Raw genomic sequence first — 43,469 nt, forward strand, 5'->3', positions numbered from 1 at the left:
GGCGGCGGGGGCCCGCTGGACGAGCGCCTCGAAGGGTTCCCAGCCGAGAAGACCGGTCAGCGGATCGACAAAGGTCAGGGCACTGGCGGCCCTGCCGGCTTCCGGCCCGCGCCCGGTTTCCAGAAGCTCGGCCTCGCGGGCCTGGCGCAGATCGCGCTCGCCGCGCAGGCGGGCGATGCTGCGCACACGCGCCAGCAGCTCGAGCCGATGGATCGGCTTTGTGACGTAGTCGTTCGCGCCGGCGATGAAGGCTTGGGAGAGGGAGTCGGAATCACTGAGGGAGCTGACCATCAGGATCGGCAGATCCTGGTGCCGGGCATCGGCGCGGATGCGCGCACAGACTTCGATGCCGTCCATGCCGGGCATCATGACGTCGAGCAGCACGAGGTCGAAGGCGTCATCCGACCCGCTGCCGCCCTGCGCCAGACGATCCAGCCCCTCCTGCCCGGAGGTGGCGAAGGTCAGATCCTCGTAGCCGCCGGACGACAGGGTGACGGCCATGATGTCCCGGGCATCCTCGGAATCGTCGACCACCAGTATGCGCATCACTTCCCCCTTCAACGCGCCCGGCCCGTCCCGAAACCCGCTACAGCGCGGGCGGGGTGCGGGCCGCCGCGGCCGCCCCTGTCTCATCCGGCAGGCTGCGGCTCCGGTTCCGGCCGGCGTGCATCGCGGACCAGTCTTTCATACACCCGCCATCCCTCGAAATGGTAAACGAGCCCATAATCGCGGGCACCGTTGCGGAAGAGTCGCGGAAACGCCTGGTTGATGCGATCGCGCACCACGATGTCGGCGGCCGGGTCGCGGACCGCGACAAAACGCGTCTGCAGCCTTGCCGCCAGAAGATCGAGTTCGAAGCGCGTCGAGCCCGGCACGACAAGGCCGGCACCGGTGCCGCGCAGCGCCACCAGCTCGGGATAGGCATTGGTGTCGACAAGGATCTCCGACCGGGAGGCGAGGAAGCCGGCGAGTTGCCCGAGCGGGGTCGGCGCGGCCTCGGACCGTCCGAGTGCGGCATCGCGCCACGCGGCGGTGTCGGCGGTCGGATTGTCGGCCAGCCAGAAGACGCTGCCGACGAGGCCGGCGGCGAGAAACAGGCTGGTGCGCATCATGCGCCGGCTGTTGCCCGAGGCAAAGATGGTGAAGGCGGCGGCAAGGCCGAGCACCGGCGCCAGCGCCACCGTCGGATCGAAGCGGGCACCCAGGAGGCCCGACAGGGCGAAACCGAGGATCGGCAGGCTCAAAAGCGCGATCATCGGCACGAACAGCGCCGGATTGCGGCCGGCCCGCACGGTGGCGAAAATCAGGACCGGAGCGCACAGCACCAGACCGCCGATCATGCGCAGGGCCGCCTGGCTCGGCGTCTGCGGCAGCGCATAGGCGTCGAAGGGCGCGGCCAGCGTGCCGAGAAACGCCCAGGGCGCGTCGGCGAAGACCTGTCCGACATAGGCGAAAGCGAGGAAGGCGAAGCCGAGCGGGAAGAGCAGCGACAGATAGAGGCTGCCCGGCGTGCGCTCGATGAGATGCGGTGCGGAAGCCAGCGCCAGGAGCGGCAGTGCGGCCAGTGCGAGGGCGATGCCATAGGGATGCGAGAAGGCCATGAGCGCCAGCGCGAAGGCCAGCGTCATCACGTTCGAGGCGGTCCCGTCCGCCCGCAGGCCGATGAAGCCGGCGGCGAACATGAACACCGAGGTGACCAGCAGCACCAGGCCCGGCCCGTCCGCCAGTGCCCGCAGGAACAGCGGGTTGGCGACCAGAAGCAGGGTGATGATCGCGGTGGTAACCCGCCCGATGCCGGCGCTGCCGAGGCTCGACGCGACGACGACCGCGAAGAGGCCGCCGGCCAGCGCGGCGGCCGTCAGCGCCGGCAATTGCGACGCATCGCCGACGAGCGCGGTGCCCAGCGACAGGAGATAGGGCAGCGGCGGATAGGCCGTGGCGACTGCGCCGAAGCTGTCGCGCCCCTCGGCGGCGAGGATCGCCTGTCCCGAGGAGGCCAGCACGCCGGACGAGACATAGCCATGGGCGGCGGTCCACAGCAGCGCGGCGAGGCAGACCAGGAAGAAGACGGCCCAGATGGCAAGGAGGCGCAGGGCGGCGATCATGCCGCCACCGCCGTCGCCGCTTCGGGCTTCTCCCCGTCGGCGCTCTTGGCCTGTTCCAGCTCGTTGGCGGTGAACTTGGAAATGCCGTGCTGGGTCTTTTCCCAGTAGAACGGATTGACGATGAGCTGCCACAGACCCTTGTAGGCGGCGATCGAGGTCAGCACCCAGTACCAGACGACGGTAATGCCGTAGGGCGCGAGTTCGAGCCAGCCGCGGCGGAAGGGCGCGATCATCGTCAGGTAGATGAACAGGCCATTGCCGGCCAGCAGGTTGAGCAGGGCGAAATACAGGATCGTCTGCGGAAACAGCGCGTCGAAGCCGGTGGTCTCGGTCAGGAGCCAGCCGGCGAAGATCAGCCAGAAGATCGGGTTGAGCAGCCCCGACAGCATGGTGCCGCCGATGAAGAAGACGAAGCCGGCGACGCCGAGCGGGCCGATGCTGCGGATCAGATGCAGCGGCCGGCGGGTGTGGACGAGGAAGGTCTGCATGTAGCCCTTGATCCAGCGCGAGCGCTGCCGGATCCAGTTGCCGGTGTTGCAGTTGGCTTCCTCGAAGGTGGTGGAATCGATCACCCGGACCCGGTAGCCCTTCTGGGTCATGCGGATGCCGAGATCGGCGTCCTCGGTGACGTTGAACGGGTCCCAGGCGTGCAGTTCGCGCAGAACGTCGATCTTGAAATGGTTCGAGGTGCCGCCGAGCGGGATCGGCACACCGAGACGTTCGAGGCCCGGCAGCATCAGGTCGAACCACAGCGCGTAGTCCAGCGTGAACATGCGCGTCAGCCAGTTTTCCTGCGCGTTGTAATAGTTCAGGCGGCACTGGATGCAGGCGGTGTTCGGCTCGCTCCGCCGGAAGGCGGCGACGACCTTGCGCAGCTGGTCGGGCTCCGGCTTGTCCTCGGCGTCGAAGATCACGAGGAGATCGCCGCGCGCGAATTTCAGCGCGTAATTGCAGGCCTTCGGCTTGGTCTGCGGCATCGAGGCGGGCACCCGGACGATCTCGAAGATGCCCTCCAGCCCGAGGGCCTTGGCCGCATCGATCGTCTCGTCGTCGGTCTCCTCCAGGACGATCTTGATGTCGAGCTTGGCCAGCGGATAGTCGAGATTGCGCAGGGCATGGGCGAGGATCGGCAGCACTTCAGGCTCCCGGAACATCGGCACCAGGATCGTGTAGACTGGCAGGTCCGCCTCGCGCAGCAGCCGCGCGTCGACCTCGATGGTGCGGCGGCGACGGGACTGGCCGAAGCCGCCATACCAGACGAGACCGGCCTTGAAGGCGAAATTGCCAAGATAGAACAGCGTCACGAGACAGTTGATGGCGATCAGCGTGCCGAGCGGCGCGAGATAGAAGCCGACGGCCAGCAGCGTGAACAGACCATGGCGCCGACGATCTGGTTGGTCGTGATGACCCGCTGGGCCGACATTTCCGGGTCGATCTCGGCGAGCTCGTAGACCGCCCGGTGGGACAGGTCCTCGCGAAACACCCGTTGCAGGGACCAGACGATATCGAATTTCGACGTGACGACGAGGTCGAAGGCCGGTCCGAACTTGCGGCGCAGGAAGAGAATGACCTCCGGACCCGGCCGGGCCGTCGCGATCTGCAGCCGGCCGTTCACGCGGCGCCACGGCAGGACGAGGTTGCGGGCGCAGTCGTCATGGTCGGCCGGATCGAGCAGCGCGTCGTCCGGTGGCTCGTCGATCAGGTTCACGAAGGGCAGGTCGAAATGCTCGGCGACGGTCCGGTAGAGTTCGAGCGGCCGGGCCCATGTCCGCGTCAACAGGACGTCGATCAGGCTGACGTTCCAGGCTTCGGCGCGCGTGCGCGTCTCGTCCAGCTGGGCCAGCGTGATGAGCCGCTTCTGGACGAGACGGTTGCCGATCGCGACGTCGGTTGCGCTCAACGCCATCGCGGTCAGCCGGCCCGGCGACGCCGGTAGATGCGCGACAGGAGGGTGACGAAGATAAGCGTGCCGATGATCCAGAGCGCGCCGATGATCCACGGCCAGTATTGCCGGGCCAGATCCGTCAGTGAGAGGCGATCGGGATAGGTGACCTGAACCAGCTGGTCTCGCGTGGTCGAGAAGGCAAAGGCCAGGCCGGCCTCGTCGACGAGGGCGACGTCACCCCGGTCGAGGGCGACCGGCACGATCGGCGCCGCCGCCTCGCCGGACGCCGCATCGGCGTCGGGCCGGATCCAGAGGCCGGTGACATCGCCGGCCCGCACGATCTGCACGATGGTGTAGTCGTCGAGCCCGCCGAGATCGAGCAGCGGATCGCCCCCGGCATCGGTCAACCGCACGCGGCCCTCGTCGAAGCGGACGGGGCTGTCGATCTCCTCCGGCAGCGTGTCCGCCACGAGGATGAACGGCACCTGCGGCGCTTCACCGACCGGGCCGTAGCGCAGATCGAAGGGCGTGTCCGCCGAGATCATGCCGGCGACAAGCGAGGCGGCGGCGGCTCCCTTCAGCGAGCCGGCGGCGGCCTCGGGCATGAAGACCGTGACGCCGGAACCGAAGGCCGAGGTCGCCTCGAAGAACTCCGCCGCCGGCCGGCCGAGCGCGGTCGTCTCGATGCTGCTCGTCGGCAGAAGCTGCACGGGAAAGCCCTGCGGCGGGTTGGCGCAATCGCCGGTATCGGGTTGGCGCTGGGCCAGAACCCGCAGCGCGTTCTCGCGGCCGGCGAGCCCGGCGGGGATCGATGCCGACAGGGTCACCGGATTGCCGCCCGGCGAGGTGGTGCTGGCCAGGAGGTAATTGTTGAGGAAGGCGGCGATGGTGACGTTCGAGCCGCGGGTGTCGGTCGCCACCGCCAGATCGAGATCGAGCCGGGACGGGCGCGTGCCGGCGGGCAATTGCGAACCGAGAAAGGCGGCGTCGAAGACGACCTGATCGACCAGGCTGGCGCTGGTGAGCGGGATGCCCAGATCGGCAAAGCTGGTCGCCGAAGCCGTGTCCTCGCCATCGTTTGCCGCCGCGACCGATAGGGACGATCCGAGCGCCAGGGACTGCCAGCGCGACGAGAGCAGCTCGGCGGCGGCCTGGGGGCGGTCGCCGCTGACCAGCAGGCCGGGCGCGTTGCCGAGCGACAGGACGGAGAGACCGCCTGCGCCCGCGAGCGCGGGACCGGCATCGGCCGGCGGTTCGAAGCCCAGCGCGATCGTGCCGGTCGTCCACTGCGCGTCCCCGGAGCCGTCGGTCGCCGCCGGATCGGCCGCGCGGTCGAAGGTGACGCGGGCGTTGCGGGCGACGAGCGCCGCGTTGATGCGGATCAGCGCCGCCATCTCGGCTTCGCGCAGATCGCGTTCGGGCATGCGGATGACGACGTCGTCCGGCATCATCGCCAGGACGCGGTCAATGGTGTCGAGCGCGGCCGGATCGAGCGCCACCTCCAGCGCCGAACCGGGCAGGACCGACAGGAAGTCGCCGGCGACGCGCTGATCGACGCAGCGATCCTCGGTGATCGCCCCGCTATAGCGCAGGGTCACCTTGACGAAGCCGTTCTCGATGCTGGCCGGATCGATGGCTTTCTCGACGGTGAAGCTCTCGTCCTCGTTGCCGAGCCCGCGCGCGAAGACGATCTGGTCGCCGACCAGCACCTGCATGCTGCGCTGGCTGGCAAACGCACTCTGCGAGCGTAGCGACAGGCGCAGCACCATGTCCTGTGCGGCCTCCGCCACGACCGGGAAGAACAGTTCGCGCTCGCCGTTCAGCCCGGAGAATTGCAAACCCTCGTCGAAGCCGAGTTCGCCGAGGCCGATGACGCGTCGCACGCCCGCTGCGCGCGTTGCCGCGTCGTTCGTGGAGGCCGCGGTCCCGGTCGGCACCGTCGCCGGTGCGCCCTGCACGGCCTGCCCGCTCTGGTCCGGCCGCCCCGCCGGTGCGGTCTGGGCCAGCGCGGTTCCGGAGGCGGCCGCACAGGCCATGACCGAGATCGCGACTGCGACCGTCTTGCGGGCAAGCATCATGAATATGTCTCGTTCTGTTCGTCCCGAAGCGCGCGAAGGGTTTCGAGGCCGTCCTCGACCTGTCGCTTCTCGTCGTCCGTCAGGCTGCGGTTCGTTTCGGCGACCGGGGCGATCACGGCTTCGAGCCGCCGGGCCTGCGCGCCGATCTGCGGAAAGCCGAGGGTCGGCGCGTTGCCGGCCATGGCGTGCAGCGCCATGCGCAGGGATACCACGGCCGCGGGGTCGGCGGTCGCCGTCGCCAGGGTCGTCTCGATCTCGGTAACCTGCCCCGGGAAGCGGGCATGGAACCGCTGGCCAAGCGCGAATATCCTGCTGCGGAAGTCATCCGTGCCCATGTCGCAGTATAACCTCGCCTTTCGATCACAAATATCGTGTGAACTCTTGGCTGATCCAGCCACGATGCGGCCCGTTGCTGGCATTACCGCAGAATTCGCGCGAATCCCTGCAGCCTCCGTCAGCACGTTTTCGGAGCTATCGGATATGGCGGGATCGGCAAGTCCGTAAATCTGGGGATTGACTTGTGCCGGCTGCGCACCGGTCGCATCCACCGCAAACGGGCGTGTGACGTGAACGAAAACGTGATGCGCGATTGCCTCACAATCCGGATCGCGATGGACCGTTTTCGCCTTCGGGTGTACCCTTGCGGCACGAGCGGCGGCGACGGGCCGGCAGGCGCTCAGGCCCGGCCGTTTCGCTTCATTCGACCACTTCTGAAAGGAGCTGGACGATGACGACCGCACCAAGCATCCCGCATTCCGCAGAGACAATCGGCCCGGACATCCGGCGGATCGGCACGGCCGATCTCGTCGCCTGCCTGAAGGCCGGCATCGCCGATTTCACGGCCCGGCCGACCCATTACGCCTTCCTGTGCCTGGTCTATCCGCTGATGGGCCTGGCGATCGGCGTCTGGGCGGCGGATCAGGACATCCTGCCGCTGATCTTCCCGCTGGTCGCAGGGTTTGCCCTCATCGGCCCGGTGGCGGCGATCCCGCTCTACGAGATCAGCCGGCGGCGCGAGCGCGGGCTCGACGCAAGCTGGTCGGACGCCTTCGAGGTGCTGCGTTCGCCGGCACTGCCGTCGATCCTCGGCCTCGCCAGCCTGCTGCTGCTGATCTTCGCGGCGTGGCTCTATGCGGCCCAGGCGATCTATATCTGGCTCTATGGCAGCTTGTTCGTGACAGGGTCCTACGGCGCGTTCCTCGGCGAGATGGTCACCACCACGCGCGGCTGGACGCTGATCGGCGTCGGCAATCTGGTCGGCCTCGGCTTCGCGCTCGTGACGCTGGCCATCACCGTCGTCTCGTTTCCGCTGCTGCTCGACCGCCATGGCGGCGTCGCCGAAGCGATGGCGACCTCCGTGCGGGTAATGCTGCACAATCCCGGGACGGTGCTTCTGTGGGGCCTGATAGTGGCGGGGCTGGTCTTCGCGGCCTCGCTGCCGCTGCTGATCGGCCTGCCCGTCGTGCTGCCGGTTCTGGGCCACGCCAGCTGGCACCTCTACCGCCGCGCGGTGGCGCCAGCCGGCGGCTGAACGCGCAGGGCGGGGCGACGCGCGGCGGCGTTACGAAGCCGCCGCGACGGCCGTTTCGGTGATGACAGCCGAATCGCATCCGGCGCCGGAGAAGGCGAAGACCTCCATGTCCTCGCCGACGCCGCGCAGCGGGAAGCTGCCGAGACTTTCGAGCGCCGAACTGCAGCTCGCCCGCTCGGCGAAGGCCCGCGACAGGAGCACCGGCCGCTGCACCGTCTTGGTCAGGTTTTCCAGGCGCGCGGCGGCGTTGACCGCCGGGCCGATGACGGTGAAGTCCAGACGGTTGCGCGAGCCGATATTGCCGTACATCACGTCGCCGACATGGATGCCGACGCCATAGCGCAATGGCTCGCGGCCGGCCGCGACATGGCCGGCATTGAGGACATCCATCGCCTGCTGCGCTTCGGCCAGGGCCTTCAGCAGGTCATCGCAGGCGGTCGGCCGGTCGAGGGGGAAGATCGCCAGCAGGCCGTCGCCGATGAATTTCAGGATCTCGCCGCCATGGCGCTCGACCGGCTCGCAGATCGCGTCGAAATAGCCGTTCAGGAGCTCGATCACGTCGTCGCGCGGCCACAGCTCGGAGATCCGGGTGAAGTCGCGAAGGTCGCAAACCATGATCGCGCCGGCGACCGTCGTGCCGCTGCCCCGGGTGATGGCGCCGGCGAGGATCTGGTCGCTGGCATGGGGACCGACATAGGTTTCCAGGAGGGTGCGCGCGAGCCGGTTCTTCAGCCGTATCTCGCTGACCAGCGCGAAGGCCGGCAGGAGGTCGGCGAGGAAGGCGAGATCGGCGTCGGAAAAGCCCTCCGGCGCATCGCTGGCAAAGGACACCACGTGGCGCCGGCCGAACGTGTGCTCCAGCGGCCAGGCAACATAGTCGGTCATGCCCTCGGCGCGAAGCTCGCCGAACAGCGAGTATTCGTCGGCCGCCGGCTCGCGGGCGAGGCGCAGGCGCACTTCGCTGGCGCCGCCATGCACCGCGGCGATCGGGCTTTCAAGATATTCCGCCGTTTCCAGCGCGCCGTGCTGATAGGTCTGGATATCGGCGTCGGGCGTATTGTGGCGCCACAGGATGCGCGCGCCCAGCCATTGCGGATGGTGGATGCGGAAATGCACCGTGGCGCGGGCCACCGGCAGCCCGCCCGCCCGCAGGCGGTCGCAGAGCTGCTGGAAGATGTCGTCGATGAACCGCTCGTCCTGGGTCTCGCGCACCAGCCAGTCGAGAAGCCGCGTGCGATGGAGCGGCCAGGTCCCGGTGTCGCAGGAATCGACCCGGCCTGCAGAGCGAGTGGGCTCCATCGTCATGTCCTCGAATATCTGGCGCTGATCCCCTTGGAATGGGGATGCCGGCGCCGCGGCGCAAGAGTGACAGGACGCCGCCGCCGGCAGTGTTGCCGGCCGGCACCGGCGGCCTCTGTCGCGCAGGCCGCTCCACGGTTCGGCGGCTCGAGGCCCTGAAATTCTGGGGCATGGATGCGGGACGCGGGGGCATTGCCGCGACCGCCGCCACTGCCGATGATGGCGGCGCAGCGCGAGACGGGGATGCGGTGAACGAACCGTCGCCCGCGCCGCGCACAGATTCTCCGGTCGCGGCAATCCTGCCGGCGCACCGGAAACCGGGAGTGACAACGCGTGTCCGAATTTCGTCGCGGGGCTCTCCGCCTTGCCCTTTGCACCGTCGTGCTTGCCGTATCTTCCGTCTCCGCGCCGGCCGGCCAGACCGCTTCGACGGTAGCCGCGCCTGTTTCGACGGACACCCCGGTCCGCATGGCGGCCAACGGGGTGCGGGAGATGGCCGAGCGTCGCTGCGGCTGGCTGGCCAATCCGACACCGGCGAATTTCTGGCTGACGGATGCCGACGGCACCTGGACCCTTTCCGAACAGGGCCGCGATCTCGGCAACCGGTTCCACGACATCTCGTGGCCGGAATTCGCCGCCGACCAATGGGTCGAGACGAACGGCTCCTACGGCTATGGGTGCGCGTGTTTCGACGGGGTCGTCGATCACCGCAGCGCCATCGTGGTGCGGATCGACCGGCTGCAGCCGCGCCCGCTGAACGCCTGCCTCGCCGATCCCGCCCTGCCCTCGATCAACTGACGATCCGGCACCAACCTGCTATGCTGGGTTCCGGTCCAGTGCAGCGACAGCAACTCCCCTCTCGAACGGAGCGTTCCCATGCAGAAGAGAGCGTTCGCGGCGCTCCTCGGCGCCGCCCTTTGCGTGTCGCCGGCACTCGGCGACGAAGCCTGGGTCCTGCCCGGTGGCGGCGAGGTCACCTGGGACGACGATTTCAACGGCGTCGCGGTGCTCAGCTATCCCGTCGGCCGCTCGCGCCAGCGGGTGCGCCTGTATGTTCCGGGCCTGTCTGCCGCGATCGACGATCGCGGCACCTTCCATGGCTACTGGATCGGTCCCAGCGGCGATTCCGACTGCGCCGCAACCCTGACCGGCCCCGACGGGACCCGGTCGGCGGCTTTCGGCCAGGCCATCATCACCTTCGACCAGCCCAGCTTTCCGTCCGGATGGTCGGCGCTGATCGGCCAGTGTTTCGACCCGCCTTCGGACGAGATGCGGGCGGACGCGATCTACGGCAACCAGATCGTCGTGCCACGCCATTGAGGCGCGGCGTTCCGGCGATGCGTTCCGAGGATGGACGCACAGGCCAAAGAGCGGGATGGACAGGCATTCCGCAGGTGCGGCGCCCCGCCTAGACTGGCCTGGTACCGGACACCGGCTTCGACTGTTCCGTGCCGCTCGGCGCGGCATTCATGTCCAGTCCCCACCCGAACGAGGCGACGACCATGACCTCCACCATCCGCGGCATTCTCGTGGTCGCCGGCCTGGCGCTGGCGTCGCCCGCGGTCGCGCAAGGCATCGTCGACGAATTCTGCACGACGATCACCGAGAACGACAAATCGGCCTCCGACGGCTTCCAGTTGACGGATGCGGCCTCGATCCTGCGTCAGGATCGGGCCAATTTCCACAAATTCGGCTATCGCGACCGCGGCGATCAGGATGACAGCACGTTCGGCTCGAGCAGTGCCCGGGCCCAGATCCCGGCCATGCTCGACAATGGCCAGACCGATCCCAGCGTTCTGCGGGCCATCGTCCGGGGAACGCCGCGCATCTGCGTCGAGGTCTATCCCGGCTACCTCTACGTCTACGTCAATTGACGCGCAGAACGCGCCGGCCGATGGCGCCGGACATCCACGTTCCGACAGGTATCCAGCCGATGAAACTCGTCACGCTCTGCGCCGCGGCCATGCTGGCATCGACCTTCCATGCGAGCGGTCCCGCTGCCGCACAGGCGCTCGATCCGTGGTGCGAGCAGCAGGCCCGGCAGACCTGCGGCGACCAGGACGGCGCCCTGAGCATGACCGACTGCAGCAGCGAGCCGGATTTCTGGTCCGGCGTTCCGAACGAATGCGTCGGCGACCTGCAGACCATGGTCGAGATGGAGCGTGAAGCCGGCGTCGGCGGCGGGTCGGCATCCCAGCCCTCCGGCACGATGCTCGGCTTTTCCTATGGCGGCATCCTGCGCGAAGGGCCGGGGATGGATTTCCGCAGGATCGCCTCGCTGCGAGACGGCGACGAGATCGAGATCCTCGAGGACACCGGGATCTGGTTCGACGGCTACAAATGGTTCCGGGTCGCCACGGCGCGCGGCACCGGTTTCCATTGGGGCGGCATCTTCTGTCACGAAGGCGGCGCCAGCGTCGACGGCATCCTGTCGAGCTGCAACTGATCCGCGACAACCGGTGCCGGGCCATTCGAGCCACCCGCCGATCATCGCCTACCTTGAGGAAATCCGCATGAACCGCCCCGTTCTGATTGCCGCCTGCGTCGGCTTCGCGCTCCTCGTCGGCGCCACGTCGATCGTCCTGGCCGAGACGCTGCTCGCCACCAGCACCACGGCCATGGCGATCACCGGCGATGTAGAGATGGACGATTTCAGCATGGTCTTCGCCGACGGGACCCGTCTCGATTTCGATGAGCTGGTGGGCGACAGCTTCGTGGTGGACGGCGAAACCGTCAACGCCTCGGTCTATTCCGTCGCGGCGCCCATGGATCCGGTGCTGCTCAACGGAAACCGGCTCTGCGGCTCGGGGCCGGTGACCTATATCGCAAGCTGGGGCGCCGACAGCGACGTCGCGGTGGCCGTCTTCGACACCCAGGACATTCCCGGCAGCGACGCCGACATGTGCGCCCTCTATTATTACACCTACCCCAACTAGGTTCGCCGGTGCCGCCCTTCGCCACGCGCCGCCCGGCCCGGCCCAGTTGATGGGGCCGAACGAACCCTCCGAGCGCCGGGCTCTCGCCCGGCCGTTGGCGCGGACGACGCTGGCGCTCTACGGCCTCTATCTGACCGGCGAGTTCCTGGTCGCCGGCGCCCTGACCTCGGCGTCCGACATCGGCATCAGCGTACTGATGCTGGCCGCCTGCATCGCGCCGGTCGCCGGCCTTGCCGGGCTGGTCTTCGCAACATCCGGCCGGTTTCGCGGCGTTCTTCTCGTCCTTCTCCTGATCTGCGCGGCCGGTGGCACCGCACTCGACGCCCATGCCCTGCATTTCGCGGCGCCGGACGGCCAGAACGCCATCGTCGTCGCCATGGTGGCCGTCTGGCAATTCGTCGTCCTGATCCTCGCCGGCGCTGCCGTGCTGGTCTTCCGGCGCGTCACGCGTCGCCGGTCCGCGGCAGCGCGCTGAGCGTTCCGGCGGCCGGTCCCGGCGCCCCTCCGCGTCCCGATCGGTGCAGGCCGGTCACCCCTTCGGCATTTCGCCTCTGAGCCATTGCGATTGAACGGATTTTCCCCTTAGACACGATTGGGGGACGTTGCATGAGGCGGGGAGTGACTGGTGTCGACGAGTGAGGATGGGCGCGCACGACCCGACGTTCCCGTCATGCGGTTTTCCAGCGACGCCTTCGCCCTGAAAGACCGTTTCGAAGCCTATCGCGATCTCTATGCCGGCGGCACCGAGGTGACCCGTCTCGGCGCCGGCTTTGCCGCGCAGTTCGAGGCGCGACCGCTGGGCGAGCTGGTCATTTTCGAGCGCTGGCTGAACGACGTCGCCCATGAGCGGTCGGCGCAGCGGATCCGGCAGGACGGGTTCGAGCATTTCGTCATGCAGCTCAACCTGTCCGGCGTGCTGGTCGTCGAGACCGCCGACGGGGCTGCGACCGTCAGGCCGGGCGAGATCATCATCCTGGATACCGGGCGGCCCTACGGCAATCGCTGCGGGAACGCCCATGTCCTGACCTTCTCGGTGGCGCGATACGTCGTCGAGCGCGCCTATCTGGGTGGCCGGGATCTGCATGGCCGCATCCTGAGCGCCGAGCGCGGCGCGCTCCTGGCGGATTTCATGGCGTCGCTGACCCGCAATGCCCGCACGTTGTCGGCCGACGCCGTCAACGGCATGGTCGGCATCTTCTCCGAGCTCCTGATGATCACGCTACGCCAGGACGACGGCACCGCCAGCGCCGAGGCGCGGGGCAAGCTCAAGCTCGCCCAGGAGCTAATCGAGGAAGGGCTGTCGCGGCACGATCTCGACCCCGCCGTGATCGCCGCGAAGGCCGGCATTTCGCGCTCGCGGCTCTACGAGATGTTCAAGCCCCATGGCGGGGTCGCCAGCTACATCCGGCGGCGCCGGGTGCATCGCTTTCGTGCGCTGCTCAGCCAACGCCGCGACATGCGCAGCATCGCCGAACTCGCCTTCGCCTGCGGTTTCGCCAGCGAAAGTCATGCCAGCCGGACCTTTCGCGAGATCTTCGCCATGCCGCCCGGACAGTTCCGGCGACGCCAGGGCGGCCCCGCCTCCCTACCGACGGTGATGGCAGTGGTGCCGGGACGCGACGGCTTCGCGCCCTGGGTCAGCTCGCTCAACATGCGGGCGCAAGCCCCAACTTCATGAAGCCTGACATGCGGGCGGGGCCGAACGGGGCGTGGAACCTGGCGCTCGCCCTGGCCATGGTGCATCTGGTCTCCTCGCTCGACCGGCATCTCCTCAGCCTTGTCCTCAGTCCGATCAAGACAGAGCTCGGACTAAGCGACACCCAGCTCGGCTTCCTGCACGGCACGGCCTATGTCCTGCTCTATGCCGCCGCGATCGTCCCGCTCGGTTACCTGGTCGACCGGTTCGACCGGCGCCGCATCATCCAGGCGGGTATCCTCGCCTGGACCGTCGGAACGGCCGCCTGCGCGCTGGCGCAATCCTATCCGCAACTGGTGCTGGCGCGCATGCTGGTGGGCCTCGGCCAAGCGGCGCTCGTGCCGGCCGCGACCAGCCTTCTCGCCGACAGTTTCGCAGGCCGGGGGATCGGCAAGCCGATCGCCGTCTTCACCTCCGCCGCGACGTTCGGCCGGGGACTGGCGCTGCTGGGCGGCGGCGTGGCGCTCGGCTGGATCGGCCTGTGGGGTCCGGGCAGTCCCCTGGCGAGCCTTGCGCCCTGGCGCACCCTGCTGCTCCTCTCGCTGATCCTCAACCTCGTCGCCTTCGCCTGGCTTTCGGCCATGGACGAGACGCCGCGCAGCCAGGGCAACGCGCCCCGCCCGCCGGGCATCTTCGCCGTCGCTGCCGGCCGCTGGGGAACGTATCTGGCCTATCTCGGCGCGTCGGCGGCAACGATCCTGCTGGTCCAGGTCACGGCGGCCTGGGGGCCGACGCTGCTGGTCAGGGGCTTCGACCTGACCCCGGCCGCCAGCGGTCTCCTGTTCGGCCCGATCGTGGTCGGCTTCGGCCCGGCGGGAAACGTCTTCGGGGGCTGGGCGATCGATGCGCTGACACAGCGGGGGGTGCGTGCCCCATCGGCCTGGGTCGCGGTCGTCGCCCTGCCCGCGGCGCTGTTCGCCGGCGCGGTCTTCTGCCTCTCGGCCGACCTCGTTGTCGCGCTCTGCGCCCTTGCGGCGATCACCTTCTGCCTCGGCTTCACGACGCCGGCCGGGCTCGTTGCGATCCAGCGGATGACGCCGCCGGGCCTGCGCGGCCGGGCCACGGGCCTGTTCGTCCTCATCGTCACGATGGTCTCGCTGGGCCTCGGGCCGCTGACGGTCGGATGGTTCAGCGACCATGTCTTTACCGGCCCCGCCGGCCTGCGCCAGGCGACCCTCGCCGTCCTCGCCCTCGGCGCCCTGCTCGGAACGTTCTCGGCACTTCAGGCCGCCAGGCTCGAGCGGTTGGCGGGGACTGTCCTGCCGGGCGATGCCGGTGCGCCGAACGGTGCGCGGAAAGCCCGCGCCTGAACCGTCCCGGCGGAGCCTCCTGCCGCGAAAACTCCTGAATCTCTTGGCAAGACACCGGAGATTTCGGGCCTACGGAAGACGGTGGTCGGGGCGCTAGCGCGCCTGGTTGAAGGCCTTCATTGACGTAAGTGTCCCTTACATGTCTATCTCAACCAGGCGGCGCAGTGCTCCCGCCTCAGTTGCGGGCCGCTCCATGTGCGGCGACCGGACCGACATCTCAAAACAATAAGGTGGAACGTCCATGGGTATGGGGCATATCGAGGTCGAGCTGCTGATCCACGAACACTCGCACAAGCCGATCACCGGCGAAGTGCTGGCGGTCGGGCGACAACATATCTCACCGAGCCCGGACGAGATTCTCGCGATGATGGCGCGGCACGGCGTGACGCCCGTGCGCACCGATTTCGAACCCGACACGTTGAACACACATCATAGCGAGGGCGAGCATCCGATCCTCGACGCCTCGCTGTTCCGGGCGATGGGCAATGACAAGTACTTCGTCGCGGACATCAGCCCGTATGAAGGCGCCGACTACATCTTCGACGTCTGCGGCGAGGTGCCGGAAGAGCTGATCGGCCGGTTCGACTTTATCATCGACGGCGGCTCGCTCGACAACGTCTTCGATCCCCTGTCGATGGTCCGCAACATGACGAAGATGCTGCGCCCGGGTGGCCGGATGTTCATCTTCGCCTGGTCGAACGGTTTCCCCTCGGCCTATGTGAAGATCACGCCCGACTGGATCATGGATTATTGCCTGGTGAACGAGTTCGCCGACGCCAAGGTCTATGCGTCGCGCTGCGACATGCCCTTCGACGATCCGAAGCTCGGGCAGAGCGTCGATCTCTTCCACTACCATCCCTATATCGACACGCCGAACGGGCCGGTGGCGGAAGCGGCCTATGTGCGCGTTCCGGGCTACGGATCGACCTATTGCATCGCCGAGAAGGGTGAAGACACGACGCATCATCGCATGGCCGTGCAGAAGCATTATCGCGGACAGGACGTGGAACCGTATCTGACGTCGGCCAAGCGTTTCCATGATTCGACCCAACCGGCATTCTCGCTGCCGGGCGCCGAGGTCCCGGACATGCCGCCGATCAGCGATCAGATCACGGTCCGGCCGGTGGCGCGGTTCGGCACGCCCAGCACGATCAGCCTGCCGGACGCCATCTTCAGGAGGCTCGACCAGATCGGGACCGATACCCGGCTTTCCCGGCTGGAGGCGCGGCTTCAGGCGGCCGAGGCGGGGCAGCGCGTGGGAGAGCTGTCGAACCGAATGTATTACGAGATCCAGGGCGTTGCGACCCAGCAATATGCACTCGAAATGCAGGTCGCGACGGTCTCGGACCGGACGTACAGCGAGTTCCAGAAACTCTCGCGTCAGCTCTACGAATATTCGGTGCAGCCTGCGACGCAGTCTTCGATTCCGGGGGTGCCGGGGCGTTTCCTGTCACGGGCACGCAGGGCTTTGCTGCGGCTGGCCGGCCGGTAGATCGCGGCAGCCGGTTTCGAGCCCCTTTCGTTCGACGCTGGCGGTAGGGACAGCAGGGGCGCCGACGAACCCGTTGGCTTGCGGCGGGATCAGCCCCGCCGGCGGCGCAGCCTTTGCGCAAGAAAAATCTGGCGTGCGAAACCCTTGAGGTCGACCGCCGGAGATGGTGGCGGGCCGTAGAGGTGACGGTCGAGGCGGGCGAAGGCCGTCCGGGCGGTGGCGGGCAGTTCGCCGCGCGATCCCGACAGGCCGGCGGCAGCAGTCCGGGCAGCCCGGGCATCGTTGCGGGCGGCGGCCCGGCGAAGCGCCACGGCGTTGCGATCCGGCAGGAACCGGCGCAGGCGGCGGCCGATCTCGGCGGGCGAGACCAGGCGCCGGCCCGGCAGGGCCAGGAGCAAGACGAGGAAGCAGCTTCCGAGTCCCGCCAGAAGCGGTGCATTGCGGGCGATGAGGCCGGACCAGCCGCTGGCCTCGGGCTCCTCGGCGATCGCGGCGAAGGCGATGCGCTGGGATTTCAGCACCGCGTCGCGCATTTCCCGCGTCGTGGTATCGAACCAGGGAATGTGGAAGGCCTCCAGCCGGCCCGGCTGCGAGGAGACCGGCCGCATGCGCCATTGCCAGACGACGGTGGACACCGGCCCGTTCTCGGTCAGTTCGACGCTGCGCCGTTCGGGCGCGATGAAGGAGATCAGCCAGGGTGCGATCATCCGGGGCGGCGGCGGCAGCGAGCCGGGCGGCACCCCTTCGGCGACGATCGTCACGGTGCGCGTCGCGGTCTCGCCATTGGCCAGCATGGCCGGGTCCATGTCCCATTCGTCGCTGTAGCTCAGCGAGCGGGCCGGCAGCCACCAGCCGCCCTCGGTCGCCGGGCGCGGGACGGCGATGATGGTGACGGGCTCGGAGACGACATTGTGGACGAAGCGCTCGCCATTGTTGGCGACGAGCGTCAGCCGGTGGGTGAAGGCGCCCACGGTCAGGTCGCCGCCGCGTTCGGGAAAGATCGCCAGCCGCCGCTCGAAGACGGTCAGCTGGCGGCCGTCGATGCGCTGGGTCGTCCAGCTGTCGCGGCCAAGCTGCATCCAGGAGAAATTGCGCAGATCCGGCTGGACCAGCGTCTCCAGCGCGATGGTCACGTCGTAGAGGCCGCGAATGGTGACCAGCACCATCTCGTCCTCATAGGGGTCCGCCGGCATCGCATCGACAACCACCGCCAGCCGCGCGTCGCGCGCCGACACCTGCGGCGCCGCGCCGGCGGGGCCAGCCGCGGCAAAGAGGAGCAGTGACAGCGTGAGCAGGAGCCGTTCTACCATGCGGTGTCCTCCGGCGGGTTGGCGAGGCCAAGATCCTGCCGGCGCTGATGCTCGGCGCGCAGCCGCAGCTTCAGGAAGGCGCCGGGATCGTCGGGCAGCGTCGTCAGCCAGTCTTCGCTGGCCACGACCCCCTGGCCGGTGCGCGGCCGCACGACCGAGCGCTGCTCGGCCAGTGTGAGCGCCTTGGGCACGTCGCGCTTGGTCGGCTGGGCGGCGGCGTCCTCGGCCTCGATATTGGCCGCGATGCCGTCGATGTCGTTGGATTCGCCGACTACCGGGTCGATGTGGGCGGCGACGAGGGCGCGGTTGAAGCGGGCATCGGCATCGGACGGATCGGCGAACAGCACGGCGTCGAAATAGGCGACGGCCTCCGCGTAGCGGCCGAGCGCGGCAAGCCCGACGCCGCGATTGTAGGTGGCCTCGGAGCCGGCCTCGCGAAACGCCAGATCGGCTTCGGTATAGTGTCCCGCACGGTAGAGCGCGACGCCGCGCACCGCCGGCTCGGTGGTCAGGCTGGCGGCCCATCCCGGCAGACCGGTGGAGAGCGCCAGCCGGCCGAAGGCGGCGGGACCGGCGGCGAGCGCTGCGCATGCGGCCACGACCAGCGCGAGGAATGGCAGAACCCAGCGCCGCATCAGACGCTCCTGCGGAACAGGGCGAGCGCCGGAAACAGCGCCAGCACGAGGAGATAACGGCCATAATCGGTGTAGTGCAGCACCGCGTAGTCGCCTTCCGCCAGAGCATCGGAGCGGCGCCGGCCGATCCCGTCCGCGACGGCGAGCGGCGCGGTGGCATCGGCGAAGAAGCCCTCACCGGCCGCGGCCAGACGCTCCAGCCCCGCCGGATCGGGCGGGGGCATGTCGCCGGGGCGCTGGCTCGGCGCGACATGGATCGCCGAGACGAAGGCGCCGGCGGCGCGCAAGGCCGCGACTTCATCGAAGGCGGCGGGGCCCAGCCCCTCCCCGTCAGTGACCAGCACAACGTCGGCGCGCAGGATCTGCGCTTCCGCCAGCGTGCGGCGGGCCAGCGCCAGCGCCCGGTCGCTGCGGCTGCCGGGGTCGGGCACCGTCTCGCCGTCGAGGACGGCAACGATGGAGCCGAGCGCCGCCGGATCGGTGGTAAAGGCCGTCGCCACATAGGCTTCGCCGGCATAGACGATGAGACTGACCGGCCGGGTGCCGGCCCGCTGCAGGACAAGCTGGGCGGCGGCTTCGGCGTCGTCGAGGCTGCCGCCCTCGGCGATGGAGCGCGACAGGTCCATCGCGACGACGATGCCGTCGAGATTGCGGAAGGTCGGCGCGCCGCTATCGCGCTGGGCAGGGCCGACAAGGGCCAGCGCCACCAGGCCGGCGACGGCGATGGGCAAGAAGGCGTGGCGGGCACTGCCCGGCACCAGCCGGCCCAGCCGCGACAGCGCCGCCATCAGGGCCGGGTCGACGGCGCGCTCCCAGCCGGCAAGGCCCCGCGACCGGCGGGCGAAGACGACGCCGGCCACGAGGGTCAGCACCAGGACCGCCAGCCACCAGGGCCGCAGCAGCAGAAGATCGCCCGGCAGGCTCATGCGCCGCGCCTCCATCCGATGACGAGGCCGAGCGCGCAGAGGAAGCCGAAGCCGGCCGGCCAGATCCAGTAGGAACTGTAGATTTCGGCCGCAGGCCGCTCGAAGGCGCTGGTCTCCAGCGCATCGATGGCACGCGCCACCTGCCGCAGATCGTCGGTGGTGCGAACGCGGAAGGTCTCGCCGCCGCTGGTTTCGGCGATGGCCCGCAGGGTCGCCGTATCGACGGCGTCGCGGGATTTGGGGTCGGTCTCCAGATCGGCGGGGCCGAGGGCGATGGTGTGGACGCGGATTCCGAGTCGCTCGGCCAGCGACCCGGCATCGCGCGGCTGGACGGCGCCGGCATTGTTGACGCCGTCGGAGAGGAGAACGACGACGCGCGAGCGTGCATCGGAGCGGGCGAGCCGCTTCAGGGCGAGGCCCAGCCCGTCGCTGATCGCGGTGGACCGGCCGGAAATGCCGATCGTCGCCTCGTCGACGAGGCGGCCCACCGCCTCGACGTCGAAGGTCAGCGGCGCGGCGAAATAGGAGGTCTCGGCGAAGATCACCAGCCCGACGCGGTCGCCGGCCCGGGCGCGCACGAAATCACGGGCCACTGCCTTCACGGCGTCGAGCCTCGAGACAGTGGCGCCGTCGAGGACGAAATCCTCCTGCTCCATGCTGCCAGACAGGTCGATGGCGAGGACGAGGTCGCGGCCGCTGGCCGGCAGGGCCTCGACGGCTTCGAGCTGCTGCGGGCCGGCCAGCGCCACGACCAGCGCGATCCAGGTGAGCGCCGGCAGTAGCTGGCGGACGCGGGCGCGCATGCCGTCCGCTGCCCCGGTGGCCAAGCGCGCCGCGATGGAGCCGGGCACGACCAGCGCGCCGGTCGCGGCCTGGCGCGGTGGCAGGAGCAGCAACGCCGCGAGCGGCAGCGGCAAGAGAAGCAGCGCGTAGGGGGTGGCGAAGCTCCACATGGTCATGCCCTCACCCGCAGACGCCGGCGGCCGCGGGCCATCGTCAGGATCGCCGCGTCGATGGCGTCGAGATCGGGCGTGGTGCCCGGCCGGTAGAGCGAGGCTCCGATGTCTTCGCGCAGGATCGCAGTGGGATCGGGCCTGTTACCGGGCCTTGCCGGCGCGGCGTGGCGGCGCAGACGGTCGATCAGCGCCGCCTGCCGGAACAGGCGATCCTCGGCCGGCAGAAGGCGCGCGGCGGCGATCTCGCGCCGGGCCATGGTCAGCGCGGTGTCGCGCCGGCGGGTGACGAGATGCAGCAGCGCCAGGAGGAGAAGCCCCGCGAGGATGCCGAGCGCCGCCGCGGCCAGCACTTCGGACCCGTCGAAGGCGGCGAAATCGGCCGGCAGCCGCACCGGGCGCAGTCGGGCGACGAGATCAGGATCGGTCGACATCGTCGCGCTCCAGAGCCTCGGCCATCCTGTCGTATTCGGCATCGGCCGCCACGATGCGCACCTCCGCGCCGAGGCGTTCCAGCCGCTCGCGGCGCAGATCGGACCTCGCGGCCGTGTCGGTGCCGGACACGAAAGCCCAGCGCAGGCCTGTCAGCCCGGCCGGCGCATCGCCGGACAGGAACGGATAGGCACCGCGCGGCGGGGTCTCCTCGAAAGCATCGCGCACCAGGATCGTCACGATCCGGGCGCGGCGGCGCAGGGCCAGCGCCAGACCGTCGAAATCCGTGCCCGGCACGTCGAGGCCGGTGGCGAGGAACAGCGTGCCGCCCCGCGGCACCAGCCGGCCGGCGGGTTCGAGCAGCCGGTCGAGCGGCGCGTCGTCGAGATGGCCGGCGGCGGCGCGTTCGAGCGCGATGGCATGGGCGCGGGCGAGGCCGCCGGCGATCGCCGCCATGCCCTTCTCGCGGGCCTGCGGCGCAACATAAGCCGGCTCACCGAGGCCAAGGGCCAGCAGTCCCACACGGCCGCCCGCCTGCACGACACGCCATCCGGCCAGCATCAGCGCGTCGGCGGCCGCGACCGAGCGCAGGCGCCGGCGGGTACCCCAGAGCATGGCCGGGCGGAAATCGGCGACCAGCAGCACCGTCTTCTCGCGTTCGTCGCGGAAGGTGCGCACATGCGGCCGGCCGGTACGGGCCGTCGTCGCGGCGTCGAGATGGCGGCTGTCGTCGCCCTCCGAAAAGGGTCGCACGTCGACGATCTCCAGCCCGTTGCCGCGGCGCTTGCCGGCAAAGCCGCCGGGCCGGCCGGTCGGGGCCAGCCGTTGCTCGGGGATATGCCGGACGTAGTGGCGCAGCCGGAACAGCGCGTCGGCATCGACGGCGATGCCGGCATGGTCCGCCGGCGGGACGATGCGGCTCATCAGAGCGGCTGGACGAGGTCGACGAGCCGGGCGACGAGGCTGCGCGCCGTGACGCCGTCGGCCGCGGCCCGCCAGGTCGGCACGATGCGGTGGGCGAGAATGTCCGGGGCCAGCTCGCTCACATCCTCCGGCACGGCGTAGTCGCGGCCGCGCAGATAGGCGCGGGCCTTGGCCGAGGCCGCCAGCGCCAGCGTGCCGCGGGGCGACACCGGATGCTCGATCGCCTTGCGGATGTCGGGGGCCGGCTGGTCCTCGCGCGTCGCCATGACGAGACGCACGATGTAGTCCTTCAGCGCCGGCGCCAGATGCACCTTCGCCGCGGCCTGCCGGGCGGCGACGATCGCCGCGCTGGTCACCGGATGCGGCATCGCCGCCTCGGTGCCGCTCGCCTCGCGCTCGACGAGGTCGAGGATGGCGAGCTCGGAACGGGCATCGGGCATGTCGACGAGGACATGCATCAGGAAGCGGTCGAGCTGGGCCTCGGGCAGCGGGAACGTGCCCTCGTGCTCGATCGAGTTCTGGGTCGCGACCACCATGAAGGGATCGGGCAGCGCATAGGTCGTGCCGCCGGCGGTCACCTGCCCCTCGGCCATCGCCTCGAGCAGGGCCGACTGCACCTTGGGCGGGGCGCGGTTGATCTCGTCGACGAGAACGAGGGAGTGAAACACCGGACCCTGGACGAATTCGAAGACGCCCTTTTCGGGGCGAAAGACCTGGGTGCCGGTCAGGTCGGCCGGCATCAGGTCGGGCGTGCACTGGATGCGCGAAAAGGAGGATTCCAGCCCGTCGGCCAGCCGCTTGACGGCGCGGGTCTTGGCGAGCCCGGGGGCACCCTCGATGAGGAGATGGCCGCCGGTCAGGAGCCCGATCATCAGCCGTTCGACAAGGGGCTGGTGACCGATCAGGCCGGTCTCGACGGCCCGCTGCAGGGCCGAGAGGGCATGGGCGTCGCCGCCATCCGGCCCGTCATTCGACAGAGCGGGTTCGACGTCGCGCGAGACCGCGGTTGCATCCTGCATGGCACTCATATCCCGATAGATTCACGTCGGCGCCGCGGGCCGGTGCCACTCCACCCGGACGCCGGCACTATGTCGGATGCATCGGGTCTTGGGTAGGGCATCACGCCCGGCCGCACACAGGCAATTTGCCCGATCGGCGGCGCCCCCCTTGCAGCGGGGCTCCGGCTTGGGCCTGATCGTCGGATCGACAGGGGGAGCGATCGCCATGAGCCTGATGATGGGGCTGATCCTGCGGCTCTTCGGCGTCGCCTGCGTGTGCCTGGCCGGCGCGATCGTCTATGTCGTCGCCGATACCCAGGCGGCGATCCGGACCGAGCTGAAGGCGACCGAGACCCGCGTCGCCTTCCAGCTCGAGCGCATCTACATGCTGGGCAGCGGCGGCGTGGAATCGACCCATATCGCGCGGCGCTCCATCGAGATCGTCTCGGTGATGACCCCCGGCACCTGCGTCGCCTTCACCGAGCGCGACGGCGGGACGCGCCGCTTGTGCTCGGGCTGGAACGCCTTCGGCTCGGTCGCCCCGGGCTGGTTCCGCGCGGCGCTGGCCGCGGGCTTCCGGCATCCGGCGGCGGTCGAACGCGAGGTGCGCATCTTCGGCGAGGACGGACGGCGGCTGCGCACCAGCTTCGATCCGGTCGCCGCGGCCACGCGGATCTGGCAGCAGGTGCGGATCGCGGCGGCGCTCGCCCTGGCACTGGCGGCCGCGATGATCGCCCTGTCGAGCCTAGCCATCGCCCATGCGCTGCTTCCCGTGCAGGCGATCGTCGACGGGCTGAAGCGGCTGGAGATGGGCGATATCGGCAGCCGGCTGCCCTCGTTCCGCACCGCCGAGTTCCGCCGCCTCGCCATCGCCGTCAATCGCCTCGCCAGCCGGCTGGAACGCTCCACCGCCGAGCGCGCGGTCTTGATGCGCAAGCTGTTCGAGGTGCAGGAGGACGAGCGCCGGACGCTGGCCCGCGAACTGCACGACGAGTTCGGCCAGTGCCTGACCGCCGCCGGCGCCATGGCCGCGTCGCTGGAGGCGGCCTCGCCGCAGGGGCGCGACGACATCGCCGAGGACGCCCGCGCGATCGGCCGCATGGTGAAGCGGATGATGGCGACGCTGCGCGGTGCCTTCGTCCGGCTGCGGCCGCCCGACCTCGACCAGCTCGGCCTCGAACCGAGCCTGCGCACCATGCTGCACGGCTGGGAAGCGAGCCTTGGCGGGCGCACCCGCTTCGTTCTGGAAACCGAGGGCGATCTCGCCGGCCTCGACGACGCGGCGGCGCTGAACCTCTACCGGATCGTGCAGGAATGCCTGACCAATGCCGCCCGGCACGGCTCGGCCCGGCGGATCGTCGTCCGCGTCGTGCGCGACAGCGCGGGCGGCGCGCCGGGCGTCGAACTGACCGTCATGGACGATGGCGGCGGACGGCCCGAGGCGCTGGAGCGGGGCACCGGCTTCGGCATTGCCGGCATTCGCGAGCGCATCGCGGCGCTGGGCGGCACGCTCTCCATCGGCGAGGCACAGGGCGGCATCCGCGTGGCGGCGACCATCCCCACCGGGGCGCTGCGGCCATGAGCGCCGCCCGGATCATGCTGGTCGACGACCATCCGATCGTGCGCGAGGGCTATCGCCGGCTGATCGAGCGGCGACCGGGCTATGCGGTGGTCGCCGAAGCGGCCGATGCCGGCGAGGCCTATCGCCTCTACCGCGAGACGACGCCCGACATCGTGGTGATGGATCTGACCCTGCCGGGCCCCGGCGGGATCGAAGCGACGCGGCATATCCGGCAATGGGACGGCGCCGCCCGCATCCTGATCTTCACCATGCACCAGGGCGCGGCCTTTGCGCTGAAGGCCTTCGAGGCCGGCGCGTCCGGCTATGTGACGAAGAGCAGCGATCCGGCCGAACTGGTGCAGGCCATCGAGGCGATCCTCGCCGGCCGGCGGGCGATGAGCCCGGACATCGCCCAGGAGATCGCCGAGGAACGGGTCGAGGGGCGCGCGACGGCGATCGCCGATCTCAGCCCGCGCGAGACCGAGATCCTGCGCATGCTCGCCTCGGGCATGACCTCCGACGAGATCGCCGCCGGGCTCTGCCTCAGCGTCAAGACGGTCCAGAACAACCACTACCAGATCAAGGCCAAGCTCGGCGCGCGCACCGACGCCCATCTGGTCTGGGTGGCGATCGAGGCCGGGCTGGTCCGCCGCTAGCGCAATCCCCCGATCGCCTTGAAGCCGGGCTCAGCCGGTCAGTTGCGTCGCCATGACGCCGACGATCAGCGCCGTCGAGGCGGCGCCGGGGTCGATATGGCCGAGCGAACGGTCGCCGAGCCGGGCGGCGCGGCCCTTGGAGGCCCGCATCGCCTTGGTCGCCTCGGCGCCCTCCTCGGCGGCCCGGGCGGCTGCCTGGAAGCACGCGGCCAGATCGTCGCCGCGCTCGGCTGCCTCGCCGATCGCCTCGGCCGCCGGCAGCCAGGCGTCGACCATGGTCTTGTCGCCCCGCTCGGCCTTGCCGCGATCCTGGATCCCCTTGGCCATGGCGCAGAACGCCTCGACCATGGCGTCGCGGTCGAGCTCGGGCTTTCCCTTGGCCGCTGCGCCGGCCCGCATGAAGGCCGTGGCATAGAGCGGCCCGGAGGAGGCGCCGACGGCATTGAGGAAGGTCTTGGCGGCGGTGTTGAAGACGACGGCCGGCTCGTTCTCGGCGGTGTCGAGCTGGCCCAGCGCCTCGCGGACGGCGGTGAAGCCGATCCCCATGGTGACGCCGTGGTCGGCGTCGCCGATGACGCCGTCCAGCTCCGACAGATGATCCTTGTGTTCCTCGATGGCATCGGCGATCGCGACGAACATCGCGACGAGATGCTGGGTGGTGATGGTCATGGGCATGGTCCGTATCGGGTTGGCGGGGTCCGGCGAGGCTTAGCCAGCACGGAACATCGCACAATCGCAAGGATGGTCGAGAAGCTCGGTCAGCTCGTCGTCGAGCAGGATCAGCGTCACCGACATGCCGGCCATTTCGAGCGACGAGCAATAGGTGCCGACCCAGGTGGCGTGCACGTCGATGCCCTTGCGCTCGAGGCGCTCGTGCACCCGGCGGTTGATCACGTAGAGCTCCATCAGCGGCGTCGAGCCGAGCGAGTTGATCAGCACCGCGACCTTCGAGCCCTTCCTGGCCGGCATCTCGGCGAAGATCCGCTCCAGCATGTCGTCGGTGACGTCGTCGGCGGTGCGCAGCGGCTCGCGCGTGACGCCCGGCTCGCCATGGATGCCCATGCCGATTTCCATCTCGTCCGGGCCGATCTCGAAATTGTGCCGCAGGGTCTGGGGCAGCGAGCATGGCGCCAGCGCCACGCCGACGGTGAAGGTGTGGTCGTTGGCCTTGCGGGCGACGCGCTCGCATTCGTCCAGCGACCACATGTGGTCGGCCGCCGCACCGGCGATCTTGAAGATGAAGAAATTGCCGGCGACGCCGCGGCGCTTCTCCTTCTGGTCGAGCGGCGCCGAGGCGACGTCGTCGGTGGAGAGCACCGTGCGGACCTCGATGTCCTCCATCGCCGCCATCTCGGCCGCCATGTCGAAATTCATCACGTCGCCGGCGTAGTTGCCGTACATGTAGAGGACGCCGGCGCCGCCATCGACGGCCTTGGTGCATTCCAGGATCGGGTCCGGCGGCGGCGAGGCGAAGACGTTGCCGATGGCGCAGGCATCGGCGATGCCCTTGCCGACGAAGCCGACGAAGGACGGCTCGTGGCCCGAGCCGCCGCCGATGACGATCGCCACCTTGTCCTTGCGCGGGCCGTCGACGGCGATCACCGAGCGCGGGCTGTGTTCGAGCTGGCGCACATGGTTGGGATGCGCCTTCACGATCCCGTCCAGCATCTCCTCGATGATGTTCTTCGGGTCGTTGATGAGCTTCTTGGTCTTCACTGGATTGCCTCCCTGTAGCTGTGTGCGTCTGGTTCCTCGCAGGGCGCCGAGCGACTCGGGCACCCCCTCCGCCTGCAGAATGCTGTGCGCCGTGGCCGCGTCGGTGATCAGGATATTCGCATAGCCCCCGCGCAGCGCCGCCAGGATCGCCGGCACCTTGCGTGCCCCGCCGGCCACCGCGATGCGCACCTTGATCGCGCTGATCTCCTCCAGCGTCAGCCCGATGGTGCGCGCATCCAGCGGCGCGCGCACCGGCACGCCGCGATCGTCGATGAAACGGCCGGCAACGACCGCCGTCGCCCGGTGAAAGGCCGGATGCGCCAGCTCCTCCTGGCGCACCAGCCCGCTGGCGTGGATGGTGCTGTCGGGCCGGGTCGAGCAGATGCCGAAGACCACCTTGTCGGCCCGCCGCGCCATGTCGAACTGCTCGCGCAGCTGCGGCTCGTCCATCAGCACGTCGCGGACGGCAGCGCTGGAGACGACGGCCGGCGCGGTGATGTTGATCGACCGCGCGCCGAGCGCCGTCGCCAGTTGCGAGGCGCAGAGTTCGGGGGTGAAATCCACCGGCGCCGAGGTGCCGCCGGTGAGCTGGATCACCGACAGATCCGGAACCCGGCCCGGCCCCATGCGCCGCGCCAGCGCGATCATCGTGCGGCCCCAGGCGATGCCCAGCGTGTCGCCGGGCCGGATCAGCCGCTGCAGCACCCGCGCGCCGGTCTCGCCCAGCCGCTCGTCGAGGCCCTGGTCGGTCTCGGCGCTGGGAATGACGATGCAGTCGCTGAGATTGAAGCGGTCCTTCATCGCCTGGGCGATCATCAGCTCGCTGAGCCGCGAGGTCTCCATCGACAGGGTGACGATGCCGCGGGTGCGCGCCTCGGCCAGATAGCCGTTCACGGTGGCCCGCGAGACGCCCATCGCCTTGGCGATCTCGTTCTGGGTCATGCCGTCGCGGGCGTAGAGCCAGCCGGCCCACAGCAGCGGATCGTCGCGGAACGGCAGCGGGACCGGAGTGGCGCCGGCAGTGGGCCGGCCGGAGGCGCTCTTGCGCGCTGTGGAGGTGTTCAAGGAAGCCATCTTGACATTTGTCTTATAGGATTTGAATATTGTCGCCAATAGGGTTTGCCAATCGCGATCCGACGGTCCTGGGAGGGATTCAGCCGTCGATGCCACGCGGTTGCACAGCAGCGCCGGAACGCCACGGGCCGCCGGCGGCCACTATTGCAACTGGGAGGAAACAGGCATGACGAATTCATTCGACAAACGGGCCGGCTCCGGACTGATGGTCCCGCGCCGCAGCCTTCTGAAAGGCGGCGCTGCCCTCGGGTTGTCGACCGTCCTCGGCGCCCCCTTCATCAACCGGCTGCACGCCCAGGAGAGCCATCCGCTCGCCGGCCAGTCGATCGAGATGAACATCCTCGGCATCGCCGGCTGGGTGCCGTCGTCGCTGGGCGTGAAGATGTCGCCGCTCTTCGCCGAATATGTGAAGGAGAAATACGGCTACGACGTCTCCTTCAACTTCCAGGAAGCGCCCTTCGCCGACCTGTTCCAGAAGGCCGCGACCTCGCTGGTCACGCGCAGCCAGGAATTCAACATCATCATTTCCGACAGCCAGTGGCTCGGCGCGCTCGCCCAGCCGGGCTGGATCCTGCAGCTGAACGACGTCATCGCGCAGAACCCGGCGCTCGACATCGACTGGTACTCGAAGACCGTCGTCGACACCTACATGACCTATCCCGACGGCAGCCAGAACATCTGGGGCCTGCCCCAGGAGGGGGACGTCGAAGCCCTGTTCGTGCGCAAGGACTGGCTCGACGACCCGAAGGAGCGCGAGGCGTTCAAGGCGAAGTACGATGTCGAGCTGCCCTCGACCTTCGAGGACTTCGAGAACCTCACGATGGACGAGTTCGAGAAGGTCGCCGACTTCTTCACCCGGCCGGACGAGCAGCGCTGGGGCTTTGCCCAGCAGTACAGCCGCGTCTACGACTTCGCGACCTGCGCCTTCAACAACTTCCTGTGGAGCCGCGGCGGCGAATTGTGGAACGCCGAGACCGGCCAGGTCGAGGGCGTCCTCAACACGCCGGAGAACGCGGCCTCGCTGGAGGAATACAAGCGCTGGCTGAAATACTGCCCGCCGGGCGCCACCAATATCGGCATCGCCGAGGGCATCGACGTCTTCACCCAGGGCAAGGTCTTCGCCACCATCCAGTGGGCCGCCGTCGGCCCGGCGATGATCACCGAGGAACTGCAGGGCAAGGTGCTGGTCGTGCCGCCGCCCAAGCATCAGGCGCCGGGCGCCGAGCCCAAGCGGATCTACTCCATGGGCGGCCAGCCCTGGGTGATCAACGCCTTCAACGACGAGCAGAAGATGCGCGTCGCCATCGACTTCATGAACTGGTGGTACCAGCCCGAGACGGCGCTGGAATTCGCCAAGCGCGGCGGCAATCCGTGCGACAAGGCGACCCTGTCGCGGGACGATTTCGACGACATCAACCCGTGGAACCGCACCTACAAGTTCATGCTCGAGGACGGTCGCTCGCAGGATTTCTGGCATGACCCGAAATATTCGGAGATGCTGTCGGTCCAGCAGGAGGGCTATTCCTCCTTCGTGACCGGCCAGTCGACCGACGCCCAGGCGGTGATGGACTACATCGCCTGCGCCCAGCAGCAGATCCTCTACGATTCCGGCACGGCGAAAGAAGCGCCGTCCGACAGCTGCGCGATGACCTCGCTGTAAGCAGGTCCACCGATCGGCCGGACGCGGAGCCCTTCCGCGTCCGGCCATCCAGTCCCAAGATCGAGGCCCGATAATGCCCCCCGTCCAGCAGCGTCGGCGGCCCTTTGCCCGCCTGTTCGACAACCGCGCCACGCTGATCCTCACGTTGCTGGCGCCGGTGATGATCTTCTTCATCGTGTTCAACACGATCCCGACGCTGTGGCTGCTCGGCCTGTCCTTCTACAATTTCTCGCTGACCAGCGGCATGCCGCCGGACTTCGTCGGCTTCCGCAATTTCTTCGCCATCCTGGCCAGCAAGAACGGCATCTGGTTCGACCTTTCGCGGACCTTCACCTTCGTCCTGTGCGGCGTCACCATCCAGACCCTCCTCGGCGCGATGCTCGGCTTCCTGTTCTGGGGGTCGAAGGACATGCCGGGCCGGCGCATCGCCCTGACCCTCCTGTTCGCGCCCATGGTGCTGACGCCGGTGGCCTCGGGCACCTTCTTCCGCTTCATCTACGACCCGACCTTCGGCGTGCTGAACTATCTCGGCCGGGCGCTGTTCGACAGCGGGCCGATCGACTTCCTCGGCAATCCCGAGCTCGCCTTCTGGGCGGTGCTGGCGGTGGATTGCTGGATGTGGACGCCGTTCATGACGCTGATGACGCTGGCCGCTCTCGGCTCGGTGCCCAAGGCCGAACTGGAGGCCGCCGAGATCGACCGCGTGCCGTTCCTGCGGCGTCTGACCCTGGTCATCTGGCACCACGGCAAGTTCATCATGATGCTCGGCATCCTCCTGCGCACCATCGACAGCTTCAAGACCCTCGACCTGATCATTCCGATGACCAAGGGAGGGCCGGGCCAGACCACGCGGCTGGTGGCGCTGGAGCTGAACAAGCAGGCCTTCGAGAGCTTCAACATGGGCTGGTCTTCGGCCTATGCCGTCCTTCTCCTCCTGATATCGATCGCCATGACCAGCGCCTTCATCTTCGTCCTCAGCCTGCGTCGCCGCCGGGAGAACGGAGCATGAGCCGCCTGCGCGAATGGCTGTACTACGCCGCCCTGTGGTTGATCGCGCTGATCTTCTTCGCGCCGATCGCCTGGATCGTCATGTCGTCCTTCAAGACCCGCAGCGACATCCTCGCGGTGCCGCCCAAGCTGTTCTTCAAGCCGACGCTCGACAATTACGTCGACCTGTTCAACCGCGGCGAGATCTTCCTGCAGATCGCCAATTCGGTGGTGCTGTCGATCGGCGCCGTGCTGATCGCCGTCGTCGTGTCCTTCCTCGCCGCCTTCTGCTTCTCGCGGTTCCGGCCCAAGGGCACCGACTTCCTGATGTTCCTGCTCCTGTCGATCCGCATGCTGCCGGGGCCGGCGGTGATCCTGCCGGTCTTCCTGATGTATGTCGCCTTCGGTTGGAAGGATTCGCATCTCTGGCTGATGCTGTTCTACGCGATGTTCTCGATCCCCTTCTCGGTGTGGATCCTGAAGGGCTTCCTCGACGGCGTCTCGACGCGTTTCGACGAGACCGGCATCGTCAATGGCGGCTCGTGGTTCCACGTGATCTTCAAGGTGGTGATGCCGCAGGTCCGGCCCGGCCTGATCGCCGCCTTCATCTTCAACCTGATCTTCGTGTGGAACGAATATCTCTTCAACTTCATCATCGGCGGCGTGAATACCCAGAACATTCCCTACGCCCTGTCGGTCGGCACCTATTCCGACGGCGGCGTCAACTGGACGTTCATCTCCACCATGACCTCGGTCTACATCATCGTGCCGGTGGTCTTCATCTACATCTTCCAGAAATATCTGCTGGTCGGAATGACCTTCGGCACCGTGCGGGGAGAGGTCTGACCATGAAAGCCACCCGCACCTTTCCCGAACGGCTGGAGACGATCCTGATCTTCGGGCTGCTCGCCGGCATCCTGATGATCGCCCAGCGCTACAACCTGATGGTCTACAAGGTCGGCCTGTGCGTGCTGGTCGCCTCCACCCTCCTGCAGATCGCCGTCGGCAATCTGCGCAAGGACGCCTCGGCCGGGGCCAGCCTGTTCTTCATCCTCAAGGTCCTCCTGGTCATCGCGGCCGTGTTCTCGGTCGGCATCCTGATGGTCCCGACATTCTCGCAACTCGGTCGCTGATCTCCATGTCGCTGCAGTTCCAAGGCATCACCAAAAGCTACGGCAAGACCGTCGCTCTCGACGCGCTGACCCTCGACGTCGCGCCGCAGAGCTTCACCGTCCTGTGCGGCCCGCCCCAATCCGGCAAGTCGACCCTGTTCCGCATCCTCGTCGGGCTGGAAAAGCCCGATGCCGGCCAGATCCTTCTGTCGGGCCGCGATATCGTCGGCGATCCGCCGGCCGAGCGGCCGATCGGCTACGTGCCGCAGAACTTCGCGCTCTACCCGCACCAGACGGTGGCCCAGAACATGGCCTATCCGCTGACGCTGGCGCGCTTTCCCAAGGAGGAGATCGCCGCCCGGGTCGACCGGACCGCCGGCATCCTGTCGATCACCCATCTCCTGGCCAAGACGCCGGACCAGCTCTCGGGCGGCGAGAAGCAGCGCGTCGCCGTGGCGCGCGGCCTCCTGAAGGACGCCCAGATCTTCGTCCTCGACGACCCGCTGGTCGGGCTCGACTACAAATTGCGCGAGCGGCTGATGGACGAGTTGAAATCGCTGCGCGAGGAGCTGAACGCCACCTTCCTCTATGCCACCTCGGATTCGCTGGAGGCGCTGACCATGGCGCAGCGGCTGGCCGTCATCGACGAGGGCCGAGTGATCCAGGATGGCGAGGTGACCGCGGTCTATCACCAGCCGTCCCGGGCCCGCTCGCTGGACCTCATCGGCTTTCCCAACGCCAATCTCTACTCCGGCAGCGTCACCGACGGCACGGTCACGGCCGGGCCGCTGCGCCATCCCGCCGCCGGCCTTGAAGAGGGCCGCGCGGTGATCGCCGGCATCCGGCCGGAGCATGTGCGGCTGAACCCCGAAGGCCCGGCGATCGGCACCCAGCCGGCGCGGGTGACGCTGGTGGAAAATCTCGGCGGCGAGGCCGTGGTCTATCTCGATCTCGACGGCCACTCCCTGACCAGCGCGATCCCGCTGTTCGATCGCGCCCCGCCCGAATTCGACAGCACGGTCGGCGTGCGGATCGACCCGGCCGACATCCTGCTGTTCGACGGCACCAGCGGGCAGCGTCTGGCGGCTTTGCCATGACCGTGTGGCAGGCCCAACGCGTTCGAACGGGACAGAACATCCATGGCTGAAATCGTTATCGAGCACGTCACCAAGCGCTTCGGCAGCTTCACCGCCGTCGACGACGTCCACATGACCTTCGCCGACGGCGAGGTCGCCTGCCTGCTCGGCCCGTCCGGCTGCGGCAAGACCACGCTGATGCGCATGCTGGCGGGTCTGGAGCGCCCGAGCGAGGGCCGCGTCCTCTTCGGCGGCCGCGACGTGACCCGGCTGCCGCCGCGCAAGCGCAATGTCGGCATGGTGTTCCAGTATCCGGTCATGTACCCGACCCTGTCGGTGGCCGAGAACCTGGAACTGCCGATGCGCCACGACCGCAGCGTCTCGACCGCAGAGCGCAAGCGCCGCGTCGACGAGGTGCTGGACGTCCTCGACCTGCGGCCGCTGGCCGGTGCCTTCATCGAACAGCTCGACGCCGGCAGTCGCCAGAAGGTCGCCGTCGGCCGGGCCGTGGCGCGCCAGTCCGAGATCGTCCTGTTCGACGAGCCGACCACCAATGTCGAGGTCAATGCCAAGCTGCAGCTGATCCGCGCCTTCAAGCGGGTGACCAAGCGGCTGAAGCAGACCATCGTCTACGTGACCCACGACCAGACCGAGGCGATGACGCTGGCCGACCGGATCGCCCTGATGAAGGACGGCCGGATCATGCAGTATGACCGCCCGCAGGTGCTCTATGGCCAGCCGACCACCGAGTTCGGCGGCTGGTTTCTCGGCAATCCCGGCATGAACTTCATTCCCGCCGAACTCGACAGCCGCGGCATCCACGCGCCGATCCTGGCCGAACCGCTGCCGGCGCCGGCCAGCCCGCCCCGCGGCCAGCTGACCCTCGGCATCCGGCCGGAACTCGTGCGCATGACCGGCGAGCCGACCGAGGGCAGCGTCGGCGCCATCCTCGTTGACCAGGCGATCGGCATTGCCGGCCGCTACCTGACCAAGGCGAAGATCGGCGAGACGGTGGTCAAGGTGAACACCGACGGCCGGCCGCCGGCGGCGCTCGGCGGCGCCGTGCACCTGTCGGTGCCGCGCGACCGGCTGATGCTGTTTGCCGACGGCAACCGCGTCTCCTGACAGGGGAAGGGACGACCATGCGCTACGATGTCTCCGTCGTCGGGCTCTACATCCTCGACATTCTCGGGCGCCCCGTCAGCCGCATCCCGGATCGCGGCAATGTCGAGTTCATCGACGAGATCCGCCTGACCGTCGCCGGCACCGCCGGGGGCGTGGTGGTCAACACTGCCAAGCTCGGCCTGAACAGCCTGGCCGTCGGCGCCGTCGGCAACGACGAGAAGGCCGATTTCGTCCTCGGCGCGATGGACCGGCTCGGCATCGACATCTCTGCCATGCAGCGGCTCGAAGGCATTCCGACCTCGGCGACGATCCTCAACATCCGGCCGAATGGCGAGCGCCCGGCCCTCCACATGCGCGGCGCCTCGGACCATTTCGACGTTCCGGTGAGCCTCTACGACCAGATCTTCGACGCGCCGATCCTGCATCTGGGCGGCACCGGCCTCCTGAAGACCCTCGACGGCGAGCGCAGCCGGCTGCTCGTGGAAGAGGCCAAGCGGCGCGGCTGCACGGTGACCTTCGACCTGATCGCCGCCAGTGCGCAGACCGCCGGACTGGTGCTGCCGCTGTTGCCGTCCATCGACTATTTCATGCCCTCGATCGAGGAGGCCCGCGACATGTCGGGTCAGACGACGCCGGCCGACTGCGCCGCCTTCTATCTCGACCGGGGGGCGCAAACCTGCGTCTTCACCCTCGGCGGCGAGGGCGCCTATTACGCCGCCGCCGACGGCACGCGCCTGCATGTGCCGGCCTACGACATCGACGTGGTCGACACGACCGGCTGCGGCGATGCCTTCGACGCCGGCTTCATCACCGCGCTCACCCACAGGATGGACCCGGAAGCCGCCATCGATTTCGCCCAGGGGGTTGCGGCGCTGGTGGCCAGCGGCCTCGGCTCGGATGCCGGCGTCGTGTCCTTCGACCATACGAAGGAGCGGGTCGCGGAGTTGCAGGCGGGGCGCCGCAAACGCTGACAGCCGGGAAAGGACTAGGCCCATCGCGGCGCGGCTCAACCCCGCAGCGATAATCGCATCGCGCGAGATCCGCCCTGACATCCCGCCCGTTGCCGCGCCATGCGGCTTGCACGCGCGCGTCGGCGGTGCTTTATCTCCACCCGTTCTCAGGGCGGGGTGAAAGTCCCCACCGGCGGTATGCGGCGGTTGCCGCGAGCCCGCGAGCGCCCTTCGGCTTCGAAGGGGTCAGCAGATCAGGTGCGATGCCTGAGCCGACGGTCACAGTCCGGATGAGAGAGAACGTACGCAATGCGCGCCAGGCGAACGCCTCGCGTATCCGCGTCCGTGATCGCCTTGGGTGACGTGTCCGTTGCGAAGGAGATCACCATGGCACCCACCCGCTACGCATTCATCAAGGCCAACTGGCACTCCGACATCGTGTCGCGCGCCCTCGAAGGCTTCACCCAGATCATTCCCGCCGACCAGGTCGACGTCTTCGACGTGCCCGGCGCCTTCGAGATGCCGCTGATGGCCCGCGATCTCGCGATGACCGGCCGCTACAAGGCGGTCGCCGCCGCAGCTCTCGTCGTCGATGGCGGCATCTACCGGCATGATTTCGTCGCCCAGGCCGTGGTCGACGGCTTGATGCGCGCCGGCCTCGACAGCGGCGTGCCGGTCCTGTCGGTGTCGCTGACGCCGCATCACTACCAGGAGACGGCCCATCACGAGGCGATCTTCCGCGAGCATTTCGTCACCAAGGGCCGCGAGGCGGCCGAGGCGGCGCTGATGATCGTCAGGACGCGGCAGGCGATCGAAACGCCCGCCGCCGCCATCCACCGCGTCGCCTGATCGGGGCGACGTCCCGCCTCGGACGATGATCGTGCGACCGGAAGGCTCGCGCCACGGCGCGCAGACGATTGCAGTCGGCGCGCCGGCGTGGCTACCCTGTTCCGATCCCGCCGCTGGCGGGGCGACAGGTCGCGCACGGGCGGCACAGGGGGATCGGACGCAGGAATGAATGCCACGGACTTTCCGGCCGACGCGCCCGATGCCCCGGACGATCTCGACGCTGCGTTCCTCTTCGACCTGCCGCCCCTCGTCGAAGGCGATCCCGTGGATGTCGTCATTCTCGGCGCCGGGGTGAACGGCGCCGGGCTCTTCCGCGATCTCTGCGCCCAAGGCGTCAGCTGCCTGATCGTCGATCGCGGCGATTTCAGCGGCGGCGCCAGCGCGGCCGGCTCGCGGCTGATCGAGGGCGGGCTCGCCGAACTCGAGATCGGCGATCTCGCCAGCGCGAGACAGGCCGCCAGCGAGCGCAACCGCCTTCTGAAGAACGCGCCGCATTTCGTCGACATGCTGCCGGTGATGTTTCCGGTCTTTTCCTGGCTCGGCGGACTGGGCGCGGCGCTGGCGACGCTTTTCGGCACACCCACGGCCCCGCGGCAGCGCGGCGCGATCCTCGCCCGGCTCGGCCTTGCCCTTCACGACCGCTTTGCCACCGCGCCCGTCGACACGCCGCGCCACCAGCTCCTGAGCCGGCAGGCGGCAGGGGCAACGTTTCCCGAGCTTTCGACGGACATCACCGCCGCCGGCCTCTACCAGGATGCGCGGATCACGGCGCCCGAGCGGCTGGTCTACGAGATGGTGAAGGACGGGCTGGAGGCCTGTCCCGATTCCCGGGCCGCCAACTGGACGCGCCTCGTCTCCTGTTTCGGCGGAGGCCTCTCCTTCGAGAGCGAGGACGGCACGGATTTCGCCGTGCGCCCGACGCTGGTGGTCAATGCCGCGGGACCGTGGATCGACGAGGTGAACGCCGCCCTCGGCGCGCCCGAGGCGCAAGTCGCCGGCCGGTGGCAGAGCCACATCCTGCTCGACCACGAGGCGCTGCGCCGCCAGCTCGATGGCCGGGTGCTGCGCTTCGAGATGGCGGGCGATGGCCGGGTCCTGACCGCGCAGGACTATCTCGGCCGGGTGCTTGTCGGGCCGACGGACGCCCCCACCGATGATCCAGACGAAGCGCGTTGCCCGGACGACGACATCGCGGCGCTGCTCGATGCCCTGCGCGCCGTCCTGCCGGATCTCGACTTTGCCGCCGATCAGGTGGTCTGCACCTATGCAAGGACCGTTCCCTCACCGGCGCCGGACGTGGCGGCCGGCCAGACGCCGCGCCCCGGCGGGTCCATGCCCGTCATGGAGGCCGACGCGGACCGGCCCTTCCCGATCCTGTCGCTGGTCGGCGGCCGGTTCACCACCTATCGTCAGTTCGCCGAAACCGCGACCGACACAATTCTCCAGCGCCTGCAGCGCAGCCGCATCCAGTCGACCGAGCACATGGCGATCGGCGGCGGCCGCAACTATCCGGGCAATCCCCTGGCGCGGTCGGTGTGGCTCGCCGAGGCCTCGGTGGCGACGTGGCTCGACGAGCCGCGGCTGGAGACCCTTCTGGAGCGCTACGGTACGACGGCGCTCTCCATCGCCCACCACATCTGCGATCATGTCGATGCCGACCGGCTGCCGGACGCCCGCTCGGTGAGCCTGCGCGAGATCGACTGGATCGCCCGCAACGAGGATGTAGTGCGGCTGGAGGACATCGTCCTGCGCCGCCTGAATCTCGGTGTCGCCGGCCTGTTCACGGCGCGCGACATCGAGGCCATCGCCATCGTCGCGGCGAGTGCGCTGAAATGGTCGCCGGAGCGGCGGGCGGCGGAGATCGAGGCGGTGACGACGCTGCTTCGCGACACGCGCCGCATGCGGATCTGAGGACCGGCGCGGCGCATCCGGGACGCGCCGCGCAGGTCGAGCCGATCAGGCGCCGTGATATTTGGCGTCGAGGGCGTCGATCGCCTTCACATTGTCGGCCGAGCGGCCGTTGGGATCGAATTCGCAGGCCAGATACGCCTCGGCGATGCTTTTCGCGAGCTCGGAACCGACGACGCGAGCGCCCATGGTGATGATCTGGGCGTTGTTGGACAGGGCCGCGCGCTCGGCCGAATAGGTGTCGTGGGTCTGCGCGGCACGGATGCCGGGCACCTTGTTGGCCGACAGGCAGACGCCGATGCCGGTGCCGCAGCACAGGATGGCCCGGTCATAGGTGCCGTCGAGAATGCCGCTGGCGACCCGGTCGGACAGGTCGGCATAGAATTTCTCGGCGCCTTCGGGCGGATTGCTGACCTCGGAGACCTCAAGGCCGGCCTTGCCGGTCAGGTGCTCGGCAAGGGCCTTGGCGAGGGGGGCTCCGGCGCTGTCGCCGGCGATCGCGAGTTTCATGGAACGTCCTTTCTTCAGATGGTGGCGGCGCAGCGGGACAGGATGTCGAGATAACCCTCGACGTTCCAGGCCGACCGCCCGATGAACAGCCCGTCGATATGGGGACAGGCAATGAGTTCGGCGCAATTGCCGGGATTGACGCTGCCGCCGTAAAGGCACGGCAGCCGGCGTCCGGTGATCTCCTCGGTCGCCGCGATGATGCGCGCCTGGCGTTCGTCGGCATAGTCGGGCGCGGCGGGCGTGCCGCCCTCGCCGATGGCCCAGACCGGCTCGTAGGCGAACAGGATCGGGGCGGCCATCTGGGCCTCGGAGAGCTTCGACAGCGCGGCCTCCACCTCGCGCCGCAGCACCGCGTCGGCACGGCCCGAGGCCTTGTCCTCGGCGCTCTCGCCGATGCAGATCAGCGGGATCAGGCCGTGACGGATGGCGGCTTCGGTCTTCAACCCGACCGTCTCGTCGGTCTCGCCGAAATGCGCGCGGCGCTCCGAATGGCCGAGCTCGACCATGTCGGCCCCGCAATCTGTGAGCATCGGCGCAGAGATCTCGCCGGTCCAGGCACCCTCCTCCGCCCAGTGCATGTTCTGGGCGCCGACCTTGACGTCGGTGCCGGCGAGGATCGCCTTCACCTCGCGCAGGGCGGTGAAGGGCGGGATGACGAAACGCTGGATGCGGCCGTCGCCGGGCGCCTCTGCGAGCGTCTCGGCGAAATGCCGTGCCGCGCCCAGCGTCTTGTTCATCTTCCAGCTCGTGCCGATCCAGACTTGCGGCGCTTCGGCCATCATGCGTCTTCCTCTGCCAGATACAATCGAATGCCGTCCTCTTTGAGCGCGGCGGCCTTTTCGCGGGGCAGGGCCTGCGACGTCACCACCCCGTCGAAGACGCCGAGATCGGTGAACAGGTGCAGGGCGGTGCGCCCGAACTTGAAATGATCGACCATCAGATAGCTCTCAGCCGACGAGGCGATCATCCGCCGCTTGACCGCCAGCACCTCCTGGTCCTGGTGAAACGCCGTCCGGCCCTCGATCGAGGAACTCGACAGCAGCACCACGTCAGCCCGCAGCGAGGCCAGCGCCGTTTCCGTCACGACGCCGAAGAAGCCGTTGAACTTCTTCGAATAATTTCCGCCCAACGCAATCAGTTCGATCCCAGCTTCGCCGGCAAGGCCGGCGATCACCGCCATGTTGTTGGTGACCACGGTCAGCGGGCGTTTCTCGCGCAGGAACGGCACCAGGCTTCCCGCCGTGGAGCCGTCGTCGACCATGACGCACATGCCGGGCTGGACGAAATCCGCCGCCCGCGCCGCGATCGCCCGCTTTTCCGCCGCGGCCATGCGTGCCCGGTAGCGGAAATCGCTCTCGAACTGGCCGCTGGCCTCGATCGTCGCGCCGCCGCGGGTGCGGCGCAGGAGACCATCCGCCTCCAGTTCGTCGAGATCGCGGTGGATGGTCATCTTCGAGACGCCGAAATGCAGCGCCAGGCGATCCAGTGTCGCCGCCCCTTCCTCGACGAGGATATCGACGATGCCGCGTCTGCGATCGTCTCGCTTCACGATGACCTGCCCTTCACGACCGACCGCGCCGGTCCAGCCTCGATGTAACAGGCCGTGGGAAATTCGCAACACACTTCATGTGATTTTGTTATGTTTGATTGTGGCGTGGTGAGGTCGTGGCGCCATGACATAGCCGGGTCAGCGATCGCCACCGCGGGCGGACCCGCCGGCATCCCGGCGGATGCTTGGCAGGCGGCCGGCCTTCGGCGTAGAACCGCAGCGATCCGGACCGTGTGCCCCTGGCGCAGCCGGATCGGCCGACCCCCGCGCCCTTCCAGGCGGCGCATGATGGACCTCGAGGAGCGTATCGCCATGACCATGTCCCTGCCCGCCAAGGTCCGCATCGTCGAGGTCGGCCCCCGCGACGGCCTGCAGAACGAGCCGAAATACCTGCCGACCGACCAGAAGATCGAACTCGTGCGGCGCCTGGCGGCGGCCGGCCTGACCGAGATCGAGGTGACGTCCTTCACCCATCCCAAATGGATCCCGAACCTCGCCGACGCGGAAGAGGTGACGCGCGCCGTCGCCGACCTGCCGATCACGCCCTTCGCGCTGATCCCTAACCGCCGCGGTCTTGACCGGGCGATGGCCGCCGGGGCCAAGGGCGTGACGCTGGTCGTCTCGGTGACCGACGCCCACAACACCGCCAATCTCAACCGCACCACCGAGGCCTCGGTCGCCGAATTGCTGGAGCTGGAGGCCGAGGCCCGGCAGGCCGGCCTGAAGACCCGTGTCTCCCTCTCGGTGGTGTTCGGCTGTCCCTTCGACGGCGCCGTCGCGCCGGAGCATGTCGCCCAGATCGCCAGCCGCTTCGTCGAGGCCGGGGCGCCGCGCATCGGCCTTTGCGACACGATCGGCGTCGCCAATCCGGCGCAGGTCCATGCCCTGTCGACGCTGATGCTGACCCGGTTCCCCGACACCGAGTTCGAGCTGCATCTGCACGACACGCGCGGCCAGGCGCTGGCCAACACGCTGGCCGGCCTGCAGGCGGGCATCCGGTCCTTCGACGCGGCGGTGGGGGGCCTTGGCGGCTGCCCCTACGCGCCGGGCGCGACCGGCAATTCGGCGACCGAGGACGTGGTGGCGATGCTGCATGCCATGGATGTGGCGACCGGCGTCGATCCGGCGGGCCTTCTCGACGCGGCGGCCCTTCTCGCCGACTGGCGCGACACGCCGCTGGACAGCGCCGCCTGGCGGATCGCCCGGTCCGGCGGCGCGGCCTGCGGGACGCCGGCGGCCCGCGCCACCGCCTGAGCGCTTGCCGGCGATGGATTTGATGGCCGAGCGGAGGGCCGCTTCAGGCGGTCAGGCGTCCTCGGTCAGCCGTGATCGTTCCGGACAGGCCGCATCGGCGCCGTAGAGCACGACGCGGTTGCGGCCGGACTGCTTGGCCAGATAGAGCGCCTCGTCGGCGCGTTTCTGCAATTGTTGCGGCGTGACGTCGCCGTCGCCCGGCTCCAATGCCGCGACACCGATGCTGATCGTCACCTGGGGCGAGACCTGCGACCCCGGATTGGCAAGCCCGGCATCGGCAATGCTGCGGCGGATTCGCTCGGCGGTGGCAAGTGCCGCCTGCGTGTCGACGCCGCGCAGGAGCACCAGGAACTCCTCGCCGCCGTAACGGGCGACCTTGTCCCCGTCCCGCCGCACGCAATCGCCGATGAGCCTGGCCACTTCGATCAGGCAGCGATCGCCCTCGCCATGACCGAGGCGGTCGTTGAGGTTCTTGAAGTCGTCGATGTCGCACATCAGCAAAGCGCCGGACACGCGGCTTCGCGGCGCGCTCCACAGCGCGTCGAGGATCTCCGTCATCCAGCGCCGGTTGGCCACGCCGGTCAGGGGATCGGTCCGGGCGAGTTCCTCGAGCCGGTCGTTCGCGGCGGCGAGTTCCGCCACACGGGTCTTGTCGCGCAGGTCGAGAAGAAACGCCTTCTGGGCCAGAAGCGTCATGCTGCGCCGGGCCACCACGGTCGCGCCGATGCCGCAGGCGAAGAACAGCGTCCAGGCCAGGGCACTGCCGGTTCCCAGATCCGGATTGCGGAGCTGGAAGATGCAGTAGAGGCAGACGGTGATGGCGGCGATCGCTGCCGTCCAGCGCAGCGGGATGCCGAAGATGATGATGGCCGAGATCGCCACCACCATCATGATGTTCAGATAGCGTTCGTGATAGCCGCCGCCTGCCGCCTCGCCGATCAGCGCGACGCCCAGGAGGATGACCCCCATCCCGACGACCAGGGCGACGCGCTGCAGGCGCTGGGCGCGGGGCTTGCGCCAGATCAGGAAGATCGCGATGGCCACCGGCGAGAGGACCGCGCCGGGCACGAGCATCGACAGGGTCACCGCCGGCGGCAGCGTCAACCAGGACAGCGTCAGCATCAGGACGTTGAGGAGAGCGACCCAGATCATCCAGGCCCGGATGATCTTGGCGGACTGGGACCAGATGCGATCGCGGAAGAGCTTGCCGATCTCGCCTTCCAGGCGGATGTCGCGCGTCCGCATGGCCAGCAATTGCTCGACATCGGTGATCACGGGCCGCGAGCCGTAGAACCGGACGCGCGCAAGCGGGCCGGATCGTCGCTTCGGAACGGACGCGGGCGGAACGGTCATGCGCGGCACATTGGTGATGTCTCCTGCGCCGAGCTTCGCAGACAAGCGTAAAAGCAAGATTGCCATATCATACCGGATCAGCCCCTTCGTCCGACCCGGCTGCTGTTCGTCGCCCGGCGACATCGCGGCGATTGACGGGCCGTCGCCGCTCGCCCATCGTCGCCCGCATGACCACGATCCTCGACCTCACCGGGCTGAAATGCCCGCTTCCGGCCCTGAAGACCCGCAAGGCGCTCGGCGGCATCGCGCCGGGCGAGCTCTTGGAAGTGCGCTGCACCGATCCGCTGGCGGTGATCGACATTCCCAATCTGGTCGCCGAGATGGGCTACCGGCTCGCGGCCACCGAACGCGAGGGCGAGCGCAGCGTCTTCGTGATCGAGAAGTCGGCCCCGACCGCCGCTGCCTGACCGGCCTGCCGAACGCCGTCCCGCCGCGATGGGCGGCAACGGATGGCCTCGTCCGGCACGCGGCCAAGACCGCGAAAGCCACGTGCGACAAAGACGGGAACTTGTCCCGTTGCCGACCGTAAGGATGCCGGGCTAGCGTCACTGCAACGGTCGTCTCCCGGCTTCCTGCCCCTCCCAAAGGCAGCGGGGCCGGGGCGACCGGGTCCAGTTTTCCCGCGGTCCCGGAACGGAGGCCGATCCGCGGGTCATCCGTCCATCGCCGGTTGCGACGGCCCGGTCAGACGGGCACGGACAGGCGCGCCACGGATCGGCGGGCGACGGGAAAACACGGCTCGCGAGGACGGGTCGGCATGGCGTATGGTCGGCCGCCCCTGAGGGCCGCCGAGACAGACGCAGACGGGGCCAGCCCCGCCGGGAGGAAAGATGAGACGACTGACCCTGACGGCGCTCGCCGCCACGCTCGCTCTGTCGGCGAGCCCCGCCTTTGCCTACAAGATCTTCGTGTCGAACGAGAAGGGCAACGACATCACGGTGCTCGACTCGGCCGATTTCGCCGTCGTCGACACTTTCGAGGTCGGCCAGCGGCCGCGCGGCATCGCCGTCAGCCCCGACGGCAAGCATCTCTATGTCTGCGCCAGCGACAGCGACACGATCCAGGTCTACGACACCGAGACCTACGAGTTCATCCGCACCCTGCCGTCGGGCCCCGACCCGGAGCTCCTGGTCGTTTCGGCCACCGGCGACCGGCTCTATGCGGCCAATGAGGACGACAATCTCGTCACCGTCATCGATCTGGAAACCGGGGCAAGGCTGGCCGAGATCCCGGTCGGCGTCGAGCCGGAAGGCATGGGGATCTCGCCCGACGGCGCGATCATCGTGAACACCTCCGAAACCACCAACATGGCGCATTTCATCGATCGGGAGACCCACCGCATCGTCGCCAATGTGCTGGTGGATTCGCGGCCGCGCTTCGCCCAGTACAAGAGCGACGGCTCGGAGGTCTGGGTGACCGCCGAGATCGGCGGCACGGTCAGCGTGATCGACGCCGACACCAAGGAGATCAAGAAGAAGATCACCTTCGAGATCCCCGGCATCCGCTCCGAGGCGATCCAGCCGGTGGGCGTGCGGATCACCGACGACGGCTCCAAGGCCTATGTGGCGCTCGGACCCGCCAACCGGATCGCGGTGATCGACGGCAACACCTACGAGGTG

General features: G+C 68.7%; 44 protein-coding genes and 1 riboswitch (1 of these 45 running past the window's edge). Of the genes, 24 read left to right on the forward strand and 20 right to left on the reverse strand.

Annotated elements, in window-relative coordinates:
* The 6 genes from ACEQX1_RS07035 to ACEQX1_RS07060 all read right to left on the reverse strand — a co-directional run.
* Positions 1–546, reverse strand: the 5' portion of a protein-coding gene (locus ACEQX1_RS07035; RefSeq protein WP_370193897.1) for a PleD family two-component system response regulator. The gene continues 399 nt to the left of window position 1, outside the view; the window shows 546 of its 945 coding nt (coding positions 1–546); it begins with the start codon at positions 544–546; the stop codon falls past the left edge of the window.
* An 83-nt stretch (positions 547–629) separates the two neighbouring features.
* Positions 630–2,105, reverse strand: coding sequence for a hypothetical protein (locus ACEQX1_RS07040; protein WP_370193899.1), 1,476 nt, complete (start codon positions 2,103–2,105; stop codon positions 630–632).
* Positions 2,102–3,409, reverse strand: coding sequence for a glycosyltransferase family 2 protein (locus ACEQX1_RS07045; RefSeq protein WP_370196650.1), 1,308 nt, complete (start codon positions 3,407–3,409; stop codon positions 2,102–2,104). Before ACEQX1_RS07045 ends, ACEQX1_RS07040 begins: the two co-directional genes overlap by 4 nt.
* Positions 3,410–3,426: 17 nt before the next feature.
* Positions 3,427–4,005: a hypothetical protein gene (locus tag ACEQX1_RS07050; RefSeq protein WP_370196651.1), complete on the reverse strand. Its 579-nt coding sequence runs from the start codon at positions 4,003–4,005 to the stop codon at positions 3,427–3,429.
* 11 nt (positions 4,006–4,016) lie between these two features.
* Positions 4,017–6,068 carry a hypothetical protein gene (locus ACEQX1_RS07055; RefSeq protein WP_370193902.1) on the reverse strand — a complete coding sequence of 684 codons (2,052 nt, stop codon included), beginning with the start codon at positions 6,066–6,068 and terminating at the stop codon, positions 4,017–4,019.
* A complete protein-coding gene (locus ACEQX1_RS07060; protein ID WP_372521425.1) occupies positions 6,065–6,808 on the reverse strand; it encodes an Hpt domain-containing protein in 744 nt (247 codons plus the stop codon). Before ACEQX1_RS07060 ends, ACEQX1_RS07055 begins: the two co-directional genes overlap by 4 nt.
* Between ACEQX1_RS07060 and ACEQX1_RS07065 the strand changes: the two genes are divergently transcribed.
* Positions 6,796–7,599, forward strand: coding sequence for a DUF2189 domain-containing protein (locus tag ACEQX1_RS07065; RefSeq protein ID WP_370193905.1), 804 nt, complete (start codon positions 6,796–6,798; stop codon positions 7,597–7,599). The two genes, ACEQX1_RS07060 and ACEQX1_RS07065, sit on opposite strands and share 13 nt — an antisense overlap.
* Before the next feature lie 30 nt (positions 7,600–7,629).
* Here the strand turns inward: ACEQX1_RS07065 and ACEQX1_RS07070 are convergent, their stop codons facing one another.
* Positions 7,630–8,904: an adenylate/guanylate cyclase domain-containing protein gene (locus ACEQX1_RS07070; protein ID WP_370196652.1), complete on the reverse strand. Its 1,275-nt coding sequence runs from the start codon at positions 8,902–8,904 to the stop codon at positions 7,630–7,632.
* Between the two features lie 462 nt (positions 8,905–9,366).
* Between ACEQX1_RS07070 and ACEQX1_RS07075 the strand changes: the two genes are divergently transcribed.
* From ACEQX1_RS07075 to ACEQX1_RS07115, 9 genes are all read left to right on the forward strand, one after another.
* Entirely contained in the window at positions 9,367–9,696 is a 330-nt protein-coding gene (locus ACEQX1_RS07075; protein WP_370193908.1) for a DUF4087 domain-containing protein, read from the forward strand.
* A gap of 78 nt (positions 9,697–9,774) precedes the next feature.
* The gene (locus ACEQX1_RS07080) at positions 9,775–10,218 is read left to right on the forward strand and encodes a hypothetical protein (protein WP_370193910.1); all 444 of its coding nucleotides are present in this window, start codon (positions 9,775–9,777) and stop codon (positions 10,216–10,218) included.
* Positions 10,219–10,367: 149 nt separating this feature from the next.
* The gene (locus tag ACEQX1_RS07085) at positions 10,368–10,772 is read left to right on the forward strand and encodes a hypothetical protein (RefSeq protein WP_370193912.1); all 405 of its coding nucleotides are present in this window, start codon (positions 10,368–10,370) and stop codon (positions 10,770–10,772) included.
* A 59-nt stretch (positions 10,773–10,831) separates the two neighbouring features.
* The gene (locus ACEQX1_RS07090) at positions 10,832–11,344 is read left to right on the forward strand and encodes a hypothetical protein (RefSeq protein ID WP_370193913.1); all 513 of its coding nucleotides are present in this window, start codon (positions 10,832–10,834) and stop codon (positions 11,342–11,344) included.
* 67 nt (positions 11,345–11,411) lie between these two features.
* Positions 11,412–11,834: a hypothetical protein gene (locus tag ACEQX1_RS07095; protein ID WP_370193914.1), complete on the forward strand. Its 423-nt coding sequence runs from the start codon at positions 11,412–11,414 to the stop codon at positions 11,832–11,834.
* A 49-nt stretch (positions 11,835–11,883) separates the two neighbouring features.
* Positions 11,884–12,309 carry a hypothetical protein gene (locus tag ACEQX1_RS07100; RefSeq protein WP_370193916.1) on the forward strand — a complete coding sequence of 142 codons (426 nt, stop codon included), beginning with the start codon at positions 11,884–11,886 and terminating at the stop codon, positions 12,307–12,309.
* Between the two features lie 150 nt (positions 12,310–12,459).
* The gene (locus ACEQX1_RS07105) at positions 12,460–13,512 is read left to right on the forward strand and encodes a helix-turn-helix domain-containing protein (RefSeq protein ID WP_370193917.1); all 1,053 of its coding nucleotides are present in this window, start codon (positions 12,460–12,462) and stop codon (positions 13,510–13,512) included.
* Entirely contained in the window at positions 13,509–14,840 is a 1,332-nt protein-coding gene (locus tag ACEQX1_RS07110) for an MFS transporter (protein WP_370193918.1), read from the forward strand. The genes ACEQX1_RS07105 and ACEQX1_RS07110 overlap by 4 nt, the downstream gene beginning before the upstream one ends.
* A 241-nt stretch (positions 14,841–15,081) precedes the next feature.
* Positions 15,082–16,332 (forward strand): hypothetical protein, encoded by a 1,251-nt coding sequence (locus ACEQX1_RS07115; protein WP_370193919.1) that lies wholly within the window; start codon positions 15,082–15,084, stop codon positions 16,330–16,332.
* Positions 16,333–16,421: 89 nt separating this feature from the next.
* On the opposite strand, the gene ACEQX1_RS07120 is transcribed toward ACEQX1_RS07115, so the two are convergent.
* The 7 genes from ACEQX1_RS07120 to ACEQX1_RS07150 are packed head-to-tail and all read right to left on the reverse strand — an operon-like array spanning position 16,422 to position 22,531.
* Positions 16,422–17,642, reverse strand: a complete 1,221-nt coding sequence (locus ACEQX1_RS07120) for a hypothetical protein (protein WP_370193920.1) — start codon at positions 17,640–17,642, stop codon at positions 16,422–16,424.
* Positions 17,636–18,277: a tetratricopeptide repeat protein gene (locus tag ACEQX1_RS07125; protein WP_370193922.1), complete on the reverse strand. Its 642-nt coding sequence runs from the start codon at positions 18,275–18,277 to the stop codon at positions 17,636–17,638. Before ACEQX1_RS07125 ends, ACEQX1_RS07120 begins: the two co-directional genes overlap by 7 nt.
* Positions 18,277–19,203 (reverse strand): VWA domain-containing protein, encoded by a 927-nt coding sequence (locus tag ACEQX1_RS07130; RefSeq protein ID WP_370196653.1) that lies wholly within the window; start codon positions 19,201–19,203, stop codon positions 18,277–18,279. The genes ACEQX1_RS07125 and ACEQX1_RS07130 overlap by 1 nt, the downstream gene beginning before the upstream one ends.
* On the reverse strand, positions 19,200–20,162 hold the full coding sequence (locus ACEQX1_RS07135) for a VWA domain-containing protein (protein ID WP_370193924.1): 963 nt from the start codon (positions 20,160–20,162) through the stop codon (positions 19,200–19,202). Before ACEQX1_RS07135 ends, ACEQX1_RS07130 begins: the two co-directional genes overlap by 4 nt.
* A complete protein-coding gene (locus tag ACEQX1_RS07140; protein ID WP_370193925.1) occupies positions 20,159–20,590 on the reverse strand; it encodes a hypothetical protein in 432 nt (143 codons plus the stop codon). Before ACEQX1_RS07140 ends, ACEQX1_RS07135 begins: the two co-directional genes overlap by 4 nt.
* On the reverse strand, positions 20,574–21,512 hold the full coding sequence (locus ACEQX1_RS07145) for a DUF58 domain-containing protein (protein ID WP_370193926.1): 939 nt from the start codon (positions 21,510–21,512) through the stop codon (positions 20,574–20,576). The genes ACEQX1_RS07140 and ACEQX1_RS07145 overlap by 17 nt, the downstream gene beginning before the upstream one ends.
* Complete coding sequence (locus ACEQX1_RS07150; RefSeq protein WP_370193927.1) at positions 21,512–22,531, reverse strand: AAA family ATPase; 1,020 nt, start codon at positions 22,529–22,531, stop codon at positions 21,512–21,514. The genes ACEQX1_RS07145 and ACEQX1_RS07150 overlap by 1 nt, the downstream gene beginning before the upstream one ends.
* A 205-nt stretch (positions 22,532–22,736) precedes the next feature.
* Here ACEQX1_RS07150 and ACEQX1_RS07155 point away from each other — a divergent pair, with 205 nt between their 5' ends.
* Together ACEQX1_RS07155 and ACEQX1_RS07160 are read left to right on the forward strand one after the other, a co-directional pair.
* On the forward strand, positions 22,737–24,092 hold the full coding sequence (locus ACEQX1_RS07155) for an ATP-binding protein (protein WP_228241275.1): 1,356 nt from the start codon (positions 22,737–22,739) through the stop codon (positions 24,090–24,092).
* Positions 24,089–24,727, forward strand: coding sequence for a response regulator transcription factor (locus ACEQX1_RS07160; protein ID WP_024350926.1), 639 nt, complete (start codon positions 24,089–24,091; stop codon positions 24,725–24,727). The genes ACEQX1_RS07155 and ACEQX1_RS07160 overlap by 4 nt, the downstream gene beginning before the upstream one ends.
* Positions 24,728–24,757: 30 nt before the next feature.
* Here ACEQX1_RS07160 and dhaL read toward each other — a convergent pair whose 3' ends face one another.
* The gene (gene dhaL, locus ACEQX1_RS07165; protein WP_188075397.1) at positions 24,758–25,396 is read right to left on the reverse strand and encodes a dihydroxyacetone kinase subunit DhaL; all 639 of its coding nucleotides are present in this window, start codon (positions 25,394–25,396) and stop codon (positions 24,758–24,760) included.
* 39 nt (positions 25,397–25,435) lie between these two features.
* Complete coding sequence (locus tag ACEQX1_RS07170; protein ID WP_081651922.1) at positions 25,436–27,517, reverse strand: bifunctional sugar-binding transcriptional regulator/dihydroxyacetone kinase subunit DhaK; 2,082 nt, start codon at positions 27,515–27,517, stop codon at positions 25,436–25,438.
* Positions 27,518–27,683: 166 nt separating this feature from the next.
* Here ACEQX1_RS07170 and ACEQX1_RS07175 point away from each other — a divergent pair, with 166 nt between their 5' ends.
* The 9 genes from ACEQX1_RS07175 to ACEQX1_RS07215 all read left to right on the forward strand — a co-directional run bounded on the left by ACEQX1_RS07175 (position 27,684) and on the right by ACEQX1_RS07215 (position 37,187).
* Positions 27,684–29,177: an ABC transporter substrate-binding protein gene (locus tag ACEQX1_RS07175; RefSeq protein WP_024350928.1), complete on the forward strand. Its 1,494-nt coding sequence runs from the start codon at positions 27,684–27,686 to the stop codon at positions 29,175–29,177.
* Between the two features lie 73 nt (positions 29,178–29,250).
* Positions 29,251–30,186 (forward strand): carbohydrate ABC transporter permease, encoded by a 936-nt coding sequence (locus tag ACEQX1_RS07180; protein ID WP_009211305.1) that lies wholly within the window; start codon positions 29,251–29,253, stop codon positions 30,184–30,186.
* Complete coding sequence (locus ACEQX1_RS07185) at positions 30,183–31,010, forward strand: carbohydrate ABC transporter permease (RefSeq protein WP_024350929.1); 828 nt, start codon at positions 30,183–30,185, stop codon at positions 31,008–31,010. Before ACEQX1_RS07180 ends, ACEQX1_RS07185 begins: the two co-directional genes overlap by 4 nt.
* 2 nt (positions 31,011–31,012) lie before the next feature.
* Positions 31,013–31,297 (forward strand): hypothetical protein, encoded by a 285-nt coding sequence (locus ACEQX1_RS07190; protein WP_024350930.1) that lies wholly within the window; start codon positions 31,013–31,015, stop codon positions 31,295–31,297.
* A 5-nt stretch (positions 31,298–31,302) separates the two neighbouring features.
* Positions 31,303–32,373, forward strand: coding sequence for an ABC transporter ATP-binding protein (locus tag ACEQX1_RS07195; protein WP_370193930.1), 1,071 nt, complete (start codon positions 31,303–31,305; stop codon positions 32,371–32,373).
* 42 nt (positions 32,374–32,415) lie between these two features.
* Entirely contained in the window at positions 32,416–33,477 is a 1,062-nt protein-coding gene (locus ACEQX1_RS07200; RefSeq protein WP_024350932.1) for an ABC transporter ATP-binding protein, read from the forward strand.
* Positions 33,478–33,494: 17 nt separating this feature from the next.
* Positions 33,495–34,448 (forward strand): carbohydrate kinase family protein, encoded by a 954-nt coding sequence (locus ACEQX1_RS07205; RefSeq protein WP_370193931.1) that lies wholly within the window; start codon positions 33,495–33,497, stop codon positions 34,446–34,448.
* A gap of 138 nt (positions 34,449–34,586) precedes the next feature.
* Positions 34,587–34,733: riboswitch (FMN riboswitch) on the forward strand.
* Between the two features lie 81 nt (positions 34,734–34,814).
* Positions 34,815–35,276, forward strand: a complete 462-nt coding sequence (locus tag ACEQX1_RS07210) for a 6,7-dimethyl-8-ribityllumazine synthase (RefSeq protein WP_370193932.1) — start codon at positions 34,815–34,817, stop codon at positions 35,274–35,276.
* 165 nt (positions 35,277–35,441) lie between these two features.
* Positions 35,442–37,187 (forward strand): glycerol-3-phosphate dehydrogenase/oxidase, encoded by a 1,746-nt coding sequence (locus tag ACEQX1_RS07215; RefSeq protein ID WP_370193933.1) that lies wholly within the window; start codon positions 35,442–35,444, stop codon positions 37,185–37,187.
* 45 nt (positions 37,188–37,232) lie between these two features.
* Here the strand turns inward: ACEQX1_RS07215 and ACEQX1_RS07220 are convergent, their stop codons facing one another.
* Genes ACEQX1_RS07220 through ACEQX1_RS07230 form a run of 3 tightly spaced genes read right to left on the reverse strand, consistent with a single transcriptional unit; the run spans position 37,233 to position 39,243 of the window.
* Positions 37,233–37,694 carry an RpiB/LacA/LacB family sugar-phosphate isomerase gene (locus ACEQX1_RS07220; protein ID WP_024350936.1) on the reverse strand — a complete coding sequence of 154 codons (462 nt, stop codon included), beginning with the start codon at positions 37,692–37,694 and terminating at the stop codon, positions 37,233–37,235.
* A gap of 14 nt (positions 37,695–37,708) precedes the next feature.
* Positions 37,709–38,473, reverse strand: a complete 765-nt coding sequence (locus ACEQX1_RS07225; protein WP_370192985.1) for a triose-phosphate isomerase — start codon at positions 38,471–38,473, stop codon at positions 37,709–37,711.
* Positions 38,473–39,243: a DeoR/GlpR family DNA-binding transcription regulator gene (locus ACEQX1_RS07230; protein WP_370192980.1), complete on the reverse strand. Its 771-nt coding sequence runs from the start codon at positions 39,241–39,243 to the stop codon at positions 38,473–38,475. Before ACEQX1_RS07230 ends, ACEQX1_RS07225 begins: the two co-directional genes overlap by 1 nt.
* 312 nt (positions 39,244–39,555) lie before the next feature.
* Between ACEQX1_RS07230 and ACEQX1_RS07235 the strand changes: the two genes are divergently transcribed.
* Positions 39,556–40,497: a hydroxymethylglutaryl-CoA lyase gene (locus tag ACEQX1_RS07235; protein WP_370192978.1), complete on the forward strand. Its 942-nt coding sequence runs from the start codon at positions 39,556–39,558 to the stop codon at positions 40,495–40,497.
* A gap of 51 nt (positions 40,498–40,548) precedes the next feature.
* Here the strand turns inward: ACEQX1_RS07235 and ACEQX1_RS07240 are convergent, their stop codons facing one another.
* The gene (locus ACEQX1_RS07240) at positions 40,549–41,850 is read right to left on the reverse strand and encodes a GGDEF domain-containing protein (RefSeq protein ID WP_370192976.1); all 1,302 of its coding nucleotides are present in this window, start codon (positions 41,848–41,850) and stop codon (positions 40,549–40,551) included.
* 167 nt (positions 41,851–42,017) lie between these two features.
* On the opposite strand from ACEQX1_RS07240, the gene ACEQX1_RS07245 reads away from it, so the two are divergent.
* On the forward strand, positions 42,018–42,257 hold the full coding sequence (locus tag ACEQX1_RS07245) for a sulfurtransferase TusA family protein (protein WP_228241323.1): 240 nt from the start codon (positions 42,018–42,020) through the stop codon (positions 42,255–42,257).
* Positions 42,258–42,680: 423 nt separating this feature from the next.
* On the forward strand, positions 42,681–43,469 hold a 789-nt coding region (locus tag ACEQX1_RS07250; RefSeq protein ID WP_370196654.1), incomplete at its 3' end, for a PQQ-dependent catabolism-associated beta-propeller protein.

The organism is Aurantimonas sp. (assembly GCF_964217435.1).
In the GTDB taxonomy this organism is placed as follows: Bacteria; Pseudomonadota; Alphaproteobacteria; order Rhizobiales; family Rhizobiaceae; genus Aurantimonas; species Aurantimonas coralicida.

Excerpts from the sequence above, each read along its gene's own strand:
- ACEQX1_RS07120 (WP_370193920.1), bottom strand. The coding sequence starts at position 17,642 with ATGGTAGAACGGCTCCTGCTCACGCTGTCACTGCTCCTCTTTGCCGCG.
- ACEQX1_RS07190 (WP_024350930.1), top strand. The coding sequence starts at position 31,013 with ATGAAAGCCACCCGCACCTTTCCCGAACGGCTGGAGACGATCCTGATC.
- ACEQX1_RS07085 (WP_370193912.1), top strand. The coding sequence starts at position 10,368 with ATGTCCAGTCCCCACCCGAACGAGGCGACGACCATGACCTCCACCATC.
- dhaL (WP_188075397.1), bottom strand. The coding sequence starts at position 25,396 with ATGACCATCACCACCCAGCATCTCGTCGCGATGTTCGTCGCGATCGCC.
- ACEQX1_RS07075 (WP_370193908.1), top strand. The coding sequence starts at position 9,367 with ATGGCGGCCAACGGGGTGCGGGAGATGGCCGAGCGTCGCTGCGGCTGG.
- ACEQX1_RS07080 (WP_370193910.1), top strand. The coding sequence starts at position 9,775 with ATGCAGAAGAGAGCGTTCGCGGCGCTCCTCGGCGCCGCCCTTTGCGTG.
- ACEQX1_RS07065 (WP_370193905.1), top strand. The coding sequence starts at position 6,796 with ATGACGACCGCACCAAGCATCCCGCATTCCGCAGAGACAATCGGCCCG.
- ACEQX1_RS07175 (WP_024350928.1), top strand. The coding sequence starts at position 27,684 with ATGACGAATTCATTCGACAAACGGGCCGGCTCCGGACTGATGGTCCCG.
- ACEQX1_RS07245 (WP_228241323.1), top strand. The coding sequence starts at position 42,018 with ATGACCACGATCCTCGACCTCACCGGGCTGAAATGCCCGCTTCCGGCC.
- ACEQX1_RS07180 (WP_009211305.1), top strand. The coding sequence starts at position 29,251 with ATGCCCCCCGTCCAGCAGCGTCGGCGGCCCTTTGCCCGCCTGTTCGAC.
- ACEQX1_RS07110 (WP_370193918.1), top strand. The coding sequence starts at position 13,509 with ATGAAGCCTGACATGCGGGCGGGGCCGAACGGGGCGTGGAACCTGGCG.
- ACEQX1_RS07040 (WP_370193899.1), bottom strand. The coding sequence starts at position 2,105 with ATGATCGCCGCCCTGCGCCTCCTTGCCATCTGGGCCGTCTTCTTCCTG.
- ACEQX1_RS07195 (WP_370193930.1), top strand. The coding sequence starts at position 31,303 with ATGTCGCTGCAGTTCCAAGGCATCACCAAAAGCTACGGCAAGACCGTC.
- ACEQX1_RS07090 (WP_370193913.1), top strand. The coding sequence starts at position 10,832 with ATGAAACTCGTCACGCTCTGCGCCGCGGCCATGCTGGCATCGACCTTC.
- ACEQX1_RS07220 (WP_024350936.1), bottom strand. The coding sequence starts at position 37,694 with ATGAAACTCGCGATCGCCGGCGACAGCGCCGGAGCCCCCCTCGCCAAG.
- ACEQX1_RS07210 (WP_370193932.1), top strand. The coding sequence starts at position 34,815 with ATGGCACCCACCCGCTACGCATTCATCAAGGCCAACTGGCACTCCGAC.
- ACEQX1_RS07185 (WP_024350929.1), top strand. The coding sequence starts at position 30,183 with ATGAGCCGCCTGCGCGAATGGCTGTACTACGCCGCCCTGTGGTTGATC.
- ACEQX1_RS07070 (WP_370196652.1), bottom strand. The coding sequence starts at position 8,904 with ATGACGATGGAGCCCACTCGCTCTGCAGGCCGGGTCGATTCCTGCGAC.
- ACEQX1_RS07200 (WP_024350932.1), top strand. The coding sequence starts at position 32,416 with ATGGCTGAAATCGTTATCGAGCACGTCACCAAGCGCTTCGGCAGCTTC.
- ACEQX1_RS07225 (WP_370192985.1), bottom strand. The coding sequence starts at position 38,473 with ATGGCCGAAGCGCCGCAAGTCTGGATCGGCACGAGCTGGAAGATGAAC.
- ACEQX1_RS07125 (WP_370193922.1), bottom strand. The coding sequence starts at position 18,277 with ATGCGGCGCTGGGTTCTGCCATTCCTCGCGCTGGTCGTGGCCGCATGC.
- ACEQX1_RS07140 (WP_370193925.1), bottom strand. The coding sequence starts at position 20,590 with ATGTCGACCGATCCTGATCTCGTCGCCCGACTGCGCCCGGTGCGGCTG.
- ACEQX1_RS07205 (WP_370193931.1), top strand. The coding sequence starts at position 33,495 with ATGCGCTACGATGTCTCCGTCGTCGGGCTCTACATCCTCGACATTCTC.
- ACEQX1_RS07150 (WP_370193927.1), bottom strand. The coding sequence starts at position 22,531 with ATGCAGGATGCAACCGCGGTCTCGCGCGACGTCGAACCCGCTCTGTCG.
- ACEQX1_RS07100 (WP_370193916.1), top strand. The coding sequence starts at position 11,884 with ATGGGGCCGAACGAACCCTCCGAGCGCCGGGCTCTCGCCCGGCCGTTG.
- ACEQX1_RS07130 (WP_370196653.1), bottom strand. The coding sequence starts at position 19,203 with ATGAGCCTGCCGGGCGATCTTCTGCTGCTGCGGCCCTGGTGGCTGGCG.
- ACEQX1_RS07170 (WP_081651922.1), bottom strand. The coding sequence starts at position 27,517 with ATGGCTTCCTTGAACACCTCCACAGCGCGCAAGAGCGCCTCCGGCCGG.
- ACEQX1_RS07055 (WP_370193902.1), bottom strand. The coding sequence starts at position 6,068 with ATGATGCTTGCCCGCAAGACGGTCGCAGTCGCGATCTCGGTCATGGCC.
- ACEQX1_RS07155 (WP_228241275.1), top strand. The coding sequence starts at position 22,737 with ATGAGCCTGATGATGGGGCTGATCCTGCGGCTCTTCGGCGTCGCCTGC.
- ACEQX1_RS07215 (WP_370193933.1), top strand. The coding sequence starts at position 35,442 with ATGAATGCCACGGACTTTCCGGCCGACGCGCCCGATGCCCCGGACGAT.
- ACEQX1_RS07235 (WP_370192978.1), top strand. The coding sequence starts at position 39,556 with ATGACCATGTCCCTGCCCGCCAAGGTCCGCATCGTCGAGGTCGGCCCC.
- ACEQX1_RS07145 (WP_370193926.1), bottom strand. The coding sequence starts at position 21,512 with ATGAGCCGCATCGTCCCGCCGGCGGACCATGCCGGCATCGCCGTCGAT.
- ACEQX1_RS07160 (WP_024350926.1), top strand. The coding sequence starts at position 24,089 with ATGAGCGCCGCCCGGATCATGCTGGTCGACGACCATCCGATCGTGCGC.
- ACEQX1_RS07095 (WP_370193914.1), top strand. The coding sequence starts at position 11,412 with ATGAACCGCCCCGTTCTGATTGCCGCCTGCGTCGGCTTCGCGCTCCTC.
- ACEQX1_RS07240 (WP_370192976.1), bottom strand. The coding sequence starts at position 41,850 with ATGACCGTTCCGCCCGCGTCCGTTCCGAAGCGACGATCCGGCCCGCTT.
- ACEQX1_RS07115 (WP_370193919.1), top strand. The coding sequence starts at position 15,082 with ATGGGTATGGGGCATATCGAGGTCGAGCTGCTGATCCACGAACACTCG.
- ACEQX1_RS07135 (WP_370193924.1), bottom strand. The coding sequence starts at position 20,162 with ATGACCATGTGGAGCTTCGCCACCCCCTACGCGCTGCTTCTCTTGCCG.